Below are 57671 nucleotides of genomic sequence, written 5' to 3' on the forward strand. Positions count from 1 at the left end.
GACGCCAAAGGAAAATATATCCATAATGTTAAATCTAAATATTTAATCAAATATAGGATATTTTCCGGTATTTAGGAATGTTTACGGATATACAGAAAAAATATTATTCGATTAAACTTAAATCTGCTATTCCTACAATTTCTGTAGATAATTCTCCCAGCCAGCCCATATTGGCTTGTATTCCAGTTTGAATTTTCACGAAATCAATTCCGCTTAAATTTACTGGATTGCCTTCGGCATCAATAGCATCTGCAAGGTCTATATAATCTCCACCGCTGGTATTATCGGCATAACCGTATTCAAAAGGTAAGCTGGTGATATAGGAAGGATTGCTCATGTCTATATTTTCATAAGACAATATCGTTCCTGAAATGGAGTAGGAGTCTTCTTTAATCCATTCCGGATAATAAGCTTGTTTATGAAATGCGTTTTTTGCAACCACCCCGGTATTCCCGTTACTATCTTCCCAGGCGACATCATCTGCCGCTGTTTCTGGTTTAAAATATGTTATTTTATAACCTCTATCTGTTTCTTCCAAACCATGTGCAGATCCTTTAATTTCATACCAGATGTCATCTGCTAATCCATTGGCATTATCATCTTGCATCACATAAATAACACCGGGTTCGGCGAAACCTGGCAAGGGATTTCCATAGATAATTAGGTCATTTTTATCTTCGTGATTCATCACCGTATGGTCAAAAGCATAACTTACAGTGCCTCCCCAGGCGCCCAGGCTTAAAAGTCCACGACCTCCAATTAATCCCTGGGCACTTTCTAAATTCCCCGGACTTTTATTAATAAATTGCCCGGGAGCCGGGTTGTATGCTAAAAGTTTAGAGACATAGGCATTACTGTTTTCGATTATGGGCCTTATTTTAGGTTCTACATTTATTTCGTATTCATAATTAAATGATCCACTTTCATTAGAAGCTTCATAAGAAAGCATATAGTTCCCTGAATTTTTTGGTGTAAAAACATAGGTATCAGTATCAGTCACAGTACTGTCGCCAAGTGACCATTTTTCAGTATAAACCGCATTATTTTCATTTATTGCTGCAAATTCCAAACTATCGCCAACAGTAACCTGATGCTCTTTTTCTTGTTTAGACATAGCAATTTGAGGTTCTAAAATTTCAACTTCGTCATCTTTAGAACAGGACGTAATTAGAAAGGAAAGACCAAAAAAAGCCGCGATTGGTTTTTTGTAACTCTTTTTCATTTTTTGTTATTTAAGATTTAAGTAATTAATATTTAAAAGCAATATGGGCGGGAATATCGCCGGTCTCCACAGACCATTTGAGTTCTCCCTGGGGAGTGAAACAATAAAGATTACCCGGCGTCACGTAATCTTTAGCATCGGTAATAAACACGTCATCGGTTTCTGGATGCACTGCTATCCCATAAGGCATTTCAATAAGTTTTCGGTAGTTTTCAGCAATAAAAGTTTTATCCAGAAAAGTTTCTGTTTGGGTATCTAACATGCTGTATGTTATTGTATAATCGCCAGATATATAACTAAACTCTGTACTGTACATATAGGCAATATCCTTATGTATCGTGAAATCGCTAACTCCAATATCAAAGCTTTTCTTTACTTTTTCTTTTTCGGTATCTATTACAAATAACTTTGAAGGAATTTCATAGTAATCCCCTCTCGAGGTCACGTATAGATCTCCTTCGCTATCAATATTTAAGCGATGAAGGTTTTTGGCCACTTCTATTTGTTTGGTTTCGGTAAAATTATTGATGTCAATTACCGAAATAGTAGTTTCATAATCTGGAGGACTATAGCCTCCCGAGTTAGCTACATAAATTTTATCATTGTAAGCCAACAGTTCTTCCGGTTGCCGGCCTACTTCTACCCGACGGGTAATTTCCAGGCTGGTAGTGTCAATTTCGGCCACGATTCCGTTTGGAGCGCTGGGATCGCCAATTGCTCCTAAATACGTACTTAAATAAGCCTTTCCTTTATAAAAAGTCAAATACCTGGGGTTATCTATGTCTATTTGTTTAAGACGCTCTCCGGTTTCTGCTTGAAGCACTTCAACTTTATTGGAGGCATTCACTACCACATATAATTTTGAACCGTATATTCCCAAATCGTTCCCCACGTCTCCCAACCCACCTACTAAATTGGGGTTAGCCTCACTAAATACATTTCTATTGTATTCCCCCGTTTCATAATCCATGAAATCTAACGAGGCCTTGTTCATAGACATATTGCCTTCATTGAGCAGGTAAAAACCTTTTACAGAGGCTGAGGTGTCCGGCTCGCCTTCACCTGGTGTTTCCGGGTTTTGGGATTCGTCTTTTGTGTTGAGATCATCGGTTTGACAGGAAAACATTCCGCATAAAATAATCAATAATAAACAGCATTTTTTCATACTTTTTTATTTAAAATTCATAATTAAGGTTTACCCGAAATGACCGGCCGGGCATCGGGAAATTCTTTATTACCGCATATTGCTGGTCTAAAACATTATTCAGTTCTACCCCAACTTTTAATGGATTTTTTAAAAATCGAAGGGAGTAGTTGGTAGAAATATCGTGCGTGTACCAGGGCTGTAAATAGTTGGATGGAATATTGGTTTTTTGGCTATATCGCTCCCCGGTGTAAATAAAACTATAATTGAGGTTCAGGTTTTTATAGTTGGTCATAAGACTTAAACTACCGCTATGTTTAGGGATATAAGGGATTTGTTGGCCATAGCTGTTTCCCCTGGGAGTAACATCTAGAGATTCCTGAAACGTATAGGTAAGGATTGCCGTATAATTAAAGCTTGTTCCTATTTTTCCCGAATTAGTGATATTGGTTTCTACCCCATTTGTTTCTACTTCTCCCAGGTTAAGCATAGTCCACCTAAACAGGTTAGTACCGGGAACTGCCACTATTTTATCTGTAATCCATATTTTATAGATATCGCTGGTTATGTTGAAAAATGTATTGCCCTGGTCTTTTTGCCAGGAAAAACCCAGGTTAATTTGATCGGAATATTCGGGAGCTAAAAAAGTGTTGCCAACAAAGGTGTAGTACAAATCATTGAAAGTTGGCATTCTGAAAATATTTTTATAAAATCCCCGTATCCTGAAATTGGGCGAAGCAAAAGGCTGAACATTAAAAAGGAGGGACGGTGAATATTCCTGAAAATCATCGGCAGCCTCATAATACTTTACAGATTCATAAATACCGGTGCTTAATAGGCTTACCTGGAGATTGAACCAATCAAAATCCAAATTGGAAGCCAGAACGTTTAGCAGGGAATTCCTTTTTGGGTAGGCAAAACGATACAAATTGGCCTGCATGGCATTATGCTGAAAATCTGTGGCAAAACTTAAAGTCCAATATGGTTTAATTTTGTAAGAATGAACCAGAGATAAATAATATTCCTGTTGGTCGTATTTATTGTCAAGCAGTCCTTTTGTGGTTACGATTTCAGGATCTAAATACCTGGAAAAATTTTCGCCATATTTACCACGGATTTTAATAGTGTATTTATCCCCGAATTCATGCTTATAATCTGCCTGAATAAAATCCCCCCGGTCCCAAAGTCTTTGCGGCCGATTAAACCTGTTGGCCACGATAGCTCCGGGCAAGCCTCGTTCAGAATCATAATGATAATATTTCACCTTCCAGGTGTCCCTGTTTTTATGCTTCCCATGAACGGAAGCTTCCAGGCGATAAGAAATTATATCTGCATTGTTTCTAGTTGCAGTAGTATCGTAAACTCCATTGGAATACTGAAATTTATACTTCCCATCTGCTTTCACCATTTCTGTACTTACACGAGCAGAAATAGCATCGTTTATTTTATAATTAATGCTTAATGAAGGATTAAAAAGCCCAAAGGAACTGGTGCGTATGCCAGCTGAAATTTTATAGTTTTTAGCAACTGAAAATTCCGGGGTTTTCGTTTTTAAATAAATCGTATTGGCTGAAGCATAGGATTTTGCAGACTGGAGCATTGCGGTGCGCTGCCCCTGGTAAAGGCTCACCTTTTCCATATTTTCCAAAGAAAATTTCCCCAGATCAACCTGCCCATTTTGGGCATTTCCCAGTTGAATTCCGTCGTAAAAAATACCAGTATGCTGCGACCCCATACTGCGTACATTCACCGTTTTTATGCCCCCAACGCCACCATAATCTTTTAATTGAATTCCGCTGAAATATCGCAATGCATCAGCTACATTTAAAGTATTCAGTTTTTCTAACTTTTCTCCCGAAATAGCTTGCACGGGAGATGGAGAATTGTGAGATTCATAGTCGTTTTTGTGATGACTTAACAGCACCTCCTGTAATTCAATAGGAGATATGGTATCCCGTTCCTGGCCTACAAGCAAGGTAGAACAAAGTAGTAGCCCCGAAAAAGATAAAATGGTAATATATTTTAGATACTTCCTCATAACGATACAGGCATACGAGGAAGAATAAGAGCGACAAACCGCTCCTTTACAATAGAAGAGTTTATATAACTAATCCAAGCTTCAATCCCCGAAAGCTTTACATGAATTAAAAAGAAATGGCAGGTATTCTGACTTGCTTTATCCACCCGGCCTTCCCATCTAAAAAAGAAAGTGACCAATTATTGGGCTTCATCAAAAAGCTTACAGCTGCGGGACAGTTCTGGAATTTCACCAGATTCCCTTTTTAATGCCTACGCAGGTAGGCAACCATTGCTAAAAAATAAAATGCAAATCTAGATATAGTTTTTAGAATATATTAAGGTTTTTGAATAAAAGTTTTTCAAAGGTATTTTTAAGACTCAAAATCGAGAATTTTGGGAGATCAACACGAGCGAAAAGAATTTTATAACAACAATGCAGGCCATGTAGGATAAGAAACTCTGAAAGAGTAAAAAAAGTCCCCTACTCTATTTTCTGCAAAAGATAAAACGCTAAGCCACCTAGAAAATAACAAAATACATCCCACACATCACCGGTATAGCGATAAGACTGTTGTGGTAAAAAATATTCAAAGTATATTGAAAAAAGAAGAACCAGGCTAGCAATTGAAAAAAGATCTAATCTTATACTTCTATCCTTTTTTATAAACCACACGCCATGCAGGCACAAAGTCGCCACAATAGGAGTTACCAAAAAATCATTGAGATGATTAAAAATCCAATTAGGGCTATTTATAGCGTAATATTTACAAATTTGTACGCCAGTAAATACTAGAATAAAAAAGAAAACGGAGAAATGTAAGCATCTTAATGGAAGATTTCGCATCATATAAATAGGAGCGCTATTAACCAGGCGATAAGACCCCCAATGGCCATGACAACTATCCAAACTGAATAAAAAATATGATAGGTTGCGCGAATTACCCAAAAGCGATTGGTTTTCCAGCGTTCTGAAAAAGACTGCTCTTGTGCAACATCTTCTTCTAAAACATGCTTGGTATCTTTCTCCTGTTCTTTCGCTTTTTTAAAGGAATTTGTAGAACTCCGCGCTTCTAAATCAGATTGATTGGGGTTATTATTTTGGTTATTAATTTGCTGGGACATAACAGACTAAAATCTGCCGTAAAGATACAACTTATTTATGATGAAAAAGAACCGAACTAAAACGAGAACAGACCTGGTTTTTAAGAATATAAATTTTAGTAAATCTTTTTAAAATTATTAAAATTATCCCAAACATTTTATTATAACTAACCAATCGTTTAGATTGGATGAGTGAGATAATAATTATGGCTAGACAGAAAGAATATAAAGAAGAGGAAGTTCTTGAAAAAGCTATGAATTTATTCTGGCGCAATGGTTTTGAGACTACTTCGATGCAAATGCTTTTGCATGAAATTGCGCTATCGGTTGCCCAAAGCCGTGGCAATATAACACGCAAGGAATTAGAACCTTTCTTTGCAGCCGGTTATAATCAAAGACATTTATTGGAAATTATTCTTGGTTTATCCCAAAAGGTAATAAGTAATTACACCAACTATATTGCGGAAATGCCTTTAGATAAAGGTTTTGAGAAATATGCCTGGAGAAAACATTGAACTATTGCAATTAAATGTCAAGTCAAAAAGTCACACAACAACCAGTGCTTTATCAAACCATAGGAATCATAAGAGTTTGAGTGTGGTTATGACTAATCTTATTTTTAGAAATATTCAAAAAAAATAAAATATATGTTAGAAAAAAAACGTCCAAAAGCTCTATTTTTTGATGTGAATGAAACACTTTTAGATCTTACTAAGATGAAAGCTTCGGTAAGCAAAGCTTTAAATGGGAGAGAAGATTTGCTGTCATTATGGTTTACTACAATGTTACAATATTCTTTAGTCACCACTGCGAGCGAACAATATGAACATTTTGAAGATATTGGAGCCGCTACACTACAAATGGTAGCAGCAAATAATGGGATTTCAATATTAGAAAAAGACGCCCATAAAATAATCATGAAATCTCTAAGAGCTTTGCCGGCACATCCAGACGTTAAACCGGCATTATCCGCCTTAAAAAAAGCAGGTTATAAACTGGCTGCTTTTACAAACTCCTCTAACAAAAGTGTAAAAAATCAATTTGAACATGCAGATTTAACAGCCTATTTTGATGAAGTACTAAGTGTTGAAGATATTGGTAAGTTCAAACCTTTTTCCGAGACTTATGAGTGGGCCGCTCAAAAAATGAATATAAAACCTGAAGACTGCATGCTTATAGCAGCTCATGGTTGGGATGTTGCTGGCGCAGTTTGGGCTGGTTGGCGAGCTGCTTTCATTAGCAGACCAGGACAGCAAAAATTCCCCCTGGCGCCAAAAACAGAGCTAACAGAACCCGACTTAAAAAAGTTAGCAGATATTCTTGTAACATACAAATAGAGCATTTACTCACTTAAGCCAGAACTTCGAAGCAAGCCTGCCTGGATTCATCCTACTAACTATTGGGAAGATCGAACTATGAGAATTAAACAGGGTTTGCTCCTATAACGTCTTTAAGAATAACACAAGTACATAGGAAAGAATCTATTTTACTTTTTGAATACATATAATTGATATTATCAATAAATAAATTCATTTTTTAGAACGAGTAAAAATAATCAAACATATTCGACTGACTCTCCATTTAAAGTAGATTTTTGCAGCCAATGAGAATGGTTAAATTACTATCATTCAGAAAAGCAGCACTAAAACTTTTAGCATAGGTTTTCTATTTTCTGTAGATATATCCTCATAAAGAGAGTAGTATGTGGAAAGTCTTCCAGGAGTTCACAAGTATGAGTCTCGTAACTCGCTTATCTTTAAATATGAACCTAGCAATCTTTAGAGATCTTAAAAATGTTCCGGTTTTTTATGTTCTTTTTATTCTTTTCAAAATCCTATCTAAAATCGCTTTATATAGTGGAAGAAAAAACAAAGCATTGATCATTATTTTAAAGATATAATCCACGGTGGCAATTTCAACCAGATTTTCAGCGAGATAAGTGTCTGAAGTTTTGTAAAATGCGATAGTGAAAAAGCTTAGTGTATCCATAAAATTCCCGAAAATAGCTGAAGCCAGAGGAGCATGCCACCACTGTGGGTGTTGCCGAAGTTTATTAAACACGAAAATATCTAAAATCTGTCCTATCACATAGGCTGAAAAACTGGCAATAGCAATGCGAGCTACAAAAAGATTGAAGCTGAAGAGCGCGTCAAACCCTAACCAAAGACCGGAACGAAAGCCAATCGTGACTAGATAAGAAACTACCAGGGCAGGAAACATGGCGTAAAAAATAATTTGTCGTCCTAATCTTGCGCCCAAAAGTCGCACTGTAAGGTCCGTAGCCAAAAAAATAAACGGAAATGTAAAAGCACCCCAGGTAGTCTTAAACCCGAAAACATTGATAGGAAACTGTACTAAATAATTGCTTGAGGCAATAATAAAGATATGAAACACGACTAGTAATAATACCAGCTTTTGTTTAGAGGACATATGCCTTTTTTAGTTTTTTAATGTGGGAGAATTTCGAACCACTGGTCTCATTAATGGTAAATTGAAGGTGCAAAATAACTGTCTTTTGAACGTTTTGGGTATCATTAAAGTTGAATTTAAAAAACTGGAACTCTCCAATGGCAAATCATGCCTTAAAAGCGAGAAGATCATTTTATTCCAATTTTTATCTGAGAAGTCAAATTCGATTTAATTTCTGTCTTAATGAGGATATTTCAATTTTATAACCCATCAACCCATTATCCTGCATTTAACTAAATAACCTTTCCTGAGTTTTTCGACTTAACTGAGGAAAAGCTTTTAATCGTAAGACTAAATCCCAGGCAAGAGGCTTTCTTCCCAAAGTCTTGAACACAATCCCAAATTTTAGTTGTCCATCGCATTACACCTTCCGCCCCGCGGAAGAATTCATTCCATTCCAAACTTAAGATTGGGAATAGCGTTCGCTTTAATAGAATTTCATTTTTTCAAGTAATACCACTTTCCGTGTTTTTATAATTCATTGTAGTTATTTAGACCTACTTCCCGAGCCACCGCTGCCCCTACCCTTTTTATGTAAGCAAAATACCAATACCCGGAAGTTTAAATAGGTTTCCAAAATCCAGTCAGTAATTGTCGTTTTTGACGCTGAACTGAATTTCTCTAATAATTTAATTATTAAAAAATTCTCTACGAAAGATATATTTTAGTATCTAAAAATCTTTCTTTATAAATTTAATCAGCTGAATAATAACACTTGGCAATAAACTGGCAATGCCAATAAGTATCCAAACGCGCGTTTCCAGATCCTGAAAGTTAAAAACTTCGGCCAGACCGGGAATAAAGTACGCTACAATTACGGTTACAAAACACAAAGCCACGGCCATCCAAACATATTTATTGCGCGTTACCTGATTGTTAAAAAAAGATTCGGTGCCATCTCGCATATTAAAAACGTGCAAGAATTGTGAAAATGCCAAACTAAAAAAGGCAATGTTGTTGGTAATATCTTCGGGACTTTCCCATACAAAATGCGCATAGAAATAAGTACCGCTCACACTTGCCGCAATTATAAGTCCGTAAACGGCAATTTGGGTCCAGTTCTTTTTAGTAACAATAGGTTCTTCCGGGTCTTTGGGCGGCAGGTCCATCACTCCCGGGTTACCGCGACCAATTCCCAGAGCCAGCGCGGGAAAAACATCGGAAAGTAAATTGAGAAACAATAATTGCAAAGGCAAAATTGGCAACACAAACAGCGTAAAACTCATTAATGCGATGATGATAATTTCGCTTAAATGATACGAAAGTTGATACACCACAAATTTACGGATGTTGCCAAAAATAATGCGGCCTTGCTCAATGGCGAGCTCAATAGATTGAAAGGCGTCATCTTTTAGCACTACATCGGCAACCTCTTGGGCTACCTGTGTACCACGTTTTCCCATCGCAATGCCAATATCAGCTTTTTTTAAGGCGGGCGCATCATTTACGCCATCGCCGGTCATTCCCACAATTTCTCCCTGGTTTTGGTAAAATTCGATTAATTTTAGTTTCTGTTCTGGCGTTACACGTGAGAAAACTTTGGTAGCGAGTACTTTTTCAGCGTCTTTATTCAATTCTTCGCCCATATCTTTTCCGTGGACAACACTTTCCTGCTCCTCGTCTTCCTCTTCCGCAAGGTGTACTTCTTTGGCGACATTTTGTGCCGTGCCCGGATGATCGCCGGTAACCATTACAACTTTTATTCCGGCGTTTTTGGTCATATCCATACTATTGGCTACCTCGGTTCGCGGCGGATCTATAAAGCCTACCAAACCGGCAAAAACAAGTTCATACAGAAAATCTTCTTCGGCTTCGCCTTCCGGAAGTTCTTTTGGTTCTTTATAGCCGAAGCCCAATACGCGCAAGCCATCTTTAGAAAGTTGATCGTTTTTTTCGAGCCAGTGTTTTTTATCTTCTTCTTTAAGCTCTTTTACTTTGCCATCAATCAAAATCTTTTTGGAGCGTTCTAAAATTTTATCGGCAGAGCCTTTTCCGGCCATATAATATCCGTCTTCTACTTTATAAACTGCTCCCATCACCATTGAATCGGAATCAAAAGGATCGTGTAATTTTCGTTCTAATTGTTGATGTTGCTGAAATTTCTCTTTATTGAAAGCGTTGGTAAAATTCAGTAAAGCAATTTCCAACGGATCGCCCTTGGCACCATTGTCATCTTCTTGCAAGGAAGCATCGTTGGCGAGAACGCTTATTTTGAATAAAGCTTGAAAATTATCCTGATTTTCTGCATCCTCGGCATCGGGAAGTTTTGGTTGGTCGTCTTCCCAATTTACTTTCCAGTATGTATCTCCCGGAATGGCAAACCCTTTAACGGTAAGTTCGTTTTGAGTAAGCGTGCCGGTTTTATCGGTAAAAATAACGGTGGTTTCGCCCAGGGTTTCCACGGCACTCAAGCGTTTTATAAGTACATTTTGTTTGGAAAGCCGAAGCATTCCGCGTGCCAGCGCAATACTGGCAACAATGGGTAAACCTTCGGGAATGGCAGCAATTGCCCAGGCAATAGCGGTTTGTACCAATAAATACACATCTTTTCCCGCCAAATAACCAAAAGCAAAAAACGCTGCTGCCAGCCCAAGAATTACGTAAATAAGTACTTTGGTGAGTTTGTTCAGTTTTTTATCTAAAGGCGTTTGGCTGGCTTTCTGATCTTGCACCATAGCCGAAATACTGCCCATTTCAGTATTCATGCCCGTAGCAACGGCAATGGCTTTTCCTTTTCCGCCGGTAACCGGTGTCCCTTTGTAGACCATATTTTTGCGGTCGGCTACTTGTTTTTCTTCTTGTATAGTTTCAGGTTTTTTATCTACCGGAACCGATTCGCCTGTTAGCGCGGCTTCATCTACTTTAAATTCGGTGGCTTCGATCACACGAGCATCGGCGGCGATTAAATCGCCTGCATTAACAATTAAAATATCGCCGGGAACTACTTCTTCGGCATCAATTTTTTCTTCTTTCCCGTCCCGAAGTACATTAGCTTTTACTTTGTCTATTTCTTTAATGGCCTGCATAGATTGCTGCGCTTGATACTCCATCCAGAAACCAATAATGGTGTTGACTAAAAGCACGACGGTAATGGCAATCCCTTCGGCCAAATCTCCCATTACAAAAGCTAAAACCGTAGCTACAATCAACAGGTAAACTACGGGATTATTGATTTGCGCCAAAATGATTTCCCAAATGCTTTTACCTTCGTGTTCCTCTAATTTGTTGCGACCGTGTTCTTCCAGCGCTTTTTTAGCCTCATTCTTGCTCCAGCCTTTTTCAGGATTTACCCCGAATTTTTCGGTTACTTCATCAGGTTCTTTTTGGTAAAAATTTTCCACAAGTAGTTGGTTTTTAAATGTTTTAAAAATTATAAAAATTCATTTTATCATACCGTTTGATTAACGTACTTTAACAGGTTAATACACTTTATTTAAACTACCTTGCGACTTAACTTTTCCAATAGAACAGTACTCATATTTTCAGCTATCTCATTAAACCACAGCACAAGCAAGATTTATTAAAATATTGAGAGAAACTAGACTAAAAATTTTTAATTACTCCGCAAAATCTTAATTCCCTCTAATAATCGATTAGTTAATTATAGTGTAGAAAAACTTAAGAACAATCTGAATTCCAGGTTTACCGTACTTTATATGGTTAACTACTTTTTTAAACTTCAGCTTTATTTATTGTTTTCTAACAGCTTTTTGAAATTAATAAATCAAAAGGTCTATAACTTAACATTTACGAGCTCTTTAAGTTAATTTTCAAACTTAGTAGTTAAGTTGAAATTTACTCCTGTCCCGTAATGAAGCAAGATCCTTGCGGCTGCAGAAAAAAAGAGAATGGACTAAATTGTAATTAACGGATAATCATAGTTTCTACAACGAACTCTTTTGCCTGAAGATTCAAATAGCAAAGAAGGTAGTTATGAAATCGTTCAATGACTTTGTTATAAAAAGAAACGTGCTATTCGGTTATATTTTGTATCGATCATCAATGCTTGAAATTTTAAATAGCCATCATTATTTTTTGTTTAAGGCAAGAAAAAAGTCGTTAACCCCACAAATTTTAATAGAATCACTTTCAAAAAGCCATAAGACACTGGCTTCCTCTTAAAATAAATTAATTTCGATTCTTTAAAAATTAAACAAGTGTGAAATCCATAAAAATAAATTCTCTCCCCTACATAAAGTGGTTAGAGAACTCGCAATAGCCTTTGGAACATATTGCATTGAGCATTGTGAAGAATATAGTATCAACATACCACCTAATTTTGGCAAGGGTATAATTAAAGGGATTAATTTTAATAATGGATTAAGCATTTTACAATACGATTGTATTTTTAGGGAAGATTTGGAAATTGAATTTAGTAAGAATACAATTCACCTTCTCAAATTTTTATACTGTACAGAAGGTTCTTTGAACATAGCTTTCAGAATCATCGCAAAAAACATAAAATACAACAATATCAACGTGCAATTGTAGCAAGTGCTAACCATAATGGCCATATTTTATGGTTCAAAGCCAATAGAAGGGTTTGTATATTCAGTTTGGAAATTATACGAAAAAAAATTAGAGAAAACCTCGGTTGTGAATTGGAAAGCCTTCATAACGGCCTGGAAAAACTGTTTTTAGATGTGGATGCAAAACATCAATTTTATCATGAGGGTCAATATAGTCTGCAATTGGCAGATTCCTTTGTAGAGATGACCACTTTTGTTGAGGAATGTTTTTTAAGAAAAATCTTCTTTGAAAGTATAGCATATCAAATATTGTCACAGCAAATTATAGAATATCAGGACGATATTAAGAAACAAGATGAAAAGTCTCTTCTGAGAAAATCTGAAGTTGAATTGATTAAAAAGGCTATTCAAATTATTAATAACGGAATTGCTGACCTCGGAACTATTAATGAATTGGCGAAAACAGTTGGTTTAAATGTAAATAAGCTGCAAGACGGTTTTCAGCATTTATATGGTCTTTCTGTAAATCAATACGTCAAAAAAACAAGACTGGATATAGCTAAAAACCTCTTAATGAGTACCGACTATAGTATTTCTGAAATTGTTTATAAAATTGGGCTTAACAGTAAGAGCTATTTTTCCAAGATTTTTAAAGAGGAATATCACACAACACCCTCCAAACTTAGAAAGTCCATAAAAAAAATAACCCAAATATCCTTATAACGATCTATTAATATTCAATTAATTAAAAATAAGTATGGTTATTTAGCCTAATAGCAATTTTAGCTCTTAGAATAAGACATTAAAAATCAAGTTTTTGTCCATAAAAACCTGTACCTTATAAAAAACCTGCCAAAAAACATAATAATGAACATTATACAAAGTAATTCTATTCCGTTAGACAAAGTCATCATGGATATCTCTGATTCTCTTAACACTAAGTTGATACAGGAATGCAGCGAATTCACCCTTGAAATTCCCCCAGAATGGGGCGAAGGGACTATTAAAGCTATAGATTTTCAAAATGGCTTGGGACTTATACGTTATGACTGTACTTTTAAAGAGGATCTCGAAATACGATTTATTGTAAATGACGTGCATCCTTTAAAATTTTTATACGGTTTAGAAGGGGAATTTCATCATCGCTTCGAAAATGAAGAAGAATTACATAAAATAAAGCAGTACCAAAATGCTATTGTGGCCAGTTCGGGAAATAACGGGCACATACTTTATTTTAAAGGAAATAATAAGACGGCCATTAATAGTTTAGAGGTCACTAGATTTGATTTTAGGGAACAATTAAAATGTGAATTAAAAACTTTAGAAAAAACGCTATCCGATCTTTTTAACGATGTAAAAGCGGTGAAGAGTTTTTATTTTAAAGGATATTACAGCCTGGTAATTGCTCATCTATTTAATAAGATTTTAGATCTGGGAGATGGTGATTTTGCAAGAAGGATATTTTTGGAAGGAATCGCCTACAATATGTTGGGCGAAGAAATTTTACACTACCAGGATAGTTTAAAAAAAGATGGTGATGGCACCAAGGGTTTGTTATCCCGTATAGAAGTAAAACTTATCGACGAAGCGACTTTGGTAATTAAAAATAATCTTGGTGATTTAGGAACTATAGAAGATATTTCAAAACAAGTTGGTCTAAACGCCAATAAGTTGCAAGATGGTTTTCAAAAAGTTTATGGCAAAAGCGTTAATGGCTATGTAAAACAGGAACGTTTAGACCTTGCCTCCTATTTACTGCTTAATACTGACAAGCAAATGGGAGAAATCGTTGAAATTATAGGCTTAAATAGTAAAAGTTATTTTTCTAAAATTTTTAGGGAAGCTTATGGCGTGTCCCCCTTACAGTTTCGAAAGACCAACTTTACAGAAAAGCAACAACGAATTCAGAAAAAATATGAAAAATAACATTATAAAACACTAAAAGCGTTAAAGGTACTGCGGATAAAGCCGCTTTTAAACCTGAAAAATTGCTTACTTTATCCAGACTTATTTATAATACTATTCGGTCTTAAAAAATAACTTAAAGCAGAAGTTATTTTCTTCCAGGGCATTAACTTCTGACGATAAAAGGTATTTGTCCAGACCGAATAGTTCCTCTTGCGTTATTATTTTTCTTTAAGAATGTTCTTTCAAGCAAAAACTAAATTAGGTTTTTCTCCAAATTTTGAAATAAACGGTGACTTTAATTTCGAATTCAAAAATAATAGGATTTGATCAAGCTGTATAATTAAGCCCGACAATTAAAACGGCAAAAAACTTACTTTATAGTTAACGCCTATGCCATCGCTTAGAAAACCACCAGATAGCGGCGTGCACGAAAGCTGTCATTCCGCAGATTAAAAGAATGTTTTTAAGTATGACAAAGAATAGCTTTTTGTCATATACATTAGGAATATCCCAAAGGTTTCTTTCTACACCTAAATTCAAGTAATATCCGAAGAAAAGAAAAGCGATAAAAGCACTAGTGTAAGTGATAATGAATAAGGTGTGTATACCTTTTGTCCACCTAAGATAAGTACTTGCACCTGTTAATAAAAGCCAACCACACCATATGCTAATTTGATAATGTTTAAGGGCCTGCAGGGTTTGCTCAGAATCTCCATTCCCCGAAAATGAGGAGTGTAAAATTATTAGAAAAAATAAAATTATGCCCAACCCTAGACCAGCAAAAATCCAACTAAATAAATTTTTTCCAGACATCTTCAAATATTTAAACGATGATTGTTATTCCCGTGTTTGTATAAAATAGTCCTGTATTCTAATTATAAAAATTCTTAATCTTATAAAATTTTAAAAGTTGGATCGCAGAAAAATAGGGGGGAAAACACCCGAATCGCTAAGATTTAAATCCTAAATCCAAGTACCGCATATTATAATAAAAAAGAAGCGAAATAGCTTCAAAAATTAACATAATTAAGATTTAGGAAATAATAAACTCACCAAGATTAAAATTTAAACAAATAACAAATTTGCTACTTTTTCTAACACAATTGCTTAGTTTTTTAAAATTTCAATTGCTTCTATGTTTTTAATAAGGTAGCTTAGAAATATAGTGACAATTAAGATATTTAGCTAAATTAAAGATCTTAAGTGGGTTTATTTTTTTGGTATAAAACTTACCAATAATATGTCATAATTAAGAATTTTGCTATTCCTAAAATTAAATAGTAAATTAAATTTGATATAATTTGTATAGGCTATTTGAATGAGAAAAGCATCCCAGATAAACTTTAGAAAATAAAAAAATAAATATGGAAAAATATTTTCATCCGCTTCAATCTTCCGAAGATCTGGATCCTTTAATAGATCGTATTGGAGACTCCAACTATGTACTTTTAGGAGAAGCTAGCCATGGAACTCATGAATATTACACCTGGAGAGCAAAAATATCCAAACGTCTTATTGAAGAAAAAGGTTTTTCTTTTATTGCCGTAGAAGGAGATTGGCCAGATTGTTACCATATCAATAGATGGGTCAAAAATATTGATAATTCTAACGATAGTATTCAAAAGGTACTAAGCAAATTTAAACGCTGGCCGACCTGGATGTGGGCCAATTGGGAGACAGCCGCTTTTACCCAATGGCTAAAAAAGCACAATGAACGTTTAACTGATGATCAAAAAATAGGTTTTTACGGCCTGGATGTCTATAGTCTATGGGATTCTTTAGATATCATGGTGAAGTATCTACAGAAAGAAGATCCTGAAACTGCAAAGCTTGCCAGGGAGGCTTTTCATTGTTTTGAGCCCTATATAGAAAATGAAGCTTACCACAGAATTTTTCGAAACTCTCCCGAAGGCTGTAAAAAAGAGGTGATTAATTTATTAAAGAAGGTACGTAAAAAAGCTCACACTTACGATACTGAACAGGAAGCAGATTTAAATGCTGAAATAAACGCTCTGGTGATGGTAAATGCTGAGAAGTATTATAAAGCCATGGTAGGTTTTGGTGAAGATTCCTGGAATGTACGGGACCGTCATATGGTACAAACACTTAATACCCTTATGGATTATCATCGTCCAAATGCAAAAGTGATTGTATGGGAGCATAACACCCACATTGGTGACGCACGTGCCACAGATATGACAGCCTCTGGTCTGGTAAACGTAGGACAACTTGTGCGGGAACAACATAAAAGTGAAGATGTAGTATTAGTAGGTTTTGGTTCTTATGAAGGTTCGGTAATAGCAGGATCCAGTTGGGAAGCCCCTATGCAAAAAATGAAAGTACCTAAAGGAGTTGAAGGTAGTTTGGAGCATAAGCTACATAAAATTTCTCCCCGCGATAAACTTATTGTTTTTAACGAGGATAAAGAATTGAAAAAAGCTTTTTCTTATAGGCAGGGACATCGTGCCATTGGTGTTGTTTATCATCCCCAGCGGGAGAAAGGAAACTATGTTCCGTCGGAGGTTTCCAGTCGGTATGATGCTTTTTTGTACATAGACAAAACCAAAGCATTACATCCACTTAACATCCAGCCCAATGGAAAGCTTACTCCGGAAACTTATCCTTTTGGAATTTGAAAGATTTAACTAAAAGAAAATATTATTCTTGTTGAACTTTACCATCTTCCTTTTAGTTCCAGATAAAAGACTGTTTTTTAAAAATTTAGTAAACCTTGTAATAACTATTATGACAAATTAAACGATCTAAAATTCGCAAATTCTTTAAAACCCAATGCTTATAAAGCTCTTAAACTAAGAAACGATTCACTCCCATAACTTTCATCTCTCTAATTATCCGCTGTATTTGTGTTTGGTGAAGTTCTAACAAATAGCTAATTTCCTCATCTTCAAACTGTTTTAAAGCTCTATTATATCTTTCTAACGCCTTAGATTCCTTCTTAAAACACTCTTTAATTATCTTATTTTTATTCCATTTAAAATCATAGTAATGAAAGCAATTCAATGAATCGCAGTTTTTACTCGATTTTTGAGAACGATTAAAAAAATCACGTGATTCATCTTCAGTTTTTTCGTCTAATATCAAAATTTCCAGGGCAGTACAAAACGATTGTTTTTGCCGGCTTAATCTTTTAAAAAAACTCTGAAATAGGATGCGTTTTGCAAAACTTGAAGCATTTTTATAAAAAGCCTGGTCGCCACAATTTAAGGAATAGAGTTCCTTTAATAGTTCAAGTTTTAAATTTGGTGCTGTGGTTCTCATAGTAAATGAATTTTCGAAATTTTTACAAAAAATATTAGTATGAAACGTTTTTCTGATAATTCTTTACTCCAATTAAACAAAGCATCTTCACTTCCCCACTGGGAAAACTCTTGTACCTAATTCTTACCTTATAACAGGTATCTCTTTCTTCAGGATGAAACTCTCCGGTATCTAAATCAAAACCACCATCTACCGTATAAGAAATACTATGCACTTCACAATCTTTAATTTTCCCAAGAAGCTCTTTTTCACTGGTACGAAAACGATATTTCTTTTTAAACCTTTTTAAGCAATTTGCTACGTCTGATGCTTTCATAATAACGAACTTTAATTATTAAACATTTAAAAGATACAACTACCTCAATAGTGCTTATCGTTACCCTTAATTACAGGCGAAAACAATAAGCCTCTTTCTTATGAAGAATTTATTTTATGGAGAGTGTAAGACATAACGCTTAGGACTGCATAAATGTTTTTTACCTTATACTAATACTAGAGTTAAACAGTATTGTTTGCCTAAGCAGAGAGATATATCTTGATATTTTTAATTCCACTCAATAACATGTAGAAATTATCTCTGGAAATTTTTAGAATTCATAAGTTTCTTTTTTTGGTTGGTTGTATGTTTTACTAAATTATTGGAAATGTTCGTTTTAGTTTTGCTTTTTTCAACTTAAAAATAACGCTATAAATTTATTTAATACTTTTTTAATATTTTGATTAATAATCAGTTAATGGATTTCCACCTAAAGTGTAGGATAAGAAAAAACCGACAGCAATTGTGTCGGTTTAGAAAGTTAAAAAAGGCTTGATTGGTTAGTTAGAATCTTGCTCCTTTTGCCCAACCTTTTAGAAAACTATCCCATCCACAAGAAAACTTTAAATTTTAAGTCCCCAAAAATTTCAACCCTACAAGGAAAAATTTCTTAAAATTGTCATTTTCATTAATGAATCAGGATAGTTATGGTTTAAATTTTTCAAGACAAATATAGATACACCTTTTGTTGAATAATGACTTTAAACAACTAAATTTTAATAATTCTGATATTTTTTAAAACATTCAATATAAACTTTTCTTCTCCCTTAAGTAAAATTGCACAAATAAGAATTTAGGAATTATGCTACAGTTATTCGGCCATCCAGAAAGACATTCTGCACCGTATTTAAAATTTCTATCCCTTCCTTTAAAGGTTTTTGAAAGGCTTTTCTACCCATAATCAAACCTGAACCACCTGCTCGCTTGTTAATAACAGCTGCTTTAACTGCCTCCTTAATGTCAGAATCTCCCTGGGAAGCTCCTCCGGAATTGATTAAACCTATTTTCCCCATATAACAGTTTGCCACCTGCCACCTGCATAAATCTATAGGATGATCTGTACCTAATTTCTGGTACATCTCCTCATCATATTTTCCTAAATCGAGATCTCGAAAACCATAATTTAGCGTAGGTAATTTTTGTTTTATGATGTCAGCTTTTATCGTTACTCCAATATGGTTGGCCTGGCCGGTAAGATCTGCAGCTGTATGATAATCTGTACCGTTTTGGTTAAACTTATTATTTCGAGTATAACACCATAAAATAGTAGCCATTCCTAACTCGTGTGCCTTTTCAAAAGCCAAAGCTATTTCTTGTATTTGACGATCACTCTCTTCCGATCCAAAATAAATCGTAGCCCCAACAGCAGTTGCTCCCATATTCCAGGCTTCGATAACAGAACTAAATTTAATTTGATCGTAGGTATTGGGATAAGTGAGTAACTCATTATGATTTAGTTTTACTACAAAAGGAATTTTATGAGCATACTTCCTGGAATGCATTGCCAACACTCCTTTAGTACTGGCCACAGCATTACACCCAGCCTCTATAGCAAGTTTAATTATGTTTTCAGGATCAAAATAATCGATGTTTTTATAAAAGGAAAAAGCCGCCGAATGTTCAATGCCCTGATCAATTGGTAGAATATTCAAATAGCCGGTATTTTTTAATCTACCGTGATTATATAATTCAGAAATACTCTTAAGAACGCGAGTACTCCTATCTGAATTTGTAAAATTATCAATAACACAAGAACTGGGAGCAGCAAGTTTACCTTTTGGGATTTTCTTTGATTCATGACCCAGAAAATATTCTGCTTGATCTCCTAATACTTGTTGTACTTTTTCAAATGTATCCATAATTAAAATTTAAATCAATATAAAACAATCATTTATTATCAAAAACCACTAAAGTTAAGCTATTTGTTATCAAGAATGATATAAAAAACTCCATTCTTCTGATAGTTATTAATTTACGCAATTTCTAAAGTTATGATAAACATAGATAGAATCTTAAAGCAGACTTATAATTTTTGCAATAAATAATAACAAATTCCATCTAGTGCTCTAATTTGAATATACTATAGCAGAAGTCCGAGAGAATGCAATAACTTGCTTAGTCTAATATTTCAAAAGCCCTTATAAAATAAGTGACTTTTGTTCAAATGTTTCAAAAAGCATATTAGGCTTGGGCTGAGAAAACCTATCCTTGAAAAGCAAACGAGGTTTGCTTACCACCAATTTAATTTACCTTAAGCTGTTTAGCTGTTATTTGAAAACATCGCTCGTTTTTTAATAATTCCTTAATAGATCTACTCAACCTGTTATAATAAGTTAAATATTAGCTCTTTATATTGTTCTTTGTTAGTTTTAAGAATTAACCAATAAAATTTAATATTATGAGTATTGTAAAAATTATTGAAGTAATCGCTACTTCTAATGAAAGTTTTGATGATGCAGTACGTAATGCATTGAAAGAAGCTTCAAAAAGTGTAAAAAACATTGAGTCTGTGTATGTTAAAGAGATGCATGCGAATGTGGAAGGAAGTGAAATTAAAAACTTTGCTGTAAATGCTAAAATTTCTTTTAGAAAAGAAAGCTAAATTTTTCTAAATAGGGAAGTAAATGGAGCTTCCCTATTTTCTTTTCTTAAAAAACTACTAATGGCCATATACTGTATTTACATTCTTTTAGTCTCTGTAGCAGCCACTACAGCGATGACTGCGTTTAGCTATTTAGCAGGTACGGCAAGGAAAGAAAAGTTCCACGAACCAGAATTACTTAATGAGCTTATCTATGGAGCTAAAAGCTTGGATTTTGATCCCTCAAAAAACAACGTATTAGGATGGATCTTTCATTTTCTTATTGGGTTATTTTTCACCGCTATTTTTCTTCTTTTATATGTAGTAGAAATTATTAATATAAATATTTTATCGGCGCTGATTTTTGGTATTGCAGCAGGCGTTGTAGGGAGTATTGGATGGCGTATTATGTTCAGTATCACAGAAAACCCGCCAAAAGTTCATTTAAAAGAATTTTATCTTCAATTAATTATAGCTCATATAATATTCTCAATTTTTATAATGCTTGGTTTTCACTGGATCGAAATTTATATTTTAATTGATAATATCAAATCGAGATAATATCTAAAAATGCTACTACCACCGCGAAAACAGCCATTATTACACAAAACCCTTTAATCTTTATCTAATGTCACTTCAAGATTATAACAAGAAACGAGATTTTAAGGTTACCGGGGAACCAAAAGGGAGTCAATCCAAAAACAAATCCCGGAAACCGTTGTTTGTTATTCAAAAACACGATGCTACTAATTTACATTATGATTTTAGATTAGAAATTGATAATACATTAAAATCCTGGTCTATTCCAAAAGGCCCAAGCACCAATCCAGAAATTAAAAGGATGGCTATACCAACAGAAGATCATCCAAAGGAATATGCCAATTTTGAAGGCGTTATCCCAAAAAAACAATACGGTGGCGGAACCGTCATGATATGGGATAAAGGAACTTTTAGAAGCATGAATAAAAATAAAGATAACGAAGCTGTAGATTTAAAAGCGGCTTATGAAAAAGGTGCTATAGATATTTATTTGGAGGGTGAAAAAATCTATGGAGGTTATAGTCTTATAAAAATGAAATCTGGACAAATGAAAGGAAACTGGTTATTGATTAAAAAAGATGATGATAAGGCTGATGCCCGTAGAAATCCTGTAAGCACAGAGAATAAAAGTGTCGTTTCTGGACGAAGTATGGAGGAAATTGCAGCTGAAGAACAATAGTCTAATAAAAAACCTTTAAAATAAATTGACACAAAGGGCAACTTTTAATGAACCTGATGCGGTTAAAACCAGCCTTACACTTGGGTTTCGATAAAATTTCCGATTATTTAAGAGAGTGTAATTTACAGACCCCTAAAATCATTTTTTTTCACTTACACACTGTCCCTCTATCTTTTAAATAATTGTTTAGATAGAATGATAGCAACATTAATCACTACACAGTATTTAGGAGCTTTTAAAATGATTTTTCAGTAGTAAACTCGTCAATATAAGTATGACACTTTAATCTGAGTTCTTCATTGTTGTAAGCGTAGAAATCAATTTGATTTTCTTTTGCTGCATCATAATCGTTTATGGAGTCACCTATCAAACACGTTTCATCACTAGCATAATTATATTGAGTTATAAGTTCTGAAACTAATTTGGTTTTAGGCGTAGGTGAACCTTCAATGGATTTAAAATATTCCCTTATTTCAAGTTTCTTACATAAAAAACGTAGTTCCTTTCCATCGGAGCCAGAAACAATGTGCATCTTAAACTTTTTCTGGTTCGATTTTATGAAATCTAATACGTTAACGTTAAGAAGTCGTTTTGAGGTTAGTTTCGTTCTCATTATTTTGGAATAGGATGCTGCGAAATCCTGAATCATCTCTTCATTCACACTTTCACCTAAAATTTCTTTTATAAAATATCGGAATTTAACATATCGAGAAAGTCCGCCATTTTTATTATGGTATTCTAATAATTCTTCTACAGTCGAGTTTGGATAATGAGACAATACTTCTTTAAAACCTTCACCTCTAATACTCATAGAGTCTATTATCACACCGTCAAAATCCCATAGGATATTCGCCTTGTTTTTAAATATTTCCATATAAAATATTTTTAGAATCGACCTGTAATAAGGTAAAATGCTATTAATGTATCCTTATTTACATACTATATTATAATGTAATTAAAAGTTTTATTTTTCTAATCTGTTGAGCTTTTTGATCAAATATAGACTAATCAAAATTCAGGAGCCAATCTGCTCTCCTCCATTTACGTGGATGAATTGTCCAGTAATATAACTACTGTCTTCACTGGCCAGAAAAACATATGCGGGAGCTACTTCACTAGGTTGGCCTGCACGTCCCATAGGTGTATCTTTACCAAAATTCTTTACATCATTAAAAGTAGAAGGAATTAAAGGAGTCCATATAGGCCCAGGGGCAACACCGTTCACCCTAATCTTTTTATCAATTAGCATTTTAGATAGAGATCGAGTGAAGCTAACTATAGCGCCCTTGGTACTAGAGTAATCTAACAAGTGTTCGCTCCCACGGTAAGCTGTTACCGAGGCGGTATTAATTATAGTACTTCCTGGTTTTAAATAATGTAAAACCTCTTTTGTCAAATAGAAATAGGGAAAAATATTATTTTTAAAAGTTTCTTCGATTTGATCGAAATCTACATTATCTACCTCATCTTTCGGAAATTGAACAGCGGCGTTATTTACTAAAATGTCAAGCTTTTTATAAACTGATATGCATTTTTTTATTAAAGCGCTGCAAAAACTTTTCTTCTTGAGATCCCCCCTTAAAATAAGGCAATTGCTTCCCTCCTTCTCAACCATTTTTTTGGTAACCTCTGCATCTTCATTTTCTTCTAAATAGACAATGGCTATTTGCGCACCTTCTCGTGCAAAATGTACTGCAACACTTCGTCCTATGCCACTATCTCCCCCAGTAATTAAGGCTATTTTCCCCTCCAATTTGCTACTACCCTTATACCCTTTCTTAATAATCTCGGGTTCAGGATGCATTTTAGATTGTTTTCCGGGTTGCGATTGATCTTGTTCAGGAAATTTATTTGGTTGGATCATCTCAAAAATGTGGTTTTATTTTTTAAACAATTTAAAATAACACGGTTACTTCACTATTAGGTACTAAGCATTTATCTAAATACATAGATTTAAGAAAATTCCTGGTTCGTTAACAACTCACTATTTGTTTAGAACATCTATAGTAACTATCTGGATCACCAAAATTAAAAATAATCTCCATAATCTCTTTGGTCCTACACCCATGAATATCTCCTTAAATTTATACATTTTTTAACCAATCAAACAATTTAGATAAATAATCCTTAGCAGAATAAAAATTAATTTTACTATTCTTCAAATGAGTTAAAAGGTTAGTTGATACAATCAATAAAGAAACTTCTTATCTCGCATATTTGCTAATTACTAAAATTAATCTGAATGATGGAAAATTGGTTTGATGCTTCTGCAAGTTCACTTTTAGCAATCTTATTGTCTAGTATTGGAATTTATATTTCGATAATTCTCTTTACACGTTTATTTGGAAAACGTAGTTTTTCAAAGATGTCCAGTTTTGATTTTGCCATGACCGTTGCGGTAGGATCGATTATCGCAAGTACCATTTTGTCTAAATCTGTAAGCTTAATTCAAGGGGTAACTGGATTATTCTTTATTTATGCCTTACAATTAATTGCTGCCTACTTTAGAAAATACAAAGCTTTTCAAAATCTTATAGACAATACCCCATTATTACTTATGGACGGTAAGGAAGTTCTATATGAAAATTTAAAAAAGGCCAGGGTTACCGAATCTGATTTAAAAGGGAAATTAAGAGAAGCAAACGTAATAGAACTAAAAGAGATTCGAGCTGTGATATTTGAAACTACCGGTGATATATCCGTGTTGCATACTGCCTATGATGACAAAAAAGTAGATAGCTATATATTAGAGGATGTAGCTTCCCGGTAAATCAGTCTTTTTCAATAAACACTTAAAAGCTTTTTATAAACTTTATATATGTCCCAAATCCAAACATTATATCAGTTATTAAGCCTTTTAGAACTTTACGAACAAACTTTGTTGGGGAGTATTTTATTTGTTTTATTGGCTATTATAGGCTTGGGATTGATGCGTTTGTATTTTTTAAGACATTCCCGCAATACTGCGTTCACTACCACTGTAAATGGTAAACCTAAAGTGAGTATTCATTTACCTATTTGCAATGAACCTCCTGGACTAGTTCTTCAAACCATACAAAGTGTCGTTGAATTGAACTATGAAAATTTTGAATTACTGGTAATTTCCAATAATACTGAAGATCCCAAATTATGGAAACCAATAGAGAGTAAACTTCGTGAATTAGGCGAGAAATTTAAGTTTATACATCTTAAAAAATTAAAAGGGTATAAAGCAGGAGCTTTAAATTATGCTCTAGACCTAACCTGTCCCAACGCTGAATATATTTTCACACTTGATTCTGATTATACTTTAGACCCTGAAGCACTTGAAATTGCACTTGGCACCATTCAGAAGTTAAATTTGGATATCCTCCAATTTCCACAAGCTTATAGAAATATCTCTCCTGAAACCAGCGGACTTGAGATTAATTATAAGCATTATTTTGATTGTTATCTTTCAAGCAGCAAAAGTTCTTTATTGGCACTACCCACCGGAACTTTGACGCTAATCAAAAGAAAGGTGTTTAAAGGTGGCTTAAAATGGCCTACAGATTCTATCACGGAAGATGCGAGTTTGGGAGTAGATTTGATTAAACGTAAGCTAAAAACAGGATTTTGTAATTGCAATATTGGTAAAGGAACAATGCCTACAGAAACCATAGACTATGAAACGCAATTCAAAAGATGGGTTTTTGGTAATTTTCAGGTTTTAATAAAGGTTTGGAAGTCGAATGGCATCTCTTTAAAAAATAAATTTCACCTAAGTACTCTTTTAACGGCCTGGCTCAATTTGCTCGGTTTAATTTTTATCATTTTAATTTTAGCATTACCCTTACTTTTCACTAATCAAAAAAATGTAGTTCTTATTTATTATCTGGGTTTTGGCGGAATTTTCATGCATTGTTTTTTTCAGCTTTGCATACTAAGAAAAATTGCCGCCAGGAACTTCTCAAAAATTTGGAGTGGTTTTCTTATTCATCTCAGCTCAATAGAAATCGGGGCCTTTTATTGGATGAGCTACGTCATATCCAGTAAGAAACCATTTTTGCGAACTAATAAATTTCTATCTAAGATTACAAAAAACGAACATAGATTAAATGTTTTTCCAATTTCACTTTTTTTGGTTGGAATCCTTAGTTTCCTATTGAGCTACTATATCATCGCTCTACTGCTATTTCTATTAGGGTTTCAAATCACTTATTCAAAATTCCATATAACCCGGGAGATCTTCTGGTCTAAAATTAATCTCTCTAAAATTCAAACAAAATGAAAATCGGTTTTATATGTCACGATGCTTTTCCCATTAAAGAACCTTTTCAGGGCGGTCTTGAAATGATAACGGCATTGATTGTGCAAGAACTCGTAGAAAGAGGACACGATGTAGTATCTCTATGTTTGCAAGGCTCAGAACTACCCGGAAAAATGGTTTATTACGAAAAAGATCTTTCTTCAGGAAGTTCAAATTCAGAACTTGAGAATATAATTTCAGTATCGAAGTCTTTAAACGAATTTCTATTAAGGGATTTTGATGTAGTGCAAAACCATTCCATGCATTTTCAAGCTATCCTTATGGGGAACATCTGTCCCCAGCCTTTTGTAACCACCTTTCATACGCCGGTTTTTTCTTTTATAAATGTAGGGCTTGAAGCCATTTCCAAAAAAATTAATCAAACTTTCATTGGCGTTAGTGATTTTACAAGCAAATTGTATGAAAAATCCTTACCAGAGGTAACTACCATTTATAACGGTATCGATTTGTCAAATTGGCAGTATAATTTTAGTAACACTAAAAATTATTATTCCTGGAGCGGTAGGATTTGCAAAGAAAAAGGCCTGGATAAATTATTGCAGCTTTGCGTACAGGAAAAAATTAATCTAAAAATAGCCGGGCCAATTTCAGAACCATCCTACTTTAAAGAGAAAATTGAACCATTGCTTTCACTTGAAATTTTTGAATATGTAGGCCACTTAAAACAAAAGGAATTAAATAAATTAATAGGAACCTCAAAAGCATTCATTTTTTCCAGTGTTTGGGATGAACCTTTTGGATTGGTAATAGCCGAAGCATTAGCCTCGGGAGTACCCGTTATTGCCAATAATTTAGGGGCGGCGCCAGAAATTATTAATGAAAAATCCGGATGCCTGTTCAATTTAGATGATCCTGAAACTTTTAAGCACGCGCTGAAAAAAGTAAATTCTGTAAACCGAAGGAATTGTAGAAAAAGAGCAGAAGAGTTTTGTGACCACAAAATTATGGTAGATAAATACGAAGCGCTATATAAAAGTTTCAACAAAAATTATTTAAAGAAAGTTATTTAATGGTAGCCTATTATGCACATTCGCACGGTAGCGGCCATCTAAATACGGCTAAACTGTTCTGTGAAAACATTTACGGAGATTCCATCATAATTACCTCAAAAGAGACTGATGCTGAAAACATTCCGATAATTAAAATTAATGATGAAGATACTACGGTTGAAGAATATAAACCGGCATTACAAAACCTGCCCTTTTATGCCCATTATCTTCCTAAAGGGAATAATAAAATTACGCTTAGAACAAAGCAAATTCTAGATATTATAGTTGAACACAATATCAACCTGGCGTTTATTGACGTTAGTGTAGAAACCGCAATAGTTTTCAGGATCTCTTCAATACCATATGCATACCATCTTTTACCCGGAAACAGAAGCGATTTGCCCCACCAAATTGCTTTTCAAGCGGCTGAATTCTTATATGTGTTTCTTCCTTCGGAAATGACTATGGCAGTACCACAGGAATTAAAGACTAAAACCTTTTTTCTAGGCTTCCACTCTAAATATAAATATACCGGCAACTATTGCCTTGTAGAAGAAAAACCAACTTTAAAAGATAAAAAAATCCTAATCTTAACTGGAACCGGTGGCACTAAGATTAATCGGCATCTAATTGATGAAATAGTAAAAAAAGTTCCCGATTGTCGAATTACTATAGCAGGTGAGATTAACGGCAACGTGGAGAATTCATCCTCAGTTGAATTTCTGGGTTTTGTAAAAAATATAGAAGTGCATCTTAAAGCCAATGATATTATTCTAAGCAGTTGCGGACTCAACCTAACATCAGAAATATTAGCCGTTAAAAATAAATTCATTGCCGTACCGGAAGACCGCCCTTATAATGAGCAGGAAGAACTATGTAAAGCTTTGGTTGCCAACAATCTTGGCGTTCGCTTTGATGAAGGAAACATTGTAAATTGCTTTACGCATTTCCTTGAACTTGAGCCTCCTAAAAATTTAGAGAAATGGTTTTTTAAAAAATCTAATGTTGCAAATTTTATTGAAAAGATAAAAAGTTATGAGAACTGAAGGTATTTCCTTAATAATAATCTTCCATAAAAGGATGAAACACCTCATCAATACCTTAAACGGTCTTGCCAGGGGAAGTATGTTACCAGATGAGATTATTTTAATTGAAATGGATTCCAGAAAATCGCAATTGGAGGAAACTGGACTTGAGATAAAGCATAAACTGCTGGAAGTTAAGAACAAAAACTATTTACCTATCGCTGAAGCCAGAAATTTTGGGGTTTACAATTCCAAATTTAATAAATTGGCTTTTTTAGACGTAGATTGTATTCCGTCCGAGTCATATATAGAATCATTATTCAAGTTTAACTTTCATGATGATGAACTTTATATGGGGCTTCCAAAGTATCTTTTTTCTGAAGTTGAAAATTTTAATCAGGAAGAATTGGATGCTAAAAGTATTATCCATCCTCACAGACCAGAACATAACAAAGTAAAGATTATTGAAGATTACGGTATGTTTTGGTCGCTTACTTTCTTTTTAACGTATGATACTTTTAAAAAAATAGGTGGTTTTGATAATTATTATAAAGGCTACGGTGCAGAGGATACCGATTTTGCTTTTAAAGCAAGAGAATTAAATATCGGGTTTATTCTAACTCCTTTTACGGTTTACCACCAACAGCACTCATTTTGCCGACCTCCACTAAACAGTATGAAGTCTATTGTAAGAAATTGCAATTATTTTTATAAAAAATGGCAAATCTGGCCAATGGCTAATCATTTAGAAGAGTTCGCTAAACGTAGTTTAATTCTTTGGGATGAGAATTATACGAAACCAATTAAAATTTTACGCCAGCCAACTATTAAAAGTATTGAGCAGGTTACTGTTTTAGATGAACCATTTTCCTGAAATTCAGGAGGATTGATTATCTAATTGTAACTAATTTCAGAAAATTGAAAGTTCAGATCTAATTAAAATATTTATCAGAATCAGCTTTGATTCTGATAAATATTTAATCCTGAAGTTTTTATAAAATCAAAAATTATACAGGAATCTTAGCTGCTTCTTTCTCTCTATCCCAATTTCTATGTTGGGCGATAGCGTCTATAAAAGCTTTAGGTTCCTCATTGATTAAAATAGCTTTATCGTCCTTAAAATCTTTTACATAAGTTGCATCCAGCAACTCTTCCCCTTCTTTATAGGCTGCAATGGCTTTACAGTGTTTAAAAGCTTCATTGATAAATTTTAGCGCTTTGGCTTCTTTGCTTAAAGCATCGATGCTTTTCCTGCCGCCGGGAATATAAATGGCATCGAAAACCACACTTTCAGTAGTCAGTAAGGCCGCATCTACTTCAAGTTCGTTATCGTTGCCACACTTTACCGTTCCGCCGTGGTTTGCTACAATCTTTACCATGGCGTCCTCCGCTTCCAGCTTCTTTTTCATGGTTTCCAGTTGCTCGCCGTTAAAACCATCGGCAACCAAAACGGCAATTTGCCTACTGCGAATACCTTCTGATTTAAGATGGGTTTGACTTAATGCCGGGGATTTTTCCAAATACATTTTTTTAGGACCGGGTTGGTGTTTTTCCACATCGGCGTCTGCGCCAATTGCCTGGTTAATTGGCCGCTCAATATCATCTGGAACTTTCATTCCCAAAGATTTAGCTACTTTTTCAGCCAAATCCTCATCTATTTGAGCGATAAGCCATAACATCCTTTCCTTGATGTGCTTATAGGTACATTTTCCAATCTCGAAAGCATAACCGCCTGCTACGTGTTCTTTCTCCCATTCTTCCAAACTTCGGTAGAAAAGCGCCGGTTGGGAAAAGTGATCGCTAAAGCTCTCGCTGCGTCCCCTTACTTTTTTAGCATCTATCCGTTCTTCGTGAGAATCGAAACCACCTTGGGCAATTTTCGCCAAATGCGGACACCCGCCACTAATGGAATTAGGAAAATAAGCTGTTTTTCCTTTATTAACCGTCATTCGCATATGGGCATCACGCTGATTGTTATGCGTTTCATTTACAGGTCGGTTAATCGGGATTTCGTGGAAGTTCGGACTTCCCAATCTGGACAGTTGCGTATCGGTATAAGAAAATAAACGGCCCTGTAACAATGGGTCGTTAGTAAAATCTATACCCGGTACCAAATGCCCGGGATGGAAAGCTACCTGTTCGGTTTCGGCAAAGAAATTATCTGGGTTTCGGTTTAGCGTCATTTTCCCAATAATTTTAACCGGCACCATTTCTTCAGGTATTAGTTTTGTTGCGTCCAGTAAATCGAAATCAAATTTATGCTCATCTTCTTCAGGAATTACCTGCAAGCCCAGTTCCCATTCAGGATAAATTCCTGCATCTATAGCGTTCCATAAATCCCTACGGTGAAAATCTGAATCTGCTCCGTGTATTTTTACGGCCTCATCCCAGGTAATAGATTTAACGCCTAACATAGGTTTCCAATGAAACCTTACAAAATGAGATTTCCCCTCCTTATTAATCATTCTAAAAGTATGAATCCCGAAGCCTTCCATCATTCTAAAACTTCTGGGAATAGCGCGATCACTCATTAACCAGATATGGTTGTGCAAGGTTTCGGTGGCGTGGGATACAAAATCGTAAAAAGTATCGTGTGCCGAAGCGGCTTGCGGAATTTCCCTATGTGGTTCAGGTTTAACCGAATGGATTAAATCTGGGAATTTCATGGCATCCTGAATAAAGAAAATGGGCATATTGTTACCTACTAAATCAAAAATTCCTTCTTCGGTGTAAAATTTAGTAGCAAAACCACGTACATCCCGGGCCAGATCTGCCGATCCTTTGGAACCCGCCACGGTAGAAAACCTAACAAAAACTGGTGTTTTCCGGGATGTATCGGTGAAAATTTCCGCTTTGGTGATATCTTCCTGACTTTCGTATAACTCAAAATAACCGTGGGCTCCACTTCCCCGGGCGTGCACAATTCTTTCCGGGATTCTCTCGTGGTCAAAATGTGTTATTTTCTCCCGTAAAATAAAATCTTCAAGCAGGCTGGCCCCTCTTTCTCCCGCTTTTAAAGAATTGTTGGTGTCGTTTACTTTCAAACCCTGGTTAGTAGTCATAGCGCCTTCTAACTTCGTGGTGTTTTTACTCATATCATCTTTCTTCTGATTACCAGAGTTTTTTGGTTGGTCTTTTTTCATGGTTAACTTATTTGTAGTGAATTTCATTAAATTTAGTAGATTTTAAATTTTTAGATGCTAATCTTTAGTTAAATTGAAAAATTCTATAGTCTTGGAATAGATAAAAGTAACGTTGACTTTTGTGGGAATTCTAACTAAATTTCTTATCAATGAAAAACGACTATCTATTCTTGAAAAAGGAATAAATACTAGAAGACATTACTATAAAACAATTTGCCTTATGGAGTTACAAAGAATGTGCATCAAGATATTAAAATACATTTTTCAGGCTTTATTTTGTTTCTCTAAAGACTTGTATTATGAATTATCTGCTTTTTAGTTCCATTCCAGCGCCTTTCAATTATATATTTTTTATAATCGGAATTTTTATTTTGATTGGGGTGGTAATCGATATTTTTAAAACCGTAATTTATATAAATGGCGGGGGCCGGCTTTCTACCTTTGTCGCCGATCTTATTTGGAAAATTTTCTATCGTCTAGCGGGACGCAATGGAAAATCTTCCATATTGAATATTGCCGGCGGTATAATTTTGCTCTCCCTGGTTTTTATGTGGATTTTTTTAATTTGGTTGGGGTATAGTCTTATCTACCTGGCAGACACTAATTCTGTTATAAACAATGATACTGGAGAACCTGCAGACATCATTGGAAATATCTATTTTGTAGGCTATACGCTAACTTCCCTTGGAAATGGTGATTTTAGTCCCGGTACCGATGGCTGGAAAATGGTTTCTAACATCATGGGGTTAAACACCACTATATTTATCAGTTTGGGAATTTCTTATCTCCTACCGGTGCTACAGGCAGTCATTGATAAACGTACTTTGGCAATTCACATCAACAAAATGGGTACTACACCCGATGAAATGATAAAAAATGGGTACAACGGTACTAATTTTGAACCTCTTTATCGGCGTTTTAGCAACCTTGAAACCCTTTTATTAAAACACGGCGAAAGACACCTGGCTTACCCCATTTTGCACTATTTTCACAGTAATAATAAGAAGCATTCCCTTTCCCTAAGCCTTGCGGTATTAGACGAAGCTATGACCATTCAGGAAATTTATAAAATAGATGAATCGGAAAAAGCCTATCATTGGGAGGTGCTTCGCGGTGCTTTAAACAACTTTTATTACCGTCTTGACGACAAGTTTATCATATCGGCAGAGACCCCACCTCCTTTCGATTATAAAACTAAACTCCCAGAGGAATTTTCTAAAGATCATATTGGTAAGCAAGATATCGATTTAGAAAAATTCCAGAATAGACGTTGCAAACTATTAGGGTATATACATAAAAATGGATGGACCTGGGAGGATGTTGTAATTCCTGAGGAAGAAATTGAGGAAAATTAATTCATATAATTACGTGCAATTAAATTCAATAATTACCTCTTTCTCAAAATTAAATATTTCCGAATTCATACTAATAACGCAATATTTCCATTCAGCATTAGATAATCTACTTAATCTAAATCTTTAAATTCGTATAGTAATCGCTGCAAAAAAGTTTATCTTTTTTAGTTTGGATTTAATTCAGCTTTAAAGTGAAAAGGAAATTAAACATAAAATTTGCTCCTAAAAGGTTACTATTAATTTTCTGAAATATTCTCATCATTTATAAATTCTTCAGAAGAAAAATCTTCTGAAGCATCAAAACTTAAATTCTTAGAGAGTTCAAATAAGTGTGCTTCGGTTTCAAAAAAATGCATCATATAACCTGCGGTATTAACAAAAGCTACATAATCTCCAGGCTGCGGTAATTGTGGTAAACTAATTTTTCTTTTAAGCAACAAGTCCCGCTCCAAACAATAAGCACCGGTAAAAAACACATCAACCGGCAAACCAGCTCCTGCTTTTTTTCTATAAATAATAAAAGGGTCCAATAAGAAATCTGAACTGGAACTCATCATTTGGCTCATATTCATTTCTAGTCCCACAAGCCATTGTCCCTTATAATCCTGTTTTCGGTGTGCCACCCGTGCAACGGTCATGCCAACTTGATTGAGTAAAGAACGTCCCGGCTCAATACGAATTTCAAGTTGATGTTTCTTTAAACGCTCTGCATTTGATCTTCCAGATTTTAAATCCTTATAGTCTAGAATGGCTTTTAAGAAATCGGTACCGTTTAAGGAATTATAATAAGGATATGTTTTGAGTGTTCGCACCACCTTTCCCTCAATTTTTTCATATCCCAGCCCATTATTATTAAATGTAAGATTTCCCTTACCCGAACTAACTTGTTCGCGCAATTGTGCATCAAAATCTTTCCATTGCTGCTCATCTTGAAGATAATTCATTAGAATTCCGCCGCCAATATCAATAAATTTTATTTGAAAACCTTTGTCGTTTAGCTGCTCAGTTAAACTTATAGAATCACTCAAAGCTTTACCACGCTGCAGCGTAGAATAACCATCTAAATGAAAATGAATACCATCTACACACAGATGTTCAAAACGTTTTCCCTCACCCACATTTTCTAAAATAAACGTACTAACTTGGGTTATATCAAAACCAAAGCGGCTATATAATTTTTCGTCTTCTACGGTAAAACCACTTACCCGAAACCCTACGATGGCTTTTTTACCCAATTTCCTGGCAAAAACGTTGGCCTGTTCACATTCATCTAAATTATCTAAAATTATAGGGACTTGATTTTTAATGGCAAGTTCATATTGGTCCTGTGTTTTAATTGCTGCAGTTAACACGAGATTTCTGCCAGGGGCACCTAAATTCAAAGATTGTTCCAACTCCCTGAAACTTGCGGTGTCAACTCCAATACCCGATGCAAAAGCTTGCTTTACCAAAGACTTACATTTATTAGCTTTGCGCGCATAAAAAATTTGATGACGCAATCCATAATCATTAAAAAGATATTGATACTTCTTGATATTAGTGGAAAATGTAGGTAGATGGTGAATGTTAATGGGAGAACCGTATTTGCCAAACAGATCATTGAGCAAAGCTTCATCATTAAATATAGAATGCATCCATTTTGAAGTTATGGGGCTAAGCCCTCCTTGCGGATTTCCTTTAGTATATGTTGTATTTTTATTCAATTGCTTTTTCTTTAGTTGCTTTGTTCTGTATATTCAGGATAACATCTTTCGCCCATTGTGATGCAAAATTGTTTCGCCTTCTGGAAAGTGTATCATTATCATAAGTTACTCCTTCGGTAGGAGTGCCGTAAAGGGAAAGTCCAGCTTGTGCATTCCCGTTAATATCCCGGCCCCGTCCTTTAAAATCTATATCTATGCCTTTCGATATGTAATTTCCCCCATTTGTATTGCAAAAAATTCGCAACAAACCATCTTTTATAAGATTATGATATAAAGTATTGTTAGATGGAATACTGCTCCTCGGAATTCTCGCATTAATAAGAGTATGAATATGTACTTTCTTTAAAGTCTTTTTTGAATGCTTTTGAAGGTAGAATAATTGATATTCTCCTGTTTCTTTCAATTCAATTAATTGCGGATTTCGAATCATATCAAAGCAGATTATTCCTGCTTTTGCAAGCGCTAATATTTTTTGCATATTCTCAATAGGTGGTCCGTAAGCGATTCGGTTGAATAAACCAAAGTATTGCTCATCAAACAATTTATGTGATTCAGCATCCAAACGACCAAAACTATAAATTTTATTAAACACGGGACTAATTGTACGCCAGGTTCCTACAGCTGCCATTAAAGCACTTTCTTTAGGACCTTTTTTAGCTTCAGAAATTAAATAGGTTATATAATTTACCATCTCCGTATGGGAAATATATTGCTGATTTAAAAATGGATCTATAATTTTACACCAATCAAACTTTTCTTCAGAAGTAAAGTCGATGTGGAATTGCCTTACCTGAGCCACAATATTTTGAAAATCATGATGATATTTAAGCTTGCGGTTTCGATTTTTGAAAAGTACACTGTAATACCTAAAATAACATTCTTTTTTTATGAGAGGCAGCAAGGTTTTTAAAAATGATACTCCTGTTGGAGACTTTGTTGCTGCTATATTTTCGTTAGTAAAGAAAAATAATGAGTTTATGTCATCTCCAGCTCCACTTCTGGGAAACATGGGCAAACCTGTTCGCGAAAAAGGATAAATACACGTTGGTTCTTTTGCAGAACGTTCATAAGCATAGTTATTTTCCGAAGTTACTTTAAAAACACCTCCCCTGCCTTCAGTCACTTCAAGGATGGCGTCTATACAAGTCAATCCGAATCCCTGTATGGCGATCGAGGATAATTTTGAAATAGATAGCAATTTTGACCTGGTGGGATAAATAAAATCAATGTAATGGGACTTTGTAACCTTCTCGTCAAATTTAGCTCCGGCTCCCAAATGACCTGTAGTCAATAATACAACGTCAAAATTAGAAATTTTAGAACTTGTGTCTATATCAGTTTCAATTGTAAATTGCTTTCCTACTTTGATAATATTAGTAACCGTAGCAATATGGGTATGCCAAAAGATATTTTTGGGTGAACTTTCACGCAGGCGTAAAAAAGCTTTCTCTAAATAGGTTCCCACCAATGCCCTCGATGAAAATTTATCGGTATTAATACTAACAGGAGCTCCTGTTCGCTGTGCTATCCAATCTGAAAAATTTAAAGCACCATCTACTACTGCATCTGGTTTTTCTCTACACCAAATGTCAATATTTTTATTGGCGTAATTCATTATCAAATAATTAGGTTGGTCGCTTCGATATACATTTCCCGAACCAAAAAATGGATTCTGATTATAAATATGTAGTTCAATAAAAGAAGTGATTTCCCTGTCCTTTATTTCAGCTAAAAATCGCTCTAAAGCAAAAAGACCTTTGGGTCCCAGTCCTACAATGCCCAGCTTGTAACAATTCCCAACAGAAGATTGATTATTTGGAGAGCTTACCATCCAATTGCCGAATTTTTAATTTGATGACTTTCAGGAAATTGTTTGGCTACCCATTCTGGATTGAAAATTGTATCCAAATAACGTTCTCCGCGATCACTCAATAAGAAAACACAATTTGTTGAATTGTCCATTTTACTCTTATAGCGCTCTATTGCTGAAATCACACCACCGGTGGAGCCACCACAAAGAATACCTTCTTTTTTTAGAAGAGACCAACAGCCTTCAATGCAATCCAGATCACTTACCGCAATGTGATCCCAAATTTTATTTACATCTAAAAATTGCGATGGAACACCGGCACCGTGGCCTGGTATAATTCTATTTTTTGAAGGTCCCCCAAAAAGCACGCTTCCCACGGCATCTACCGCGACGATCTTAATATTTAAGTTATTTTCCAAAATATAATCTGCATACCCCATTAGTGTTCCGCAAGTACTCGTCGCAACAAATATATAATCAACATCGCCATTCATTTTCTTAATAATTTCATCAATAGTTTGATGATGCGCCAAAGGATTATTAGGATTACCGTATTGGTCTGTCCAATAACTGTTAGGTATCTCTTGCAATAATTCTTGTACTCTGTTTAAACGAGCAGCAAGAAAACCTTTATTTTTAACTGCAGTATGAACGTAAGATAATTTAGCCCCATATGCTTTTAATAATCTTTCAGTATGTGGATTCAAGTTTGGATCTACAACTACCACCAACTGCAAATTAAAATGGATGCAAGCCTGGGCAAGTCCCAGTGCCATATTTCCAGAACTCGATTCTATAATAGTGTCCCCCTCTTTGATACTGCCATTTTCCATGGCTTTTTTTAATATAAAGACAGAGGTTCTATCTTTAAGACTTCCACCAGGATTTGAAGCCTCCATTTTTCCGAAGAAATTTATGTTATTCGTAGAAAATAATTTCTTTAATTGTATTAAAGGAGTATGACCTATAGCATCAGCAATATTTCCGGCAGGTTTACAGATATCTAAGATCATAATATACTTTTAAAAATTGAGACAGGGTATTGTTGTATAACTTTAGTTTACTTTAAAAAGATTAAAAACGACTTTCTAACATAATAATTCTTTGCTACAAAGATCACACGAATAAGAGTAAATCTACAACATATTCAACATTATAATTAACAGTTTAAGACGAATTTATAGCTTATTATTTCTATGTTATCATTCTCCAAAAGCGACCACATCCAAAATTATTCAGGTATTACTTTTGAACCAGGGTTAGATAATTTAATCTTAAGCATTCATACAAAATGGCCATTTGTAGAAGAAAATTTATTTTTATAACCTGGTTAGTATCTTGCTGTTATTTACACCGAAATTGACTTTTCTTAATGAATTACAATTTCTGCCCCCGGCGGTAACCTTCATTTCATCACTGGATCATTATCCTTCCGTCAACCTAAAATTGTTAATACTCCTTTCTCCCAGCATCTTTTGCCACTTCTCCAACAAAGGTTTTTCCAAAGACTCTTCCCTGAATTCGTCTGGATTCATAATGGGAATGCCACTAATGATAGGATAAATACGACGGCAATTGTCGCAGGTTAAAATGCCTTCAATCACATTTTGAGTTTTTTCCTCCATGGTTATTGGATCTAAAGTCAAATCGGATTTATCAAACGGACAGCACAACTTATCCTTAATCGTTTGGTATTTCATTGTTCAATTTCTTTTAATAGGTTATTGTATTTTCTCAATATTTTTTGAGGATTTTTGGCATTCATTATAGATGAGACCATAGCAATGCCATCAAAAGGTAATGATTTTAGCAATTCAATTTTTTCCAGATTTATTCCACCGGCCAGATAAATGGGCAACTGGGTGAGACTTCTGCATTTTTCAATGCTTTTCCACCGCACTATCTCGCAATTATCTACGGTAGAAGAGGGAAACAGAGAGCAAAATGAAAAGTAATCAAAGCCTAGATGTTCAGCGTTTTTTACATACGACAAATCATTTTCTAAGGTTAATCCTTTTAAAAGTAAACGGTCTAAATTTTGCTCCACCCGGGAAATGTTTTCAGGAAGCATATCAAAATGGATTCCGTCAAAATTCATTTCCTGGCATAATTCCCATTGGTTGTTAATTAAAACCGGTGTTTTCGTAGAAGAAAACAAGTCGATAATGGCTTGCAACAAGGCTTTGTCCCAGGTTTTAATTTTGGGATTATCCCAAATCTGCAGTGCAGCTATTTCTTCCTCTTTTATTTGAGTGAGCTGAGATAAAATCTGGTCGGCTTCCATCGCCGGATCAATCACTAAGTATATTCCTTTTGACAATTTTTTCATACTAATCTAATCTATTTTCCAGGGCGTTAAAAAAAGCTTTCCAATAAGGATCTTCTTTATAAATCAATTTTTCTTCATCTTTGGCAGTTATTATCTTTCGATTCGTTTTTTCAGATAGTGTCTCTCCAATTTTTCCAGCTCTTATTCCATTTTCCTGTAATAAATTGACCACATTTTTCGTTATTTCCTTTGGGCAGGCTATCAATAAACTTCCCGCCGCAATACAGCGGTAAGGATCTATGTCGAAGAGTTGACAGAGCTGGTTTTGCGCTTCTCCCAATGGAATTTTATTTCGGTGAATTTCAACACCTGTTTCGCTGGCTTCACAAAGTTCATATATCCCGCCCAGTACACCACCTTCTGTGCAGTCGTGCATTCCCGAGATTTGACTAAATAATTCTTTATCACTCCTTAAAATTTGTAATTCTGGTAGTACACTAATTTGGTACAGGCTATCTGCCAAATCCTTTTGCATTTCCTGTCCCAAATGAAGAGAAGTATGTTTTGGAAAGCTTTTAGCCAAAATCGCCGCACTGGATAAAGCCGCTGTCTTTGTTAAAATAAGATCCTGATTGGGCTTGATAAATACTGTTGACTTTGCGAGAGAGAGTTTTACTTCTGAAAACATTGTAACCGCCCCTGAAATGGTCGTTGGACCTTTATTGCTAAAACCGGTATGCCCGCCCGTAATGGAAATTTTCATTCCTTTACAAAACAGATGAATTTGGTGCCAATATTCATTTAGCTCTTCATCCCTTAAATCTTCGGAAAAATTAAATACAAACTGTGCGTATTGAGGTAAGAAACCGCTGGTAGCAATATCATTAGCCGTTAAAACGACCGATAACCAGGCAGAATCTTTCATTCCCAATGAAGGCACTAAGCTCGTAGGATCACTGGCGGTAACTAGTCCTGTGTTTTCTCCCGTTCTAATGAGTGCGGTATCTACTCCAAATTGTGGTCCTTGAAGAACTTTTGAATTTTTAAACCCTGTTTGTTGAGTGAACAACTCTTCCAATAAATCACGCTCAATTTTGCCTGTCTTAGCCATTATACTACATCTTTAAATTGAATATACATCCCAAAAAAATCGCCTAAGGGGTAATCCCATTGCTGTACAGGAAACCATTTTGGCAAGCCTGTACAATGCCATCTTATGGTATAATCCCGACCGTGCAAAGCTTGTTCTATCAGCTTTTTTAGCTTGTTGGGCGTATAGAATGTAGCGGTGTTGTAGAATTGATTTTTTCCAAAAGCTTGCTGCGTGCGGCGTCGAATCAATTTAGGAGTGTTACGATTCATCATCCCCATAATGATTCCGTATTTCCCTACCCGGGCTGCTTCGCGTAAAACCTGAATTGGATCTTTATAATATTCAAAAGTGGTGATAAATGCCACGGCATTAAAAGTATGATCTTTAAATGGAAGGTAGTGCGAATCGGCCATCACCAATTCACCATCAAAACGATGTAAAGCCTGTGACAACATAAACGGCGAAATATCTCCACCCGTTGCCTGGATGCCAATTTCTTGCCACCACCGGGTAAACCTTGTAGTGCCGCAGCCAAATTCCAGCAAGTTTTCTACCCGCGTATCTGCTTTAATTAGTTGTTCTAGCAGTCGTTTTTGATATACTTCTGCCCTTTTGTAGGGTCCCTCGTAATACTCTTCATATGTATCGGTATATTTCCTGTTAAAAAACCATTCTGATCGTCCTTGCCAGGTTTCGGTTTTTTCGGGTACGAGTTGTTGATTTATTTTTTTTATATCCATTGTTTAAATTCTTTTAAAAATAAAAAAACCATTCCCTGGGAATCCAACGGAATGGTGCAATGGAATATATAATATTCATAAATCTGCATCCCTACGTTGGCATTATCCAAATCAGGTTTCGGGTTTTATCTCAGCCTTCCGGCACCCCGTGCATCTATATTTCAAGGTTTAATTTTAGTAATTACACTAAAACTTTACAGCTTAATTGGTAAAGGTACAAAATAAGAAAGAACATGAAGAATTTTCTAGTCAGACTTTTGTAAGTAAAATCTCACCCTCATTGCTTCAAAAATTTTTCTGAATATTTGAAAAAATTAATACGACATCTTTGTTGGTATTAAATTCTCAATGCGATTTATTATCATTCCGCCTAACATTTAAACACCTATTAGCCAGTTTTTTAAGAAAAATTAATTCTAAAAAATAAAAGCTTTAATTAAGTGATGTTAAATTTCACTCCTTATTCTGTAACGAGAACATTAGCTATTTTCGAAATGAGCAATTTAGCTGAAGAAAATTACAAAAAAAATATTTAGGTGCTATTCATCGGATTTTTTGTACCTTTCGTCTGACTTACTGTTTTAGTAATACAAATGTATTATCCTATAAAGTCATTTTACAGAGACAAAAACACTTGTAATTGTCGTTTTACCCTACAAGGAGAAATAAAAATTTTATTAATCCTTTTACCGCATTTTCAGTGCTAGACTGTAAATAATTCTTGATTAAATAAAAGTCTTGTTATTGTAAACTTTCTTCTTTTAGAAAGAGAATCTTATGCTATGAAGTTTTTATATTATCTTATATTTCTATTCATTTTTTTTAAAAAAAATGATTTAGCTGCAGGAAATATTACTTTAAATGAAAGGAAACCGTTTCCCGTTTCTTTAACAGATGAAAGCGTGTCTAATCTTTTAGAAAAAGCTCAGGTTTTTATAGACAAGGGGGAATATGATAAAAGTACTATTTATTTAAATACTATTGCTAAGCGTTATAAAGGAAATAATATAGAGATAGAAACTAGGGTACTGGGAGCGTTAGCACGTAATTATTTACATATTGGACTTGAAAGGAAAGCTTTAATTTATTGGAATGACGCTTTAGGACTGATAAAAGGCCTTCCTAACGAAAAATACTTTGCAGCCATTTTTCAAAATGATATGGCAAAAGCTTTTCTCAAAATAAAGAAACCAGAAAAAGCGCGAGAATGTTTAGAGAAAGCTCTTACTGCATATCCTTTACCTCAAACCTATCAAAAACTTTCTAAACTTGCTATAGATACGAAAAGTAATTATGAATTGGCTAAATACTATTTAGATTCGGGTTTAAAACTCATCCAAAACAAATACAGGTCTGATTCTTATACAATGAAAGTAAATAATAATCCTGAAGGGAATTTAGCTTATGCTATGATTTTGGAAGGTTATGCCTATTATTACTTAAAGAATGGCGATCTTAAAACTTCCTTAAGAAAATACACAGAAGCACTACATCTTACCAGAATTTTAGAGAGAAAAAACTTAAGAACAAGGATAATTAAGAAGATAGGGTATCTTCATCTAACTCTGGGCAAGGTAAAGGAATCCAACAATTTTATGGCTGATTCGGTGGCTCTTAACGATAGTTTAAATGTAAAAAAAAGTAAAATTCTAGATATTGAGTTTGAAGATGTAAATAAAACAGATTATGGTAAAAAAGATAATAACGGTGTTTATCTAACAATAATAAGTTTTGTACTTATAATTGTAATTCTTACAACTTATATAGTATTTAAATATTACAAATGGCAACGGAGAAGAAAATCTTTAAAAAAGAAAAATGCAGCTTTAAGAGCACGCTTAAATAAAAATTTTGATTCTCTTATAAAACTTGCTAAAACTGGGGATTCTTCTTTTTTAGCAAAATTTAAGCAAGTATATCCCATTCTATATGCTAAGTTAGATTCCAGGGAAAAAGCTTTAACAGACTCCGAAATAATTTTATGCGCCATGATATGGCTAAAATTCTCTACCAAGGAAATTGCTCAATATACATTTGTGCAACACAAGACTGTACAAATTAAAAAATACAGATTACGAAAAAAGCTTTCACTTTCAAAAAATACAGATTTGTATAAATGGATTTGTGAATTATAATTAGTAAAAAAAAATAGTACGGTTTTTCCAATCAATTTATTTTGGCAGAATTTAAAACTTTAAAATTTATATATCCGTACAAGATCAATTGACTTTAATGCTTGCTATTATAAGTTATATAATTATTCTATCTTCCAAATATTCCAGTTCCTTTTTTTGCCTTTACTAATAATAATCTCCGTCTTACTGCAGGGATGGACCTTTAAAATTCGGAAGATGAGATTTGGTTTCGATGCTAAACTTCACTCTGCTCAATTACTATTTTAAAGGTGTAATAGCCTCCTTATTTTCAATCTGTATTATTTGGATTGTATCCCATATCCCAAACCGTTTCGTAAGGTTTTAACTCCGGTTTGCGTAGAATTTCGTAATAAAAAATCCTTAGAAACTTCGAAAAGACTTATTCAAAAGTATAACAATGCTATTCGTTCAAGATAGAATTAAAGTATATAATTATATATAATTTTTCGCCCTCACTTTTCTCAAACTAAAAAACATTTTAAGACTGAAGATGAACTTAAAACTACGATTACTACCATTCTAATGCGCTTGTAGTACATATGTAATATATATGTAGTAGATCTGTAATAGGCTAAAATTGAGGGATTACCCCTATTGTTTTGCAGTTTTATAAAGTATTAACACCTACTCTATTAATACTTCAGTGTAAATCATATTAAAAACCGTCTTTATGAAGAAACTATTACTTATCCTGTTTATTTTTATTGGTTTTTATGGAAATGCCCAAGTGGGTATAGGAACCGATATGCCCAATCCTTCAAGTCAACTTGAAATTGTCGCAAATGATCGCGGGGTTTTAATACCCCAGGTACCTCTTTCCGGATTGACCGACAAAACAACCATAACTAACGGAAATGTAGAGAGCTTGCTTGTATTTAACACCTCTACTACCAATAATATTGTACCAGGGTACTATTATTGGTATAACGGTAGCTGGAAAAGAATTGCTTCCTCCGATAATACAAACACTAATATCCCAGATAATATTGTAATATGGAACAGTGAAAATGAAGAGTTCGTTTATTTGAATAAAGACGGTGATCGTGTAAATATAAGTTTAAATGAAATTGCAAATGAAAGTATCACTACTCTTATTGATAACTTAGACGGAACTTATACTTATACAAGTGAAGACAATACAGTTACCACGATAAATGTTCCTGCCGATGTTATAGGTAATATTAATAATAATGGAATCATTTATGAAAAGATAATTAATCTTATAACCAGCAATAATTTTAATTCGAGTATAACTGATAATGGAGATGGAACTTTTACCTATACAAATACACAAGGAAATTCGACAAATTTCGACGCTAACACTACAACCCTTGTAGACAATGGGGATGGAACTTATGATTTGACCAATGCTGATGGCAGCACGATCAATATTAATACCAATGCTGCTAGCAATACATACGACAACACCAACTCCGGCCTTGCCTCTGGTAATGTACAGGACGCTTTGGATGAGATCCAACAAAACCTGGAGGATACCAGCAGTGATTTTGGCAATATCGATCTAACCGATAATGGAGATGGCACTTTCACTTTTACCGATGGAGATGGAAACCCTACAAACTTTGATGCCAATACCACGACCTATACCAACAATAACGATGGCAGTTATACCTTTACCAATGCCAACGGGGAGACTATGACCATATCAGTGGTTTCAGACGTGGTGACCAATATCCAAAATCAAGGTGATATTTATAATGAAATCATCAATATTGTAGGTGATACTTCAGATGCTTTGGTCGATAATGACGATGGTACTTTTACCCATACCGCAATGGATGGCACCGAAGTAACCTTTAATGCCAATACCACTTCTGTAACCGAAACCGATGGGGTTTATACTTTTACCAACCCTGCCGGCAATACCATCACAACCATAGATACCAATGCCAGTGCTTTGGGATATGACAACACCAACTCCGGCCTTGCCTCCGGTAATGTACAAGATGCTTTAGATGAAATTGCAGGAACAACTGGTATTGTTTCTCCTTTATCTGATAATGGAGATGGTAGCTTTACTTATACCGATGAATCGGGAGCTTCAACTACGTTTGATACCAATAACGTAAATGTTTCTTTAGCTTCTGGTATTTACACTTTTAACGATGCTGATGGAAACACTATCACAACCATAGATACCAATGCCAGTGCTTTAGGATATGACAACACCAACTCCGGGCTTGCCTCTGGTAATGTACAGGACGCTTTGGATGAGATCCAACAAAACCTGGAGGATACCAGCAGTGATTTTGGCAATATCGATCTCACCGATAATGGAGATGGCACTTTCACTTTTACCGATGGAGATGGAAACCCTACAAACTTTGATGCCAATACCACGACTTATACCAACAATAACGATGGCAGTTATACCTTTACCAATGCCAACGGGGATAGTATGACGGTAACACTGGTTTCAGACGTGGTGACCAACATCCAAAATCAAGGGGATATTTATAATGAAATCATCAATATTGTAGGTGATACTTCAGATGCTTTGGTCGATAACGGAGATGGGACTTTTACCCATACCGCAATGGATGGCACCGAAGTAACCTTTAATGCCAATACCACTTCAGTAACCGAAACCGATGGGGTGTATACCTTTACCGACCCTGCCGGCAATACTATCACAACCATAGATACCAATGCCAGTGCTTTAGGATATGACAACACCAACTCCGGCCTTGCCTCTGGTAATGTACAAGATGCTTTAGATGAGATTGCGGGAACAACTGGTATTATTTCTCCTTTATTAGATAATGGAGATGGTAGTTTTACTTATACCGATGAATCCGGAGCTTCAACTACTTTTGATACCAATAACGTAAGTGTTTCTTTAGCTTCTGGTATTTACACTTTTAACGATGCTGATGGAAACACTATCACAACCATAGACACCAATGCCAGTGCAATTGCTTTTGATAATTCCACTAATCAATTCACTGCAAATAATGTTCAAGATGCTCTTGAAGAATTAGCTACTTTAGTTGATACTAATAAAGGAGATTTAACTGTGGACGGTGGTATTGAGTTTACAGGTGGCACCGATGGGGTTAATAAGTTATTAGACGATATGGGGATTCAAATTGCAGACGGTGGAATCAACACAATTAAACTTGCAGATGGTGCAGTAACTGCTCCAAAACTGTCATCTGGGGTAGGTGCTCCCAATCAGGTCCTAACAACAGATGGTAATGGGAATGATGCGCAACTCGCCTGGAAAAATATAGAAGATTTTGCGCCTGCACCGAATTTTTTCTATATGCCCGCAGTAATATTTGAAACTATTCAAACAGGTACAGGTTTACAGCGAAACCTTTACGAGGATTATAAAAATCAATTTTCCGGGCAGCAGTTTGATGTAGCTCATGGTGCAAGTGGTTCTTCAAGAACATATACAGGTGGATTAGTGGGTAGTACTGGAGCTCCTTCAGCTATCCACGTATTCGAATCTAACGAATTATACTATTACATCACATATTATGATCAAGACGTTTTTGCAAACCTAACTATAGACGAAAACGGGGTACTAACATATGATATCATTAATGATGCCTCCCCTACTTCCTATATGAACATCGTATTTGTAATTAAGAATGAATAATATCTCCCGGACACTTGAGCAATGGAGTGTCCGGTTAATTTAATTATTAAGCTTAAATCTTAATTACAACTTGAAGAGTAGCAATTACTAAACTGTAGAAAATATGTTGAAGCTTAAAATTAATCAAAATATAAAGCTATAAACCTACTCATATTTTGCAATGCATTTTAAAACCTTCAACTAGAAATCATCAGACAATGAAGAGATCTTTACAAAATTTATTTTTCCAATATATAAGAACCTGGAGCCTGGGCACGCTATTCTTAGTCATGGCTTGCTTACCAACGCAAAGTTTTGCTCAAAATAAAGAATATGCGAGCCAACAAGACAATGGAAAGAATAGGGCTACGATTGTATTAGGCCTTATAAGTGGAGGCTACAACCCCACAAGTGGTACAGCAGTTGCTAATGTAGAAAATCCTAATAATGCGGTAGATGGAAATGAGGCCACCCATGCCACGATGATTGCCAAAAATGTGAGTATACTACTAGTTGATTACTCTGGTGAAGCCTGGTTGCAAATGAACTATTCTAACCAAGTATCCTCTAATACTACAACCTATATAAAAATAGATCAACCAACAAGTACGGGATTTAATTTGGACCTTTTAGAAACAGTGGGGGGATTATTGGGCCTACTTGACGAGGATATTTTAATTACAGAAGTATATAATGGTAATAATTTAGTTTCATCCTCTGAAGTGCATAGTACAATTGCTCGGGATGCCGATGGCAATGTATATTTAGCTGTAACTTCGAGTGAAGCATATTCAGGTGTACGAATTAAGCTTCGTTCTCAAAGTAATCTTTTAGGACTTTCTTTAGGAGGAGGTCTAAATTTAAAAGTTTATGATGCATTTTATTATTCAGATGCTGCTGATTGTGGCAAGCCTGCATATACTTACTATGAAGATTCTGGACTTAATATTGGTTTATTAGAATTTCAGAATAGAAATTTAGAAAATGCCGTTGACACAGATTTAAATACTTATTCCACATTAAAACAAGGTGCTTTGCTTTCAGCTTCTGTTGCTGGATCAAAATCACAGATATTCAATTTTCTTGCTCCATCTTCCGAAACATCTACACTAAATATAAAATTTTCTTTAGGTTCACAAGGTCTTGTCAATACAGATTTGCTGGGCTCGGCCGAAGTGATTATGTATAATGGTAGTGAAGAAATATATCGTCGTTCCTTACAAAGTAGTCTTTTAAATAATACAGACATATTAAATTTATTACAATCAGGCAATCCAGTTACACTCACTTTTGCACCGGGAAAAAGCTTTGACCGTGTAACAATACGTTTGAGTTCTCCTGTTGGTTTAAGCGTAGCTGGTTCTGCTTTACAAATCTACGATGTTGAACGTTACGATGACAGCGCCGGTTGTACCAATCCAGAAATTGCTGCTTTACCGACATCTACAGAAAATCCTTTTCAATCTCCATCTTGTGCAAATGGTTTAATAGATTTTGATAATGTAGATTTTGCAAATCGTGCGGTAGATGGTAATAATGAATCATTTACAACTCTATATGCCGATTCCGGAAATTTATTGGTGAGTAATCCTACTGCTGGATTCGTGGAGATGGATTTGGGGCAAAACCTTCCCGCCAATAAAACAACTTATGTTCGCATTAATTATGATAAAGATGTACTGGATAGATTGCTAGGTGGTAGCCTGGGAAAATTAGTAGGAGATCTAGCTAATAGTTTACTATTAGGAAATCAGTTTATCGAAGTTGAGGCAAAAAAGGGAAACATAAGCGTACTTAATGGAACCAGCTCAATTGCGTTTGAAGGTATCTCAAACGGGGATATCTCCCTGGTACAGGATAACATAGGTCGTTATTATATTGCTATCACACCTAATGCAGATTACGATCGTATTCGTATTACTAATCATGTGTATGCTGTTTTATCGACAGGTAAAAAGGCCTCTTTAGATGTTTATAATGCATGTTTTGAAATAGGAACAGACTCTTGCTTTGCAGCAAATTTCACTTCTTATCGAGGTGGTGGTGTAGGTTTAAATGTTGGTAATATTTCTAATGTAGGAGTTAAAGATGCTTATAAAGCGATTAACGAAAATTCTTCAGATTATTCTGAAATTAATTTAGGGGTTGCAGGTATTGCTGCAAATGTTTACCAATCAATTTACTTTAACCAGCCATCGCAACCAAATGATAAGGTTAAAATTAGGTTAGCCATAGAACCTTCTTCTGCATTAAGTTTGGATGTATTAGGAAGATATAAGATCAAATTTTATAAAGGTGAAACGCAAGTTGGAAATGATGAAACTTTACAATCTGGTATTTTAAATAATATTGATTTGTTAACATTGTTCAATTCTGGTGGTATTGTCGAACTAGAATTCGAACCAGATGACACTTTTAATAGAGTGGATATAGGCGCAGAATCTATAGCAAGTGTTAATGTAGATACAGAACCTTTACGTTTGTATGGTGTAGAACGTTATGGAGATAATTGTCCTTTAACTATAACAGAATCTCCCTTCGAAAACCCGGCTTGCGCAACTGAATTAATAGACGCGAATAACGTTGACAACCTTCAGAATTTATTCGATGCCGATTTTGATAGTTTTGCCACGCTAAAATCTGGAGCGGGCTCCCTTCTCGGTATTAATAATTATGAAGGATATGTTGAACTTGGTTATGACCAGGTTGTACCTGCAGGAACCACTTCTTATATCCGTATTGATTTTGAAGAAACCATTCTGGAAGCTTTGGTAAGCGGAAGTCTTGGAAATATTGTTACTGGCCTATTAGATGGTTTAGTGCTTGGAGATCATTTCTTTCAGGTAGAAATAAAAGATGAAAATAGCAACATTATCAATTCTGCTAGCAGCAATCAGGCTTCTGCAGGTGGTAACGAGGCTATACGTGTAGTACAGGATAAGCAAGGTCGTTATTATATAGCTGTAACGCCCGCGGCAGATTACAAATCTGTTCGTATCACAGATGCTACAAATAGTGCTTTAGGCCTGCTTGCCCAACCAAACACTATGAATGTCTATGGCATGTGTCACGAAACCAATTTAGACGCTTGTTCTGCAGCATTTGCTACTTCTTATGAGTACAATGGTGTAAACCTTTCTGTGAATGATTTATCAGGTGCAGGTGTTACCAATAAAGAACAGGCTATTGACGATAATACACAGAATTTTTCAGAAATAAGTAATGGTACTTTGGGCGTGGGATCTTCTACTAAACAATGGATATTTTTCAATTCCCCTTCTAACAAAATGGATATCGCAGTAATCAAGTTTAAAACTCAAGGCGGAGGTGTAGATGCAGATGTACTGGGGGGATTAGAAATAAAAGCATATTTAGGAAATACAGAAGTCGCACAATTCGATTTCCAAAATGGAATAATCAATGGGGTAAACATCATAAATCTCCTGAATAACAATCAAATGGTAGAATTAAGTTTTAGGCCTGGTGTTAGTTATGATAGGATAAGCGTAGGAATTAAAACTTTGGTTGGCACCTCTATTTTGTCTCCAATTAACCTCTTTGAAGTGGAACGATTATGTGGAGGTTCTGCTTTGATTACAAATCCAATGATTTATCCAAAAGTCGATTAATTGAATCAAAACATTCATTATGAAAAAAAAGATATTGTATATAGCGATACTTCTACTAAGTACGGGTTTGCACGCGCAGACTAGTAACGAAGGAACATTATACGTAAGTGAAGATACCGAATTTTCAACATTGGAGCGTTTTAACAACTTAGAAACTGGGAATTTTTTTAACGATGGTAATACCTTTATTTACAATCATTTCAACAATGATGGTGTAATAGATTTTTATAACGAAACTGGATTAACCCAATTTATTGGCAGTAATCCGCAGCGAATTTCAGGCGGGAACGCAAGTTATTTTTACAACGTGCTTTTTGAGAATAATAGTGAAAATGCGCCTTTTCAATTATCTGGTGAGATAAATATTGCAGGTGAATCAAACTTTTCCCAGGGTATTGTGGATAATGATAATTACGGCGGAAATATAATTTTTGAAGAAAAGGCACACCATATAAATACTTCTAATGCCAGCCATGTGGATGGTTATGTTATTCATTATGGCACCGAAGATTTTATATTCCCTGTTGGAGACCAGAGTTTTTATCGATTTGCGGGTACGGCCGAAATACAAAACACGAGCAGTATCGTAGAAGCAAAATATTACCTTGAAAATAGTAATGAAATGTACTCCCAAGAATCACGCTCAGATATAATTCAAGTTATTAATAAAAATGAATATTGGACCATTGAAAATATTGGAGAAACAGAAGAAGCATTTATCACACTTTCCTGGAGCGACGAAACTACTCCGCCAGAAATCCTTGCTACCCCCCGGGAAGAGACAATTCATATTGTAAGGTGGGATGAAACAGAAAACAGATGGATAGATGAAGGCGGAATAGTGAATAGTGACAACCAAACGGTTTCAACTATGGTAAATAATTTCGGCATTTTTACCCTGGCCAGGGTTGATGAAGGAGAATCCCTTCCCTGTCAAATTTCAGTTTACAACGCGGTTACGCCAAACGGAGATGGTGTAAATGATTACTTCTCTATAAACTCTGAATCCTGTATTGAAAATATTTCGGTTGAAATCTATAATAGATGGGGAGTAAAGGTTTTTGAAACTAACAATTATGGTAAACAAGGAGACTTATTTGATGGGTATTCCCGTGGCAGGCTTACTGTTAATAAAGATGAACAACTTCCCACCGGCACTTATTTCTACATTTTAAAATTTGACTATGAATCAAGTACAAATAAGCTGGAAACCTATAAAAAGGCCGGATACTTATATCTTAATGGAAACTAAAGAATTAGTAATATCTCACCTGGTGAGTAAAAAACTTAAGAATGACAATACAATCTAAAATTACGTTATTTCTCTCGTGTTTGAGTACTATGTTGTTTTTTCAAGATTCGCAGGCGCAACAGGATTCACAATATAGTCAATACATGTACAATACAAGTGTTATCAATCCCGGTTATGCCGGTAGTAGGGAAATGTTATCTATGTATGGAATGTATAGAAACCAGTGGGTTGGTCTTGATGGTGCGCCAGAAACCCTAAATTTTTCTATTAATTCTCCAAGTGGATTTAAAAGATTAGGAGTAGGTATCAACTTTATTAGTGATCGTATTGGTCCCTCCTCAGAAGATATTTTAACGGTAGATTTCTCTTACACTATACCGGTTTTTAATCCTGAAACTAAACTGGCTTTCGGCTTAAAAACTGGTATTAATATGTTTAATCTCGATGTAAATAAATTGGATGCAGAAAACCCAAATGACGTGAATCTTATAGACCGAAATCTTACCTCCCCGGTTATAGGTTTAGGTTTCTATTTTTATGCTGAAAAATGGTATTTTGGAATTTCTACACCAAATATGTTAGAAACCGAACATTATGATGAAATTGCAGTTTCAACAGCTACAGAAAAATTGCATTTATATACTATAGGTGGATACGTTTTCGATATTAATAGAGATTTAAAATTAAAACCTGCTTTTCTGGTTAAAGCGGTTTCGGGAGCACCATTGGCTGTAGATATTTCTGCTAATTTTCAATTTTACGATCGTTTTAGCCTGGGAGCATCATACCGCTGGGATGCTTCAGTAGGAGCACTTGCAGGGTTTAAAATTTCTGATAATATTATGATTGGCTACGCTTACGATTATGACACTACACCTTTACAAAAGTATAATTCTGGATCTCATGAGGTTTTTCTAAGATTTGAATTAGGAACACGAGTTCGCAGTAGTGTTAGTCCGAGATTCTTTTAGATAATGTAGAATTTAAGTTAGATGTAAAGAAAAAAAAGGAAAACGCTCTGGATAGAATAAATAATAAATCAGTTTTAAAAAATATAAACCAAAACTGATCAAAAGGCCTGGGGAGCATTTGTAACCAAACTACTTGTATTAGCAGGCAGATTTAAATATTTTATTATGAGCACTTTATAAAATCATATATAGTTAATCGGAAACGTGCACGAAGTACACAAATTGTTGTATCCAAAAAAAGGCCTCACATTTCTGTGAAGCCTTGATTTTCTTTGTAGCGAGACCGAGATTTGAACTCGGGACCTCCGGGTTATGAAAATTCAAAATCGTAAATCAAACTAATATTAAAACGCTTAAATTCAATTAGTTGTATAAAATTTGTCGTCAGATGATATCATATAATATCAAGGAAAATGGCCATTTGTTTTACCTATGTTTTACCTAAAATTTAGTACCTTAAATATCTAAAAATCAAATTATGGCATCTATTCAGACGGTACTAATGAACAAACCAAATAGACGAATGTTTTACCCAATCGCTATTAGAATTACTAAAGACCGTAAATCTTCTTATATTTTTACTGGTCAGTATATTGATAAATTACAGTGGAATGATGCTAAAGGTCAAGTAAGAAAATCCCATCCTGATGCACTTTCTATTAATCAACTCATATATAAAAAGCTTAGTGATGTTGAGCCAGGTTAGAGACAAATGAAAAGTTCCAGGGGCTTCAATAAACCAGCAAACACAATAAACCGGTCATTTGTAATTATATTTTAAGCCTTATGAAATAATTTCAAGATTTTCCGAACGTCATCTCTTCACCTTCGCACATTGAAAACAAACTGCACAAGTGCTTTGTTATTCGTATCGTAAAGAAGTCACAAATGGTTTAACGTACATTAAAGATTCCTTCCAGATACATTTAAGATCGAAGACTATGTTTTTGTCTGACAAACTTTAAGATTGTTGTAATTAAAATTTAAAATCCTATGTTTATAGGAAAATTCTCACACTATGATCCATGTGATTACTACAGGAGGAACCATTGGGGGACTGGATTCGGATTTAAACAAAGATGCGTCAATAAACATTAGGCGTTTTCTCGAAGCAGCTAATCTTTCAACATCTTTTACCATTGAAAAGTTTTTACACAAAGACAGTCGAGATATAACTGAGGAAGATCAGTGCGAACTTAGTAGTAAGAATCAAAGCTTCTCAATTAGAACAAATCTTAATCACTCCCGGCACCTATACGATGGAAAAGACAGCAAGCTATCTTGGACAAGCCAATTTGAAGAAAACCATTGTCCTGGTAGGATCTTTTATTTTAGGTTCCTCCCATCATTCGGATGCACCTCTTAATTTAGGTTATGGCTTTGGCGCATTACAGTTTCTAAAGCCTGATGTTTACATTGCTATGAATGGAACATTTTTCCATTGGAAAAATGTGACAAAAAAATTTAGAGACCAACCAATTTGAGATTAAGAGAAAGTAATAGAAATGTTCAAAAAGCTGAAAGTTTATGTATTCACATGAGGAAGAAAGTTTTCAAATAATAGCACAACAAAACAACTAATAATTGAAGTCGTTCTGGTTCTGATATATAATTTAAAGATTTCCCTTAACAATTTTAAACGCTTTTATGAAGAGCAGCTAAATGACTTTTATCGAGGAAGTTTTTGTTTGGAAAGCTGAATAATTTCTTCCAGTTTTTCTACGATTTCCATAGGTTTTTCTTCCTGTAAAAAGTGACGAGAACTAAGTTCGTGAATCTTTGATAAGCCTGCAATCTTTTTTATCTCCTCTCCTTTTTCTTTAAGTGTTAAAAATGGATCGTCTGCTCCCCAAACCGCTTGCACCGGATAGGGCACATCCTGCACCGCCTTATAACACAAGCTTCTAAATTCTTCTGAATCGTCAAAGTTTTTCATCATTTTCAGGTAGGCATCCCCGCCATCATTTTGTTTTAAAATATCAATATGTGCGTTGATTTCATTTTTTGGAATTCCAGAGCTATCATTCACGCCCATTTTATTGAACATTACCTGCCAGGTAGGATGTTGAAGGCTTGCTAATTCTATTTCTCCTAAAACAGGTTTTTCAAATGGACGCATTGGCCATGGTTTCTTAAAGTTTACCACATCTATCCAGGTATTAAGTATAGTAATTGATAAGATTTTCTCCTGATTTTCTGCGGCGAGGGCAAAACCAATAGGGCCTCCAATATCATGGATCAAAAGATGATATTCATCCAGTCCTAATTTCTCAGCAGTTTTGGCGCTAAACCTGGCTAAGGAAGAAAATGAATAGTCAAAATCCTCTGGCCTGTAAGAAAATCCTAAACCGGGAAAATCTATAGCTACACCTCTATACCCTTTTTCGGACAATGCAGGAACTATTTTTCGGTATAAAAAAGAAGAGGTTGGCACCCCGTGCAGACAAAGTACAGCTTCCCCACTCCCCTTATCTAGCGCAAAACATCGAACGCCATCAACATCTACATATTTTCCGGAAGCTTCGTGCTTCTCCATTATCGTTTCAACAGAAGCTTTATCACTCATAATTCGGGATTTATTTTGTTATAGAGGTCAATAGATAATTACGTATTCAAATTTGATATTCTCCTCTTTTGTACCATTTAGCCTTTCGGCAATGCTCAAGATAAACTAAAGTCGAAACGTAATTTATAAGTTCCAATAGTTCTCGACTGCGCTCGAACTGACAATAAAAATGCTTTTTATTGTATTGATAGTCAAATAGTCTTCATTATTCAATCTCTGCTGCAGAATTTGCTAACATTTCCAGAGCAGTGGAAATTTTCTCTATTTCTTCATTATTGCCATCCAGCTGATGCTTTTGCTTTAAAAAGCCAGGATCGTTATAAGAAATTTGTACGCTTCCCTCTGCATCTTCCCAAACCAGCATTTTTTGTGGTAAATCGAGGCCTAGGCTCCTCTCAGATTGCATTAAAGGCGTTCCCAAATTAGGGTTCCCAAACATTATTATCCTGGTGGGGCGAAGTTCCATTTCAACACTCGCTGCATTTTGCTTATGGTCCAACTCGGCAACTACATTTAAATTTTCATTAGCTTCTATGGAAGACTTTAAATTATTGTAAGTAGTTTCAAAATCTGTGGTGCTTTCGACACTTACTATACCTTCTTCCAAATCCACATCTTGATCACTTGTTTGCTTCCCTTGCGCATCAACTGCTGTGCCTACCAGATTCTTTAATGCATCGGAAATTTGTGGCAGACTCTCTACTTCATGTACCCCATACCGGGAAGCGAAATATTGCGTACTGTTATACATCGAAAAAACTTCATTTTCATCTTCATAAAACAGCACTTTTTGCGGAAGGTCCAAACCGGCCAATTGATTTTCCTGCATTAATGGAGTTCCAAGATTGGGATTTCCGAAGAAAACAATTTGAGTCGGTGGTAGTTCCAGTTCTACCGAAGCCGCATTCTTGGAATGATCAAGCTCCTCGACGATGCTTATATTTTCATTGTTTTTAAGTGCAGTGGTAAAATTAGAGTAAGCCTTAGCTAAATTGAGATTACTCTGAAGATAGACTACACCTGTGGCATTCGGCGGGTTTAAGGGTACCTGCGGCGGGGGAGTTTTATTATTCTCATCGTCTGAACAAGAACCCATTAAAAAGACAATAGCAAAAATTAAATTTAGTCTCAACATAATTTTACATTTTGATTAATAGTAATAATAATTTTAAAATCTGTTATTAGACTTAACAAGATTTAACTTTGGATTATTACATTTTAGCAAAGTATTCGGCTTTTCAACTATTTTAATTAAATTTTAATGCAGTACTTGGTTGTTAAACTCACGCCAAAAAACATTCTACTTAGAATGTTTTATATAATTTCGCACTATGCAACAAGATTTAAAAACAGAAGCCACCCGAAAATTGATAACAGAAAAAGCTTTTCAGCAATTTTATAAATACGGTTATAAAGCCACCAGTATAAATGAAATTATGAAAGAGACTGGTTTATCTAAAGGAGCCTTCTACCATAATTTTAAAAATAAGGATGAACTGGGAGTACAAGTAGTAAAAGCAAAATTACATAGCAGGATTTACAAAGCGATGATTTCTCCTTTATATACTAAAGGCGAAGCTAAAACGATTCTAAAGACTACCTTTTTAAATAAATTTCAAGCTTTTACCAGTACCGAAAAATTACTGGGTTGTCCACTAAACAACTTAATAAACGAAGTTGGCGGCTCTCTAAATTTGCTTAATGAAGCTTTAAAAGGCCTCATAGATACCTGGATAAAAGCAGTAGTTCAAATTATTGAAAGAGGTCAAATAGATGGCTCCATAAAACCCGAAACCAACGCACAGCAAGTGGCTATTTATTTGGTAAGTTCTTTTGAAGGAATGCGAGGTATTCAAAAATTATATCAAGATGATTCGCAATGGGATGCTTACCACGCGGCTTTAGAAGAATATATAGACCAAATTTAAATATATGCGTAATTCAAGAAGAAAATTTATTAAAAAAACCGGATTAGTAGGCGTCGCAGGGTTATCATTTCCTGCTACCGGATTGGCAAACCTCAAAACAAACTCAATGGAAAACCTAGAAAACAAACGTCCAAAGGTTTTATTTTTCGATGTAAATGAAACATTACTCGACCTTACAAAAATGAAAGATAGCGTAAGGAAAGCTCTAAATGGGAAAGAAGATTTGCTTCCACTATGGTTTACTACAATGCTGCATTATTCGTTAGTAGAAACTGCTGCAAATCAATATAGAGATTTTGGTGAAATTGGTGCCGCCAGCTTAATTATGGTAGCGGCCAATAATAATATACAGTTGAGTATGGAGAAAGCTAAAGAGGCCATTGCTCCAATCACTTCTCTTCCGCCCCACCCCGAGGTTAAGAATGCTTTACAGAGATTAAAAGACGACGGTTACCGGCTTGTATCGCTTACAAATTCATCTAATGCAGGTGTTAAAAAACAGTTTACTAACGCCGGATTATTAGATTTCTTTGAAGAGCGTCTAAGCATTGAAGATATAGGTAAATACAAACCACACTTTGACTCCTACAATTGGGCAGCGAGAAAAATGGGAATAAAGCCTGAAGAAGCTATGCTAATCGCTGCACACGGTTGGGATGTTGCAGGAGCAATTTGGGCTGGCTGGCGCGCAGCTTTTATTAGTAGGCCGGGGCAACAAAAATACCCAATGGCACCCGAAACTGAAATTAGCGCTCCAAATTTAAAATTAATTTCAGAAAAACTTATCGCGCTGGGAAAATAAGACCGGCAAATTATTCAATTTTTAAAACAATTATTATGATCAAGAATATTAAAATCTTCACTTTCTCATTAGTAACTTTAGTTCTCTTTGCAGCCTGTAATTCTGGAAATTCGAAGTCTTCGGAAGAAGAAAAAGAAACAACAGAGAACCAAGCAATAGAAGAAAATAACAGCAACAAGAAAAAAGCTCCTCAATTTGAAGTTATTACCATAAACAACAAAAAAATAAGCCTGGAGCAATCGTTGGAAAATAATAAACCAATGGTAATTTATTTCACGGCTTCCTGGTGCCCAATGTGTGCGAAAAACTGGCCAGCAATTTCAGAAGTTTATCCTGATTATGAAGACAAAATTAATTTTGTAGCCATAAGTATAGACCCAACAGATGATCATGAGGTAATGACAAAACTGGCAGAAGAAAAGAACCTGAACTTCCCTTTAGTTAAAGGCACTCCTCAGGTTATGATAGATTTTGATGTAGACAGCCAAGCTACAACTGTTGGTGTTAATGCAAAAGGATATGTAGAATTTCAGAAAGACAAAGCAGTACTTACAACAGAAGAATACCGTGCTCTTTTTGAACAACTAATAAACTAAATGGAATTTATAGGATTTTCAT

47 protein-coding genes and 3 riboswitches (1 of these 50 running past the window's edge) are annotated in these 57671 nt (G+C 35.1%); of the genes, 25 read left to right on the plus strand and 22 right to left on the minus strand.

Annotated features, from left to right (window positions below):
* Positions 1–103: 103 nt before the first annotated feature.
* From BUA71_RS14485 to BUA71_RS14505, 4 genes are all read right to left on the minus strand, one after another.
* Complete coding sequence (locus tag BUA71_RS14485) at positions 104–1222, minus strand: hypothetical protein (RefSeq protein WP_072881037.1); 1119 nt, start codon at positions 1220–1222, stop codon at positions 104–106.
* Positions 1223–1247: 25 nt separating this feature from the next.
* On the minus strand, positions 1248–2387 hold the full coding sequence (locus tag BUA71_RS14490) for a YncE family protein (protein WP_072881039.1): 1140 nt from the start codon (positions 2385–2387) through the stop codon (positions 1248–1250).
* Between the two features lie 10 nt (positions 2388–2397).
* Positions 2398–4404: a TonB-dependent receptor plug domain-containing protein gene (locus tag BUA71_RS14495; protein ID WP_072881040.1), complete on the minus strand. Its 2007-nt coding sequence runs from the start codon at positions 4402–4404 to the stop codon at positions 2398–2400.
* A gap of 101 nt (positions 4405–4505) precedes the next feature.
* Positions 4506–4691: riboswitch (cobalamin riboswitch) on the minus strand.
* A gap of 537 nt (positions 4692–5228) precedes the next feature.
* The gene (locus BUA71_RS14505) at positions 5229–5507 is read right to left on the minus strand and encodes a hypothetical protein (RefSeq protein ID WP_072881042.1); all 279 of its coding nucleotides are present in this window, start codon (positions 5505–5507) and stop codon (positions 5229–5231) included.
* 185 nt (positions 5508–5692) lie between these two features.
* Between BUA71_RS14505 and BUA71_RS17975 the strand changes: the two genes are divergently transcribed.
* Positions 5693–6001 (plus strand): carboxymuconolactone decarboxylase family protein, encoded by a 309-nt coding sequence (locus BUA71_RS17975; RefSeq protein ID WP_139277115.1) that lies wholly within the window; start codon positions 5693–5695, stop codon positions 5999–6001.
* 132 nt (positions 6002–6133) lie between these two features.
* Entirely contained in the window at positions 6134–6823 is a 690-nt protein-coding gene (locus BUA71_RS14515; protein ID WP_072881046.1) for a haloacid dehalogenase type II, read from the plus strand.
* A gap of 469 nt (positions 6824–7292) precedes the next feature.
* Here BUA71_RS14515 and BUA71_RS14520 read toward each other — a convergent pair whose 3' ends face one another.
* Both BUA71_RS14520 and BUA71_RS14525 read right to left on the minus strand, forming a co-directional pair.
* Entirely contained in the window at positions 7293–7916 is a 624-nt protein-coding gene (locus BUA71_RS14520) for a 7-cyano-7-deazaguanine/7-aminomethyl-7-deazaguanine transporter (RefSeq protein ID WP_072881048.1), read from the minus strand.
* A gap of 3 nt (positions 7917–7919) precedes the next feature.
* A riboswitch (PreQ1 riboswitch) is annotated at positions 7920–7964 on the minus strand.
* 662 nt (positions 7965–8626) lie between these two features.
* On the minus strand, positions 8627–11296 hold the full coding sequence (locus BUA71_RS14525; RefSeq protein WP_245812609.1) for a cation-translocating P-type ATPase: 2670 nt from the start codon (positions 11294–11296) through the stop codon (positions 8627–8629).
* A gap of 1260 nt (positions 11297–12556) precedes the next feature.
* Between BUA71_RS14525 and BUA71_RS14535 the strand changes: the two genes are divergently transcribed.
* Both BUA71_RS14535 and BUA71_RS14540 read left to right on the plus strand, forming a co-directional pair.
* The gene (locus BUA71_RS14535) at positions 12557–13147 is read left to right on the plus strand and encodes a helix-turn-helix domain-containing protein (RefSeq protein ID WP_139277116.1); all 591 of its coding nucleotides are present in this window, start codon (positions 12557–12559) and stop codon (positions 13145–13147) included.
* A gap of 144 nt (positions 13148–13291) precedes the next feature.
* Positions 13292–14350, plus strand: coding sequence for a helix-turn-helix transcriptional regulator (locus BUA71_RS14540; RefSeq protein ID WP_072881056.1), 1059 nt, complete (start codon positions 13292–13294; stop codon positions 14348–14350).
* A 363-nt stretch (positions 14351–14713) separates the two neighbouring features.
* Here the strand turns inward: BUA71_RS14540 and BUA71_RS14545 are convergent, their stop codons facing one another.
* Entirely contained in the window at positions 14714–15145 is a 432-nt protein-coding gene (locus BUA71_RS14545) for a hypothetical protein (RefSeq protein WP_072881058.1), read from the minus strand.
* A 551-nt stretch (positions 15146–15696) separates the two neighbouring features.
* Here BUA71_RS14545 and BUA71_RS14550 point away from each other — a divergent pair.
* On the plus strand, positions 15697–16968 hold the full coding sequence (locus BUA71_RS14550; RefSeq protein WP_072881059.1) for an erythromycin esterase family protein: 1272 nt from the start codon (positions 15697–15699) through the stop codon (positions 16966–16968).
* A 169-nt stretch (positions 16969–17137) separates the two neighbouring features.
* Here BUA71_RS14550 and BUA71_RS14555 read toward each other — a convergent pair whose 3' ends face one another.
* The 3 genes from BUA71_RS14555 to BUA71_RS14565 all read right to left on the minus strand — a co-directional run bounded on the left by BUA71_RS14555 (position 17138) and on the right by BUA71_RS14565 (position 19786).
* On the minus strand, positions 17138–17611 hold the full coding sequence (locus BUA71_RS14555; protein WP_072881060.1) for a hypothetical protein: 474 nt from the start codon (positions 17609–17611) through the stop codon (positions 17138–17140).
* A gap of 34 nt (positions 17612–17645) precedes the next feature.
* The gene (locus BUA71_RS14560; protein WP_072881061.1) at positions 17646–17927 is read right to left on the minus strand and encodes a hypothetical protein; all 282 of its coding nucleotides are present in this window, start codon (positions 17925–17927) and stop codon (positions 17646–17648) included.
* A gap of 800 nt (positions 17928–18727) precedes the next feature.
* Entirely contained in the window at positions 18728–19786 is a 1059-nt protein-coding gene (locus BUA71_RS14565) for a class I fructose-bisphosphate aldolase (RefSeq protein WP_072881062.1), read from the minus strand.
* Positions 19787–20325: 539 nt separating this feature from the next.
* Between BUA71_RS14565 and BUA71_RS14570 the strand changes: the two genes are divergently transcribed.
* The 3 genes from BUA71_RS14570 (at position 20326) to BUA71_RS14580 (ending at position 21727) form a co-directional block, all read left to right on the plus strand.
* Positions 20326–20529, plus strand: a complete 204-nt coding sequence (locus BUA71_RS14570; RefSeq protein WP_072881063.1) for a dodecin family protein — start codon at positions 20326–20328, stop codon at positions 20527–20529.
* 60 nt (positions 20530–20589) lie between these two features.
* Complete coding sequence (locus tag BUA71_RS14575; RefSeq protein ID WP_072881064.1) at positions 20590–21069, plus strand: hypothetical protein; 480 nt, start codon at positions 20590–20592, stop codon at positions 21067–21069.
* A 67-nt stretch (positions 21070–21136) separates the two neighbouring features.
* On the plus strand, positions 21137–21727 hold the full coding sequence (locus BUA71_RS14580) for a DNA polymerase ligase N-terminal domain-containing protein (protein ID WP_072881065.1): 591 nt from the start codon (positions 21137–21139) through the stop codon (positions 21725–21727).
* 235 nt (positions 21728–21962) lie between these two features.
* On the opposite strand, the gene BUA71_RS14585 is transcribed toward BUA71_RS14580, so the two are convergent.
* Both BUA71_RS14585 and BUA71_RS14590 read right to left on the minus strand, forming a co-directional pair.
* Positions 21963–22601 (minus strand): HAD family hydrolase, encoded by a 639-nt coding sequence (locus BUA71_RS14585; RefSeq protein WP_072881066.1) that lies wholly within the window; start codon positions 22599–22601, stop codon positions 21963–21965.
* A gap of 141 nt (positions 22602–22742) precedes the next feature.
* On the minus strand, positions 22743–23591 hold the full coding sequence (locus BUA71_RS14590; RefSeq protein WP_072881067.1) for an SDR family oxidoreductase: 849 nt from the start codon (positions 23589–23591) through the stop codon (positions 22743–22745).
* Between the two features lie 381 nt (positions 23592–23972).
* On the opposite strand from BUA71_RS14590, the gene BUA71_RS14595 reads away from it, so the two are divergent.
* The 5 genes from BUA71_RS14595 to BUA71_RS14615 are packed head-to-tail and all read left to right on the plus strand — an operon-like array spanning position 23973 to position 28903.
* Positions 23973–24497, plus strand: a complete 525-nt coding sequence (locus BUA71_RS14595) for a DUF421 domain-containing protein (protein WP_072881126.1) — start codon at positions 23973–23975, stop codon at positions 24495–24497.
* Positions 24498–24545: 48 nt separating this feature from the next.
* Positions 24546–25976 carry a glycosyltransferase gene (locus BUA71_RS14600; protein ID WP_072881068.1) on the plus strand — a complete coding sequence of 477 codons (1431 nt, stop codon included), beginning with the start codon at positions 24546–24548 and terminating at the stop codon, positions 25974–25976.
* Positions 25973–27025 (plus strand): glycosyltransferase, encoded by a 1053-nt coding sequence (locus BUA71_RS14605; protein ID WP_072881069.1) that lies wholly within the window; start codon positions 25973–25975, stop codon positions 27023–27025. The genes BUA71_RS14600 and BUA71_RS14605 overlap by 4 nt, the downstream gene beginning before the upstream one ends.
* On the plus strand, positions 27025–28050 hold the full coding sequence (locus BUA71_RS14610; RefSeq protein ID WP_072881071.1) for a hypothetical protein: 1026 nt from the start codon (positions 27025–27027) through the stop codon (positions 28048–28050). The genes BUA71_RS14605 and BUA71_RS14610 overlap by 1 nt, the downstream gene beginning before the upstream one ends.
* Entirely contained in the window at positions 28040–28903 is an 864-nt protein-coding gene (locus BUA71_RS14615) for a glycosyltransferase family 2 protein (protein ID WP_072881073.1), read from the plus strand. Before BUA71_RS14610 ends, BUA71_RS14615 begins: the two co-directional genes overlap by 11 nt.
* 133 nt (positions 28904–29036) lie before the next feature.
* Here BUA71_RS14615 and BUA71_RS14620 read toward each other — a convergent pair whose 3' ends face one another.
* Positions 29037–31199: a catalase gene (locus BUA71_RS14620; protein ID WP_245812610.1), complete on the minus strand. Its 2163-nt coding sequence runs from the start codon at positions 31197–31199 to the stop codon at positions 29037–29039.
* 272 nt (positions 31200–31471) lie between these two features.
* On the opposite strand from BUA71_RS14620, the gene BUA71_RS14625 reads away from it, so the two are divergent.
* Positions 31472–32527 (plus strand): potassium channel family protein, encoded by a 1056-nt coding sequence (locus BUA71_RS14625; protein ID WP_072881075.1) that lies wholly within the window; start codon positions 31472–31474, stop codon positions 32525–32527.
* Positions 32528–32763: 236 nt separating this feature from the next.
* On the opposite strand, the gene BUA71_RS14630 is transcribed toward BUA71_RS14625, so the two are convergent.
* The 7 genes from BUA71_RS14630 to BUA71_RS14660 form a co-directional block, all read right to left on the minus strand.
* The gene (locus BUA71_RS14630) at positions 32764–34230 is read right to left on the minus strand and encodes a type III PLP-dependent enzyme domain-containing protein (protein WP_072881079.1); all 1467 of its coding nucleotides are present in this window, start codon (positions 34228–34230) and stop codon (positions 32764–32766) included.
* Positions 34223–36061: an FAD/NAD(P)-binding protein gene (locus BUA71_RS14635; protein WP_072881082.1), complete on the minus strand. Its 1839-nt coding sequence runs from the start codon at positions 36059–36061 to the stop codon at positions 34223–34225. The genes BUA71_RS14630 and BUA71_RS14635 overlap by 8 nt, the downstream gene beginning before the upstream one ends.
* The gene (sbnA, locus tag BUA71_RS14640; RefSeq protein ID WP_072881083.1) at positions 36055–37053 is read right to left on the minus strand and encodes a 2,3-diaminopropionate biosynthesis protein SbnA; all 999 of its coding nucleotides are present in this window, start codon (positions 37051–37053) and stop codon (positions 36055–36057) included. Before sbnA ends, BUA71_RS14635 begins: the two co-directional genes overlap by 7 nt.
* Positions 37054–37464: 411 nt before the next feature.
* Positions 37465–37740 (minus strand): Trm112 family protein, encoded by a 276-nt coding sequence (locus BUA71_RS14645; RefSeq protein WP_072881085.1) that lies wholly within the window; start codon positions 37738–37740, stop codon positions 37465–37467.
* Positions 37737–38369 (minus strand): thiamine phosphate synthase, encoded by a 633-nt coding sequence (locus BUA71_RS14650; RefSeq protein WP_072881089.1) that lies wholly within the window; start codon positions 38367–38369, stop codon positions 37737–37739. The genes BUA71_RS14645 and BUA71_RS14650 overlap by 4 nt, the downstream gene beginning before the upstream one ends.
* Before the next feature lies 1 nt (position 38370).
* Complete coding sequence (locus tag BUA71_RS14655) at positions 38371–39420, minus strand: AIR synthase-related protein (protein ID WP_083572118.1); 1050 nt, start codon at positions 39418–39420, stop codon at positions 38371–38373.
* Positions 39420–40142 (minus strand): class I SAM-dependent methyltransferase, encoded by a 723-nt coding sequence (locus BUA71_RS14660; protein ID WP_072881093.1) that lies wholly within the window; start codon positions 40140–40142, stop codon positions 39420–39422. Before BUA71_RS14660 ends, BUA71_RS14655 begins: the two co-directional genes overlap by 1 nt.
* Before the next feature lie 71 nt (positions 40143–40213).
* A riboswitch (TPP riboswitch) is annotated at positions 40214–40301 on the minus strand.
* A 623-nt stretch (positions 40302–40924) separates the two neighbouring features.
* On the opposite strand from BUA71_RS14660, the gene BUA71_RS14665 reads away from it, so the two are divergent.
* The 7 genes from BUA71_RS14665 (at position 40925) to BUA71_RS17885 (ending at position 53241) form a co-directional block, all read left to right on the plus strand.
* Entirely contained in the window at positions 40925–42277 is a 1353-nt protein-coding gene (locus tag BUA71_RS14665) for a tetratricopeptide repeat protein (RefSeq protein ID WP_072881095.1), read from the plus strand.
* 691 nt (positions 42278–42968) lie between these two features.
* A complete protein-coding gene (locus BUA71_RS14670; protein ID WP_072881097.1) occupies positions 42969–45926 on the plus strand; it encodes a beta strand repeat-containing protein in 2958 nt (985 codons plus the stop codon).
* 197 nt (positions 45927–46123) lie between these two features.
* Positions 46124–49534, plus strand: a complete 3411-nt coding sequence (locus BUA71_RS14675) for a hypothetical protein (RefSeq protein WP_072881099.1) — start codon at positions 46124–46126, stop codon at positions 49532–49534.
* A gap of 19 nt (positions 49535–49553) precedes the next feature.
* Positions 49554–50786, plus strand: a complete 1233-nt coding sequence (locus tag BUA71_RS14680; RefSeq protein ID WP_072881101.1) for a T9SS type B sorting domain-containing protein — start codon at positions 49554–49556, stop codon at positions 50784–50786.
* Positions 50787–50827: 41 nt separating this feature from the next.
* A complete protein-coding gene (locus BUA71_RS14685) occupies positions 50828–51757 on the plus strand; it encodes a PorP/SprF family type IX secretion system membrane protein (protein WP_072881103.1) in 930 nt (309 codons plus the stop codon).
* 478 nt (positions 51758–52235) lie between these two features.
* On the plus strand, positions 52236–52463 hold the full coding sequence (locus BUA71_RS14690) for an Arm DNA-binding domain-containing protein (RefSeq protein WP_245812611.1): 228 nt from the start codon (positions 52236–52238) through the stop codon (positions 52461–52463).
* A gap of 553 nt (positions 52464–53016) precedes the next feature.
* Complete coding sequence (locus tag BUA71_RS17885) at positions 53017–53241, plus strand: asparaginase domain-containing protein (protein ID WP_245812612.1); 225 nt, start codon at positions 53017–53019, stop codon at positions 53239–53241.
* Between the two features lie 185 nt (positions 53242–53426).
* On the opposite strand, the gene BUA71_RS14700 is transcribed toward BUA71_RS17885, so the two are convergent.
* On the minus strand, positions 53427–54323 hold the full coding sequence (locus BUA71_RS14700) for an alpha/beta fold hydrolase (protein WP_072881105.1): 897 nt from the start codon (positions 54321–54323) through the stop codon (positions 53427–53429).
* Positions 54324–54528: 205 nt separating this feature from the next.
* Positions 54529–55458, minus strand: a complete 930-nt coding sequence (locus tag BUA71_RS14705; protein ID WP_072881107.1) for a DUF302 domain-containing protein — start codon at positions 55456–55458, stop codon at positions 54529–54531.
* Positions 55459–55654: 196 nt separating this feature from the next.
* Here BUA71_RS14705 and BUA71_RS14710 point away from each other — a divergent pair, with 196 nt between their 5' ends.
* From BUA71_RS14710 to BUA71_RS14725, 4 genes are all read left to right on the plus strand, one after another.
* Positions 55655–56251 carry a TetR/AcrR family transcriptional regulator gene (locus BUA71_RS14710; RefSeq protein WP_072881109.1) on the plus strand — a complete coding sequence of 199 codons (597 nt, stop codon included), beginning with the start codon at positions 55655–55657 and terminating at the stop codon, positions 56249–56251.
* A 106-nt stretch (positions 56252–56357) separates the two neighbouring features.
* Entirely contained in the window at positions 56358–57053 is a 696-nt protein-coding gene (locus BUA71_RS14715) for a haloacid dehalogenase type II (RefSeq protein WP_245812613.1), read from the plus strand.
* 35 nt (positions 57054–57088) lie between these two features.
* Entirely contained in the window at positions 57089–57649 is a 561-nt protein-coding gene (locus BUA71_RS14720) for a peroxiredoxin family protein (protein ID WP_072881113.1), read from the plus strand.
* A protein-coding gene (locus tag BUA71_RS14725; protein ID WP_072881115.1) for a cytochrome c biogenesis CcdA family protein crosses the window boundary here: on the plus strand, positions 57650–57671 show its 5' portion. It continues 647 nt past the right edge of the window; the window shows 22 of its 669 coding nt (coding positions 1–22); the start codon lies at positions 57650–57652; its stop codon lies off the right edge, out of view.

The sequence above is a fragment of the Salegentibacter echinorum genome (genome assembly GCF_900129445.1).
Taxonomy (GTDB): Bacteria; Bacteroidota; Bacteroidia; order Flavobacteriales; family Flavobacteriaceae; genus Salegentibacter; species Salegentibacter echinorum.

What these genes read in the sequence shown, in the direction of transcription:
- BUA71_RS14485 (WP_072881037.1), bottom strand. Translation starts at nt 1,222, where the DNA reads ATGAAAAAGAGTTACAAAAAACCAATCGCGGCTTTTTTTGGTCTTTCC.
- BUA71_RS14490 (WP_072881039.1), bottom strand. Translation starts at nt 2,387, where the DNA reads ATGAAAAAATGCTGTTTATTATTGATTATTTTATGCGGAATGTTTTCC.
- BUA71_RS14495 (WP_072881040.1), bottom strand. Translation starts at nt 4,404, where the DNA reads ATGAGGAAGTATCTAAAATATATTACCATTTTATCTTTTTCGGGGCTA.
- BUA71_RS14505 (WP_072881042.1), bottom strand. Translation starts at nt 5,507, where the DNA reads ATGTCCCAGCAAATTAATAACCAAAATAATAACCCCAATCAATCTGAT.
- BUA71_RS17975 (WP_139277115.1), top strand. Translation starts at nt 5,693, where the DNA reads ATGGCTAGACAGAAAGAATATAAAGAAGAGGAAGTTCTTGAAAAAGCT.
- BUA71_RS14515 (WP_072881046.1), top strand. Translation starts at nt 6,134, where the DNA reads ATGTTAGAAAAAAAACGTCCAAAAGCTCTATTTTTTGATGTGAATGAA.
- BUA71_RS14520 (WP_072881048.1), bottom strand. Translation starts at nt 7,916, where the DNA reads ATGTCCTCTAAACAAAAGCTGGTATTATTACTAGTCGTGTTTCATATC.
- BUA71_RS14540 (WP_072881056.1), top strand. Translation starts at nt 13,292, where the DNA reads ATGAACATTATACAAAGTAATTCTATTCCGTTAGACAAAGTCATCATG.
- BUA71_RS14545 (WP_072881058.1), bottom strand. Translation starts at nt 15,145, where the DNA reads ATGTCTGGAAAAAATTTATTTAGTTGGATTTTTGCTGGTCTAGGGTTG.
- BUA71_RS14550 (WP_072881059.1), top strand. Translation starts at nt 15,697, where the DNA reads ATGGAAAAATATTTTCATCCGCTTCAATCTTCCGAAGATCTGGATCCT.
- BUA71_RS14555 (WP_072881060.1), bottom strand. Translation starts at nt 17,611, where the DNA reads ATGAGAACCACAGCACCAAATTTAAAACTTGAACTATTAAAGGAACTC.
- BUA71_RS14560 (WP_072881061.1), bottom strand. Translation starts at nt 17,927, where the DNA reads ATGAAAGCATCAGACGTAGCAAATTGCTTAAAAAGGTTTAAAAAGAAA.
- BUA71_RS14565 (WP_072881062.1), bottom strand. Translation starts at nt 19,786, where the DNA reads ATGGATACATTTGAAAAAGTACAACAAGTATTAGGAGATCAAGCAGAA.
- BUA71_RS14570 (WP_072881063.1), top strand. Translation starts at nt 20,326, where the DNA reads ATGAGTATTGTAAAAATTATTGAAGTAATCGCTACTTCTAATGAAAGT.
- BUA71_RS14575 (WP_072881064.1), top strand. Translation starts at nt 20,590, where the DNA reads ATGGCCATATACTGTATTTACATTCTTTTAGTCTCTGTAGCAGCCACT.
- BUA71_RS14580 (WP_072881065.1), top strand. Translation starts at nt 21,137, where the DNA reads ATGTCACTTCAAGATTATAACAAGAAACGAGATTTTAAGGTTACCGGG.
- BUA71_RS14585 (WP_072881066.1), bottom strand. Translation starts at nt 22,601, where the DNA reads ATGGAAATATTTAAAAACAAGGCGAATATCCTATGGGATTTTGACGGT.
- BUA71_RS14590 (WP_072881067.1), bottom strand. Translation starts at nt 23,591, where the DNA reads ATGATCCAACCAAATAAATTTCCTGAACAAGATCAATCGCAACCCGGA.
- BUA71_RS14595 (WP_072881126.1), top strand. Translation starts at nt 23,973, where the DNA reads ATGGAAAATTGGTTTGATGCTTCTGCAAGTTCACTTTTAGCAATCTTA.
- BUA71_RS14600 (WP_072881068.1), top strand. Translation starts at nt 24,546, where the DNA reads ATGTCCCAAATCCAAACATTATATCAGTTATTAAGCCTTTTAGAACTT.
- BUA71_RS14605 (WP_072881069.1), top strand. Translation starts at nt 25,973, where the DNA reads ATGAAAATCGGTTTTATATGTCACGATGCTTTTCCCATTAAAGAACCT.
- BUA71_RS14610 (WP_072881071.1), top strand. Translation starts at nt 27,025, where the DNA reads ATGGTAGCCTATTATGCACATTCGCACGGTAGCGGCCATCTAAATACG.
- BUA71_RS14615 (WP_072881073.1), top strand. Translation starts at nt 28,040, where the DNA reads ATGAGAACTGAAGGTATTTCCTTAATAATAATCTTCCATAAAAGGATG.
- BUA71_RS14620 (WP_245812610.1), bottom strand. Translation starts at nt 31,199, where the DNA reads ATGAAATTCACTACAAATAAGTTAACCATGAAAAAAGACCAACCAAAA.
- BUA71_RS14625 (WP_072881075.1), top strand. Translation starts at nt 31,472, where the DNA reads ATGAATTATCTGCTTTTTAGTTCCATTCCAGCGCCTTTCAATTATATA.
- BUA71_RS14635 (WP_072881082.1), bottom strand. Translation starts at nt 36,061, where the DNA reads ATGGTAAGCTCTCCAAATAATCAATCTTCTGTTGGGAATTGTTACAAG.
- sbnA (WP_072881083.1), bottom strand. Translation starts at nt 37,053, where the DNA reads ATGATCTTAGATATCTGTAAACCTGCCGGAAATATTGCTGATGCTATA.
- BUA71_RS14645 (WP_072881085.1), bottom strand. Translation starts at nt 37,740, where the DNA reads ATGAAATACCAAACGATTAAGGATAAGTTGTGCTGTCCGTTTGATAAA.
- BUA71_RS14650 (WP_072881089.1), bottom strand. Translation starts at nt 38,369, where the DNA reads ATGAAAAAATTGTCAAAAGGAATATACTTAGTGATTGATCCGGCGATG.
- BUA71_RS14655 (WP_083572118.1), bottom strand. Translation starts at nt 39,420, where the DNA reads ATGGCTAAGACAGGCAAAATTGAGCGTGATTTATTGGAAGAGTTGTTC.
- BUA71_RS14660 (WP_072881093.1), bottom strand. Translation starts at nt 40,142, where the DNA reads ATGGATATAAAAAAAATAAATCAACAACTCGTACCCGAAAAAACCGAA.
- BUA71_RS14665 (WP_072881095.1), top strand. Translation starts at nt 40,925, where the DNA reads ATGAAGTTTTTATATTATCTTATATTTCTATTCATTTTTTTTAAAAAA.
- BUA71_RS14670 (WP_072881097.1), top strand. Translation starts at nt 42,969, where the DNA reads ATGAAGAAACTATTACTTATCCTGTTTATTTTTATTGGTTTTTATGGA.
- BUA71_RS14675 (WP_072881099.1), top strand. Translation starts at nt 46,124, where the DNA reads ATGAAGAGATCTTTACAAAATTTATTTTTCCAATATATAAGAACCTGG.
- BUA71_RS14680 (WP_072881101.1), top strand. Translation starts at nt 49,554, where the DNA reads ATGAAAAAAAAGATATTGTATATAGCGATACTTCTACTAAGTACGGGT.
- BUA71_RS14685 (WP_072881103.1), top strand. Translation starts at nt 50,828, where the DNA reads ATGACAATACAATCTAAAATTACGTTATTTCTCTCGTGTTTGAGTACT.
- BUA71_RS14690 (WP_245812611.1), top strand. Translation starts at nt 52,236, where the DNA reads ATGGCATCTATTCAGACGGTACTAATGAACAAACCAAATAGACGAATG.
- BUA71_RS17885 (WP_245812612.1), top strand. Translation starts at nt 53,017, where the DNA reads ATGGAAAAGACAGCAAGCTATCTTGGACAAGCCAATTTGAAGAAAACC.
- BUA71_RS14700 (WP_072881105.1), bottom strand. Translation starts at nt 54,323, where the DNA reads ATGAGTGATAAAGCTTCTGTTGAAACGATAATGGAGAAGCACGAAGCT.
- BUA71_RS14705 (WP_072881107.1), bottom strand. Translation starts at nt 55,458, where the DNA reads ATGTTGAGACTAAATTTAATTTTTGCTATTGTCTTTTTAATGGGTTCT.
- BUA71_RS14710 (WP_072881109.1), top strand. Translation starts at nt 55,655, where the DNA reads ATGCAACAAGATTTAAAAACAGAAGCCACCCGAAAATTGATAACAGAA.
- BUA71_RS14715 (WP_245812613.1), top strand. Translation starts at nt 56,358, where the DNA reads ATGGAAAACCTAGAAAACAAACGTCCAAAGGTTTTATTTTTCGATGTA.
- BUA71_RS14720 (WP_072881113.1), top strand. Translation starts at nt 57,089, where the DNA reads ATGATCAAGAATATTAAAATCTTCACTTTCTCATTAGTAACTTTAGTT.